The 55,499-nt window shown below is 66.1% G+C and carries 54 protein-coding genes and 2 pseudogenes (1 of these 56 running past the window's edge); 32 read left to right on the top strand and 24 right to left on the bottom strand.

The annotated features are described in order from the left end of the window. Nucleotides 1-635 carry the 3' portion of an acyl-CoA dehydrogenase gene (locus ACQR10_RS28425; protein ID WP_434912146.1) on the top strand. Its footprint begins 1,144 nt before the window's first position, so 635 of the gene's 1,779 nt are visible here — the last part of the coding sequence; its start codon lies beyond the left edge, outside the window; it ends in the stop codon at nt 633-635. A gap of 1,104 nt (nt 636-1,739) precedes the next feature. Beyond that, entirely contained in the window at nt 1,740-2,306 is a 567-nt protein-coding gene (locus tag ACQR10_RS28420; protein ID WP_434839795.1) for a hypothetical protein, read from the top strand. Between the two features lie 185 nt (nt 2,307-2,491). Here the strand turns inward: ACQR10_RS28420 and ACQR10_RS28415 are convergent, their stop codons facing one another. Continuing rightward, nucleotides 2,492-2,800 carry a hypothetical protein gene (locus ACQR10_RS28415; protein ID WP_434839796.1) on the bottom strand — a complete coding sequence of 103 codons (309 nt, stop codon included), beginning with the start codon at nt 2,798-2,800 and terminating at the stop codon, nt 2,492-2,494. Nucleotides 2,801-3,362: 562 nt separating this feature from the next. Between ACQR10_RS28415 and ACQR10_RS28410 the strand changes: the two genes are divergently transcribed. After that, nucleotides 3,363-3,656 carry an HdeA/HdeB family chaperone gene (locus ACQR10_RS28410; protein ID WP_434839797.1) on the top strand — a complete coding sequence of 98 codons (294 nt, stop codon included), beginning with the start codon at nt 3,363-3,365 and terminating at the stop codon, nt 3,654-3,656. A gap of 34 nt (nt 3,657-3,690) precedes the next feature. On the opposite strand, the gene ACQR10_RS28405 is transcribed toward ACQR10_RS28410, so the two are convergent. After that, nucleotides 3,691-4,599, bottom strand: coding sequence for a nuclear transport factor 2 family protein (locus ACQR10_RS28405; protein WP_434912145.1), 909 nt, complete (start codon nt 4,597-4,599; stop codon nt 3,691-3,693). On the opposite strand from ACQR10_RS28405, the gene ACQR10_RS28400 reads away from it, so the two are divergent. Next, the gene (locus ACQR10_RS28400; RefSeq protein WP_434839799.1) at nt 4,571-4,744 is read left to right on the top strand and encodes a hypothetical protein; all 174 of its coding nucleotides are present in this window, start codon (nt 4,571-4,573) and stop codon (nt 4,742-4,744) included. The genes ACQR10_RS28405 and ACQR10_RS28400 overlap by 29 nt on opposite strands. Nucleotides 4,745-5,009: 265 nt before the next feature. Then, nucleotides 5,010-5,267, top strand: a complete 258-nt coding sequence (locus ACQR10_RS28395) for a hypothetical protein (protein ID WP_434839800.1) — start codon at nt 5,010-5,012, stop codon at nt 5,265-5,267. A 163-nt stretch (nt 5,268-5,430) separates the two neighbouring features. Here ACQR10_RS28395 and ACQR10_RS28390 read toward each other — a convergent pair whose 3' ends face one another. Then, a complete protein-coding gene (locus tag ACQR10_RS28390; RefSeq protein ID WP_316218412.1) occupies nt 5,431-6,696 on the bottom strand; it encodes a DUF892 family protein in 1,266 nt (421 codons plus the stop codon). A gap of 395 nt (nt 6,697-7,091) precedes the next feature. Here ACQR10_RS28390 and ACQR10_RS28385 point away from each other — a divergent pair, with 395 nt between their 5' ends. From ACQR10_RS28385 to ACQR10_RS28375, 3 genes are all read left to right on the top strand, one after another. Then, nucleotides 7,092-7,592: a hypothetical protein gene (locus tag ACQR10_RS28385; protein WP_316238322.1), complete on the top strand. Its 501-nt coding sequence runs from the start codon at nt 7,092-7,094 to the stop codon at nt 7,590-7,592. A gap of 1 nt (nt 7,593) precedes the next feature. Further along, nucleotides 7,594-7,962 (top strand): hypothetical protein, encoded by a 369-nt coding sequence (locus tag ACQR10_RS28380; protein WP_434912144.1) that lies wholly within the window; start codon nt 7,594-7,596, stop codon nt 7,960-7,962. Nucleotides 7,963-8,204: 242 nt separating this feature from the next. Continuing rightward, nucleotides 8,205-8,489, top strand: a complete 285-nt coding sequence (locus ACQR10_RS28375) for a hypothetical protein (protein WP_434912143.1) — start codon at nt 8,205-8,207, stop codon at nt 8,487-8,489. Nucleotides 8,490-8,518: 29 nt separating this feature from the next. On the opposite strand, the gene ACQR10_RS28370 is transcribed toward ACQR10_RS28375, so the two are convergent. Beyond that, on the bottom strand, nt 8,519-9,334 hold the full coding sequence (locus tag ACQR10_RS28370; RefSeq protein WP_434912142.1) for a hypothetical protein: 816 nt from the start codon (nt 9,332-9,334) through the stop codon (nt 8,519-8,521). 251 nt (nt 9,335-9,585) lie between these two features. Between ACQR10_RS28370 and ACQR10_RS28365 the strand changes: the two genes are divergently transcribed. Together ACQR10_RS28365 and solA are read left to right on the top strand one after the other, a co-directional pair. Then, nucleotides 9,586-10,350, top strand: a complete 765-nt coding sequence (locus ACQR10_RS28365; RefSeq protein WP_315802328.1) for a crotonase/enoyl-CoA hydratase family protein — start codon at nt 9,586-9,588, stop codon at nt 10,348-10,350. A 21-nt stretch (nt 10,351-10,371) separates the two neighbouring features. Next, nucleotides 10,372-11,565: an N-methyl-L-tryptophan oxidase gene (gene solA, locus ACQR10_RS28360; protein WP_434912141.1), complete on the top strand. Its 1,194-nt coding sequence runs from the start codon at nt 10,372-10,374 to the stop codon at nt 11,563-11,565. Here the strand turns inward: solA and bla are convergent, their stop codons facing one another. Beyond that, nucleotides 11,566-12,453, bottom strand: coding sequence for a subclass B3 metallo-beta-lactamase (gene bla / locus ACQR10_RS28355; RefSeq protein WP_316218409.1), 888 nt, complete (start codon nt 12,451-12,453; stop codon nt 11,566-11,568). 106 nt (nt 12,454-12,559) lie between these two features. Between bla and ACQR10_RS28350 the strand changes: the two genes are divergently transcribed. The 7 genes from ACQR10_RS28350 to ACQR10_RS28320 all read left to right on the top strand — a co-directional run bounded on the left by ACQR10_RS28350 (nt 12,560) and on the right by ACQR10_RS28320 (nt 21,467). Continuing rightward, nucleotides 12,560-14,236, top strand: coding sequence for a bifunctional metallophosphatase/5'-nucleotidase (locus ACQR10_RS28350; protein ID WP_316218408.1), 1,677 nt, complete (start codon nt 12,560-12,562; stop codon nt 14,234-14,236). 111 nt (nt 14,237-14,347) lie between these two features. Then, nucleotides 14,348-15,277 carry a histone deacetylase family protein gene (locus ACQR10_RS28345; RefSeq protein ID WP_315802324.1) on the top strand — a complete coding sequence of 310 codons (930 nt, stop codon included), beginning with the start codon at nt 14,348-14,350 and terminating at the stop codon, nt 15,275-15,277. 100 nt (nt 15,278-15,377) lie between these two features. Continuing rightward, nucleotides 15,378-15,629, top strand: coding sequence for an exodeoxyribonuclease VII small subunit (locus ACQR10_RS28340; RefSeq protein WP_315802323.1), 252 nt, complete (start codon nt 15,378-15,380; stop codon nt 15,627-15,629). Nucleotides 15,630-16,589: 960 nt separating this feature from the next. Next, complete coding sequence (gene dxs, locus ACQR10_RS28335) at nt 16,590-18,515, top strand: 1-deoxy-D-xylulose-5-phosphate synthase (protein WP_315802322.1); 1,926 nt, start codon at nt 16,590-16,592, stop codon at nt 18,513-18,515. Nucleotides 18,516-18,545: 30 nt separating this feature from the next. Continuing rightward, on the top strand, nt 18,546-19,103 hold the full coding sequence (locus tag ACQR10_RS28330; RefSeq protein ID WP_315802321.1) for a nucleoside 2-deoxyribosyltransferase: 558 nt from the start codon (nt 18,546-18,548) through the stop codon (nt 19,101-19,103). Between the two features lie 398 nt (nt 19,104-19,501). Further along, complete coding sequence (locus ACQR10_RS28325; RefSeq protein ID WP_316218407.1) at nt 19,502-20,239, top strand: TlyA family RNA methyltransferase; 738 nt, start codon at nt 19,502-19,504, stop codon at nt 20,237-20,239. Then, the gene (locus ACQR10_RS28320) at nt 20,232-21,467 is read left to right on the top strand and encodes a class I SAM-dependent RNA methyltransferase (RefSeq protein ID WP_434912140.1); all 1,236 of its coding nucleotides are present in this window, start codon (nt 20,232-20,234) and stop codon (nt 21,465-21,467) included. Before ACQR10_RS28325 ends, ACQR10_RS28320 begins: the two co-directional genes overlap by 8 nt. A 302-nt stretch (nt 21,468-21,769) precedes the next feature. On the opposite strand, the gene ACQR10_RS28315 is transcribed toward ACQR10_RS28320, so the two are convergent. Together ACQR10_RS28315 and ACQR10_RS28310 are read right to left on the bottom strand one after the other, a co-directional pair. Beyond that, nucleotides 21,770-22,324, bottom strand: coding sequence for a septal ring lytic transglycosylase RlpA family protein (locus tag ACQR10_RS28315; protein WP_315802318.1), 555 nt, complete (start codon nt 22,322-22,324; stop codon nt 21,770-21,772). Nucleotides 22,325-22,624: 300 nt separating this feature from the next. After that, a complete protein-coding gene (locus ACQR10_RS28310) occupies nt 22,625-23,479 on the bottom strand; it encodes a DUF1194 domain-containing protein (RefSeq protein WP_315802317.1) in 855 nt (284 codons plus the stop codon). Nucleotides 23,480-23,703: 224 nt separating this feature from the next. Here ACQR10_RS28310 and clpS point away from each other — a divergent pair, with 224 nt between their 5' ends. Continuing rightward, nucleotides 23,704-24,009: an ATP-dependent Clp protease adapter ClpS gene (clpS, locus tag ACQR10_RS28305; RefSeq protein ID WP_035654766.1), complete on the top strand. Its 306-nt coding sequence runs from the start codon at nt 23,704-23,706 to the stop codon at nt 24,007-24,009. 9 nt (nt 24,010-24,018) lie between these two features. On the opposite strand, the gene ACQR10_RS28300 is transcribed toward clpS, so the two are convergent. Then, nucleotides 24,019-25,209 (bottom strand): adenylate/guanylate cyclase domain-containing protein, encoded by a 1,191-nt coding sequence (locus ACQR10_RS28300; protein ID WP_315802316.1) that lies wholly within the window; start codon nt 25,207-25,209, stop codon nt 24,019-24,021. Between the two features lie 9 nt (nt 25,210-25,218). Continuing rightward, a pseudogene (locus ACQR10_RS28295) lies at nt 25,219-25,390 on the bottom strand (chorismate synthase); the annotation flags it as partial. 95 nt (nt 25,391-25,485) lie between these two features. On the opposite strand from ACQR10_RS28295, the gene ACQR10_RS28290 reads away from it, so the two are divergent. Continuing rightward, nucleotides 25,486-26,247, top strand: a complete 762-nt coding sequence (locus ACQR10_RS28290; protein WP_434912139.1) for a hypothetical protein — start codon at nt 25,486-25,488, stop codon at nt 26,245-26,247. Between the two features lies 1 nt (nt 26,248). Here the strand turns inward: ACQR10_RS28290 and aroC are convergent, their stop codons facing one another. The 3 genes from aroC to fabI form a co-directional block, all read right to left on the bottom strand. Further along, complete coding sequence (gene aroC / locus ACQR10_RS28285) at nt 26,249-27,334, bottom strand: chorismate synthase (RefSeq protein ID WP_316178359.1); 1,086 nt, start codon at nt 27,332-27,334, stop codon at nt 26,249-26,251. A gap of 116 nt (nt 27,335-27,450) precedes the next feature. Further along, nucleotides 27,451-28,050, bottom strand: a complete 600-nt coding sequence (locus ACQR10_RS28280; protein WP_316238315.1) for a histidine phosphatase family protein — start codon at nt 28,048-28,050, stop codon at nt 27,451-27,453. Nucleotides 28,051-28,062: 12 nt separating this feature from the next. Next, nucleotides 28,063-28,896, bottom strand: coding sequence for an enoyl-ACP reductase FabI (gene fabI, locus ACQR10_RS28275; protein ID WP_316238314.1), 834 nt, complete (start codon nt 28,894-28,896; stop codon nt 28,063-28,065). A 303-nt stretch (nt 28,897-29,199) separates the two neighbouring features. Between fabI and ACQR10_RS28270 the strand changes: the two genes are divergently transcribed. Both ACQR10_RS28270 and ACQR10_RS28265 read left to right on the top strand, forming a co-directional pair. Further along, the gene (locus ACQR10_RS28270; RefSeq protein ID WP_315802311.1) at nt 29,200-29,688 is read left to right on the top strand and encodes a sigma-70 family RNA polymerase sigma factor; all 489 of its coding nucleotides are present in this window, start codon (nt 29,200-29,202) and stop codon (nt 29,686-29,688) included. 91 nt (nt 29,689-29,779) lie between these two features. Next, on the top strand, nt 29,780-30,553 hold the full coding sequence (locus ACQR10_RS28265; protein WP_434839803.1) for an anti-sigma factor family protein: 774 nt from the start codon (nt 29,780-29,782) through the stop codon (nt 30,551-30,553). Between the two features lie 371 nt (nt 30,554-30,924). On the opposite strand, the gene ACQR10_RS28260 is transcribed toward ACQR10_RS28265, so the two are convergent. Beyond that, nucleotides 30,925-31,887 carry a DnaJ C-terminal domain-containing protein gene (locus ACQR10_RS28260; RefSeq protein WP_315802309.1) on the bottom strand — a complete coding sequence of 321 codons (963 nt, stop codon included), beginning with the start codon at nt 31,885-31,887 and terminating at the stop codon, nt 30,925-30,927. 112 nt (nt 31,888-31,999) lie between these two features. Continuing rightward, nucleotides 32,000-32,404 carry an RT0821/Lpp0805 family surface protein gene (locus tag ACQR10_RS28255; protein ID WP_315802308.1) on the bottom strand — a complete coding sequence of 135 codons (405 nt, stop codon included), beginning with the start codon at nt 32,402-32,404 and terminating at the stop codon, nt 32,000-32,002. 125 nt (nt 32,405-32,529) lie between these two features. Between ACQR10_RS28255 and pdxH the strand changes: the two genes are divergently transcribed. Then, on the top strand, nt 32,530-33,180 hold the full coding sequence (gene pdxH, locus ACQR10_RS28250) for a pyridoxamine 5'-phosphate oxidase (RefSeq protein ID WP_315802307.1): 651 nt from the start codon (nt 32,530-32,532) through the stop codon (nt 33,178-33,180). A 141-nt stretch (nt 33,181-33,321) separates the two neighbouring features. Further along, nucleotides 33,322-34,074 (top strand): SDR family NAD(P)-dependent oxidoreductase, encoded by a 753-nt coding sequence (locus ACQR10_RS28245; protein ID WP_315802306.1) that lies wholly within the window; start codon nt 33,322-33,324, stop codon nt 34,072-34,074. Nucleotides 34,075-34,319: 245 nt separating this feature from the next. On the opposite strand, the gene ACQR10_RS28240 is transcribed toward ACQR10_RS28245, so the two are convergent. Together ACQR10_RS28240 and ACQR10_RS28235 are read right to left on the bottom strand one after the other, a co-directional pair. After that, nucleotides 34,320-34,640: a hypothetical protein gene (locus ACQR10_RS28240; protein WP_434912138.1), complete on the bottom strand. Its 321-nt coding sequence runs from the start codon at nt 34,638-34,640 to the stop codon at nt 34,320-34,322. A gap of 313 nt (nt 34,641-34,953) precedes the next feature. Then, nucleotides 34,954-35,931 carry a magnesium transporter CorA family protein gene (locus tag ACQR10_RS28235; RefSeq protein ID WP_315802305.1) on the bottom strand — a complete coding sequence of 326 codons (978 nt, stop codon included), beginning with the start codon at nt 35,929-35,931 and terminating at the stop codon, nt 34,954-34,956. 344 nt (nt 35,932-36,275) lie between these two features. On the opposite strand from ACQR10_RS28235, the gene ACQR10_RS28230 reads away from it, so the two are divergent. Further along, the gene (locus ACQR10_RS28230; RefSeq protein ID WP_315802304.1) at nt 36,276-36,956 is read left to right on the top strand and encodes a L,D-transpeptidase; all 681 of its coding nucleotides are present in this window, start codon (nt 36,276-36,278) and stop codon (nt 36,954-36,956) included. Between the two features lie 307 nt (nt 36,957-37,263). Here ACQR10_RS28230 and ACQR10_RS28225 read toward each other — a convergent pair. Next, nucleotides 37,264-38,346 (bottom strand): annotated as a pseudogene (locus tag ACQR10_RS28225) (extensin family protein); the annotation flags it as partial. Between the two features lie 120 nt (nt 38,347-38,466). Here ACQR10_RS28225 and ACQR10_RS28220 point away from each other — a divergent pair. The 4 genes from ACQR10_RS28220 (at nt 38,467) to ACQR10_RS28205 (ending at nt 43,802) form a co-directional block, all read left to right on the top strand. After that, complete coding sequence (locus ACQR10_RS28220) at nt 38,467-40,095, top strand: fatty-acid--CoA ligase (RefSeq protein WP_315752068.1); 1,629 nt, start codon at nt 38,467-38,469, stop codon at nt 40,093-40,095. Between the two features lie 165 nt (nt 40,096-40,260). After that, entirely contained in the window at nt 40,261-41,466 is a 1,206-nt protein-coding gene (locus tag ACQR10_RS28215; protein WP_434912137.1) for an ABC transporter substrate-binding protein, read from the top strand. Between the two features lie 124 nt (nt 41,467-41,590). Beyond that, entirely contained in the window at nt 41,591-42,808 is a 1,218-nt protein-coding gene (locus ACQR10_RS28210) for an MFS transporter (protein WP_434839805.1), read from the top strand. Nucleotides 42,809-42,941: 133 nt separating this feature from the next. Next, on the top strand, nt 42,942-43,802 hold the full coding sequence (locus ACQR10_RS28205) for a DUF1499 domain-containing protein (protein ID WP_315802299.1): 861 nt from the start codon (nt 42,942-42,944) through the stop codon (nt 43,800-43,802). A 99-nt stretch (nt 43,803-43,901) separates the two neighbouring features. On the opposite strand, the gene ACQR10_RS28200 is transcribed toward ACQR10_RS28205, so the two are convergent. The 3 genes from ACQR10_RS28200 to ribB all read right to left on the bottom strand — a co-directional run bounded on the left by ACQR10_RS28200 (nt 43,902) and on the right by ribB (nt 47,378). Continuing rightward, on the bottom strand, nt 43,902-44,816 hold the full coding sequence (locus tag ACQR10_RS28200) for an MBL fold metallo-hydrolase (RefSeq protein ID WP_316218400.1): 915 nt from the start codon (nt 44,814-44,816) through the stop codon (nt 43,902-43,904). Between the two features lie 207 nt (nt 44,817-45,023). Then, nucleotides 45,024-46,238, bottom strand: a complete 1,215-nt coding sequence (locus tag ACQR10_RS28195; RefSeq protein WP_316218399.1) for an acyl-CoA dehydrogenase — start codon at nt 46,236-46,238, stop codon at nt 45,024-45,026. A gap of 63 nt (nt 46,239-46,301) precedes the next feature. Further along, complete coding sequence (gene ribB / locus ACQR10_RS28190) at nt 46,302-47,378, bottom strand: 3,4-dihydroxy-2-butanone-4-phosphate synthase (RefSeq protein WP_316218398.1); 1,077 nt, start codon at nt 47,376-47,378, stop codon at nt 46,302-46,304. Nucleotides 47,379-47,553: 175 nt separating this feature from the next. Here ribB and ACQR10_RS28185 point away from each other — a divergent pair, with 175 nt between their 5' ends. After that, nucleotides 47,554-48,792, top strand: coding sequence for a PLP-dependent aminotransferase family protein (locus ACQR10_RS28185; RefSeq protein ID WP_316218397.1), 1,239 nt, complete (start codon nt 47,554-47,556; stop codon nt 48,790-48,792). Nucleotides 48,793-48,804: 12 nt separating this feature from the next. Here ACQR10_RS28185 and ACQR10_RS28180 read toward each other — a convergent pair whose 3' ends face one another. Continuing rightward, the gene (locus tag ACQR10_RS28180) at nt 48,805-50,085 is read right to left on the bottom strand and encodes an amidohydrolase/deacetylase family metallohydrolase (RefSeq protein WP_316218396.1); all 1,281 of its coding nucleotides are present in this window, start codon (nt 50,083-50,085) and stop codon (nt 48,805-48,807) included. 175 nt (nt 50,086-50,260) lie between these two features. Here ACQR10_RS28180 and ACQR10_RS28175 point away from each other — a divergent pair, with 175 nt between their 5' ends. Then, nucleotides 50,261-50,707: a hypothetical protein gene (locus ACQR10_RS28175; protein ID WP_316218395.1), complete on the top strand. Its 447-nt coding sequence runs from the start codon at nt 50,261-50,263 to the stop codon at nt 50,705-50,707. 144 nt (nt 50,708-50,851) lie between these two features. After that, the gene (locus tag ACQR10_RS28170; protein ID WP_315802292.1) at nt 50,852-51,079 is read left to right on the top strand and encodes a hypothetical protein; all 228 of its coding nucleotides are present in this window, start codon (nt 50,852-50,854) and stop codon (nt 51,077-51,079) included. Nucleotides 51,080-51,169: 90 nt separating this feature from the next. Here ACQR10_RS28170 and ACQR10_RS28165 read toward each other — a convergent pair whose 3' ends face one another. The 3 genes from ACQR10_RS28165 to ACQR10_RS28155 form a co-directional block, all read right to left on the bottom strand. Further along, entirely contained in the window at nt 51,170-51,991 is an 822-nt protein-coding gene (locus tag ACQR10_RS28165; RefSeq protein ID WP_316218394.1) for an aldo/keto reductase, read from the bottom strand. 194 nt (nt 51,992-52,185) lie between these two features. After that, a complete protein-coding gene (locus tag ACQR10_RS28160) occupies nt 52,186-52,605 on the bottom strand; it encodes a hypothetical protein (RefSeq protein WP_316218458.1) in 420 nt (139 codons plus the stop codon). Between the two features lie 318 nt (nt 52,606-52,923). Next, nucleotides 52,924-53,805 (bottom strand): aldose 1-epimerase family protein, encoded by an 882-nt coding sequence (locus ACQR10_RS28155; protein ID WP_315802290.1) that lies wholly within the window; start codon nt 53,803-53,805, stop codon nt 52,924-52,926. Nucleotides 53,806-54,135: 330 nt separating this feature from the next. Between ACQR10_RS28155 and ACQR10_RS28150 the strand changes: the two genes are divergently transcribed. Then, nucleotides 54,136-55,332 (top strand): amidohydrolase family protein, encoded by a 1,197-nt coding sequence (locus ACQR10_RS28150; RefSeq protein WP_315802289.1) that lies wholly within the window; start codon nt 54,136-54,138, stop codon nt 55,330-55,332. The last annotated feature ends 167 nt before the right edge of the window (nt 55,333-55,499 follow it).

The raw sequence follows: 55,499 nt of genomic DNA, 5'->3' as shown, positions 1-55,499 counted from the left end.
CCGAGGCCGCCGCGCGCGGCGCGCTGCTGACGCCGATCGCGAAGGCCTTCTCCACCGACATCGGCAACGAGGTCGCCTATCTCGGCGTGCAGATCCATGGCGGCATGGGCTTCATCGAGGAGACCGGCGCCGCACAGCACTATCGCGACGCCCGCATCACCGCGATCTACGAGGGCACCAACGGCATCCAGGCGATCGACCTGGTGACGCGCAAGCTCGGCGCCAATGGCGGCGCCTCCGTCTTCAAGCTGCTCGACGAGCTCACCGAGATCGTCCGCCGCGTCGAGGCCTCGAACGATCCGGCCTTCGGCACCACCGGCGCCAAGCTGCGCGACGCGCTGGGCGCGCTCGACCGCTCCAGCCGCTGGCTGCTGGACAAGCTCGGCACCGCGCCGAACGACGCGCTCGCCGGCGCCACGCCTTACCTGCGCCTGTTCGGCTCCGCGCTCGGCGGCTGCATGCTCGCCAACGAGGCGCTGGCCGCGCGCAGCGAGAACGAGACCGACGGCGCCCGCCACGTCGCGCTGGCCCGCTTCTTCGCCGAGACGTTCGCGGTGCAGGCGCCGTCGCTGGAAAAGACCGTCACCGACGGCGCCGACGCCGTGCTCGCCGCGGAGGCCGTGCTGGTGGCGTGAGGACTCGAGCCACACAATGTGCTGGTGGCGCGACATGCGCCACACAAAAGGTGTCGTCCCGGCCTTGAGCCGGGACCCAGACTCACCGGCGGTCATGGCTTGGCCCAATCGCTCCTCCATCGTGCCCCGCACTCCTCCCTGGGGTTATGGGTCCCGGCTCAAGGCCGGGACGACAGTTGAGGTTGTGGCCGCGCCCTGCCCCGCACTACGTCATTGCAAACTTTGTGGCGATGAAGGTCGTTTCTTGCGCAGGCCGTCTACTCGGAATTCCGTCATCGCGAGCGCAGCGAAGCGATCCAGGGTCGAGCAAGGACTCTGGATTGCTTCGCTGCGCTCGCAATGACGCCAGGCGCACAGTCCCGATCCACACTGCCATACAAAATGCCGCATCAGATGAGCTCGTGATGAGATGAGCATCCGCGTTCTCGCGACGCGCTGCGCGCCCGAGTGATGCCCTTGAGTCCCGCCCTCACCAAGTGGAGGGCGCGAGGAAGGCCGGACCTCGGCTGAGGCCCGTGGCCCGCCTGCAGAAAAAAAGCAGGCGGCAGTCACCACAGGTACAGCCGGACAGACCCGGCCTTCCCCGCGCGATGGTTTTAACGGGCTATAGCGCGCTCTTCCTGGTGCACCGGGCTTTCTGGCCACCATGTCGCGACAATGCGCTCTCGCGCATCGCGCTGGATACTAGCATCGGAGTATCAGAACCACACGCCTTCACCGTCCGCGAGCAGCCGTTCGTCCGTGCCAACGGCACTGCGCCCACCCGCGTCCACCGCATCCCGCTGCCAACGTCCGTGACGACCGCGAACCGTCCCCTACCGTGCAACGGGATGCGCGGACCATAATGCTGATTTGGGTGAGACGAAAAGAAATTTATGTTTTTCAGAATCCATTGACAGAAGTTTTCGGATTACCATGATTTGCCCGTCGGGCGCGGCCAACCAGCCGCAGCCCACCAGCAGCCCTCGATCGCACCTCGGGCCATCAATTCAATCACAGACTGAAGACGCGGCGGAGAGTTGCATCCCTTACCCCCGCCAGTCTGGTGCGGGACACGGGGCCAATGCGAAGGATGCGGATTCAGGACGCGAGAGGGAGGCGGTCATGGAGATACACGGACTGTTGAAGCGGCGGGCGACCGCCGGCGGATCGATCGCCAGCCTGCTCGCATCGACGGGCCGGCCGGCCGCGCAGGCAAAGTCCGAATTCGTTGCCGCCGCCGGGACTGACCTGCTGGTGCTGGAGCCGAACAGTCCACAATTCGTCGGGCTCACACAGGGCTTCAATCGGCGCTGGCTGGCGCCGAACTGCGCGGTGATCTTCGTCCCGCTGACCGAGCAAGGCGCACAGGTCGCGCTCGCCAAGGCGGTCGGCTTCGGTCCCGGCCATGTCCAGGTGAGCGGTGGAGGCCACTGCTACGAGGACTTCGTTTTCACCGAGCAGACGCTGGCCCTCATCGACGTCAGCCTGCTCGACGAGATCGGTTTTGACGCGCAACAGGGTGTCTACTACGCCCAGAGCGGCGGCACCAACTGGGACCTCTACCGCCGGCTCCATTGGCACTTCGGCCTCACTCTGCCGGCTGGATCCTGCGACTCCGTCGGCCTCGGCGGGCACATGTGCGGCGGCGGCAATTTCGGCCTGATCGCGCGCCCTGATCGCGCGCTATGAGTTCGCCACGCTGACCCAGACCAAGGCGGAGTGGGATCCGCTCGACTAGTTTTAGAACTGCCAATCGATCGTTGCCACGTGATGGCGAGCGCGCGGACGACTCGCCGCAGGACCGCAACCTGCGGCTCTATGCTTCTGGGACAGATTATGTCACCCGATTGGGCTTGGCATCCGTTGGCTTGTTGTCAGATTGAAATTTCAACCGCGACACTATCTCGGACCCATTCGGTCATTCCCGACTTCAATCTCTTTGCCTGCCAATCGTGAAACGCCTTACTCGCGTACAACTTGTCGACGGCATCGCCGTACGCTTTGAAGGTCTGGAAGCCTACCGCGAGAACCAAATTCCCAACCTCGCCCACTGAGGGAGACCATAGCTTTACGTTGCCGCCGAAGGTCCGCCAGAGGGCAGCAATTTCTGCTGTCATGTTGATAAGCTCCGCGAGGTCGCTGCCGGGTTGCGGCTTGACTATGTATTGAGCAACTACTGCCATCGTCGTCCCCCCTCATCGCGCGGCTGCATAACTGATATTATATTCGGCATCTGCCCTCTCCTTGTTGTTCATCCTCTCATCGGCAACTACAGCGTGCTTCAATATCGATACGCGCAGCTTGAGGCAGATCAATCCGGTGTCTATCCGGTTGCGATGGATGCAACTCGTCTGTGCCAACGATATGATCGGGCCTGACACTACGCATTACGGCGACGGTGCAATTACTTAGCTATGAGATCTGGTCGAGGTACCGCCATGCGGGGCGCATCCCCCAACCTCCCCCAGCGCTCTCGGCACCTCGTCAGCGGCGAAGGCGACCCAGCACGCTGGCGACAGCCGGCTCGCATCGATGGTCCTGACGCGTGCAGGATTTGCGTCGCATGCAGCCGGCTGTCGCGCGACTCACCTTCGCCGCCCTTGACTTCCGTCGTCGATCCCTCCAGTTCTACCTGGCCTGGTTCCGGCGCGACCACGGTCACGCAGTTCGCCCCCATTTGGCGAAGGCTTTGGGAAGGCTCTAAATAGTTCGCTGTTTTTCATCAAAGTCATTCGGAGAATGAATATGAGATCCGTCGTTGCCGCGCTGTTCGGCGCTGCCCTGATGCTGTCGTCTGCGCCGGCGTCGGCGGTCGTCCTCGATTTGTCGACCATGAGCTGCAAGCAGTTCGCTGAAAGCGGCGACAACGGCATCCAGATGGTGCTGATCTGGCTCGACGGCTGGTACAAGGGCGACCAGGACGAGGCCATCTTCGACACCGAGGTGTTCGTCGAAAACGCCAAGAAGTTCGGCAAATATTGCGCCGAGCATCCGACGGTGAGCATTGTGACCGCCGCGGAGAAGATCCTCGGCAAGTAGCCGCACTACGCGTCGTCGCGCTCCCGCGCATGCGTCAGGACACCATGGCCTTGATCAGCGCGGTGTCGGCGAACTCAAGGAATTCGACGATCTTCCCGTCGCGGATCCGGAACAGGTCGAGGATGTCGGTTTCGCGTGTCATCTTCGTCGGCTGGCTGCGGACGACGGCGCGGGAATGCACCACCACGCGGTCCTGATCCACCAGCTCGGCGAGGACTTGGCGCTGCACGAATTCGAAAGTATCGATGAGCCTGGCTACGCCCTGCCGGATGTCACAATGACCGCGCATGCAGCCGACCATCGCCGTGGTGGTGTTGTCGCCTGCCAGCGTGAACACGGCATCTGGATGAAATTCGGCCATCAGATCATCCAGTGCGCCGGCATCGCGGGCCTTGTAGGCGCGCCTGACCCGTTCGAGAAGTTCATCACGATTTGCCATCGCTCCCTCCCATCGTTCGGACGAGACCCTAGCGACTGACATCTCTACTTTCAATTGAGTTCTTCGATCGACTCGCTCTCGACAACCGTGCTCCCGTACCTCAGAGCTGAAGCGCGGCCACAGCATCGATGGCGCCTGCGCGGGAGGCGACAACGCTGCCGACGTCATCATGTGTCGAGGGCAGCGTCGCGACACATTCGGACGCAACTCGTCGCGCCAGCTCCGCGCTGCCGCTGCGTTGAAGAAGCGAGCCGCGCGGCTTGCGCGGCACGGTCCCTCTTCACGCGAGACTCCCATGTCGATCAGCTCCGTCACGACGCCCATCACCTCGGTCCCGACCACAACCGCCACCTCCTCCACCTCGACGACTTCAACATCATCGGCCACGAGCTCATCCAGCAGTACGTCGGAGAGCTCCTCCGGCAGCGGCGGCTCGTCGTCAGGCAAGACCGTGGTCAGCGAGGTCTCGATCACCTTGGACGGGATCACGACGACGACGATCACCTATTCCGACGGCTCGACCGAGGTGACCAAGACCTCTGCGGCCTCGAACGAGAGCGGCAACAACGCGCAGACTTACAATGCGCAGGGCGCGACCAATGGCGCGGCCGGCAGCACGGCTGCGTCGAGCCAAAGCGTGACGGCCTGAGACTGGCCCGCATTGCCTGCCCGTCCTGCGCACCGGGCCGAGCGACGACGCGACGCCCAGAAAACGCGGCGGCTTTCGAACGCATCGGTTCCGAACGAGGAACTTTGCCAGCGTCGCAGAGGCGCGCGGCGACCGCTCGTCGCGTCGCACTGACGCCATGAAGCAACACTCCGCGCGCGATGTCGTGCGCGGCCCATTGTTAATTTGCCCTCGCCCGCCGAGTCACGCCTGTTAGCAGGCAGCTGCGACAATGGGGAGGATGTCGATGTTGCGGGGTGTGATCGGCGCGGGGATTCTGATCCTGGCGATGGGGTCCGAGGTGCAGGCGGCCAACGAGGCCGGTCCTGAGACCCGGATGTCCTGTTCGGAAGTCCGCTACTACGTCGAGAAATATACCGCCGAGGTCGCCGAGATGTATGCGCGCAGCCGCGGCGCCACCGAGGCCCAGATCAGCCGCGCACGGCGATGCCTGACGCCCATCCACTTCCGCCGGGCGGAGCGGTGGCGGAGCTACACGGAGTAGATCGAGATACGGATCGCGCGACAACGCGCAGCGCGATGGCCGGGATAAGCCCGGCCATGACGCCTTGGCAGACGTGTAGGGCGGGTTAGCCGAAGGCGTAACCCGCCATCGATGTTGGGAAAGTGGCGGATCACGCTTCGCTGATCCGCCCTACACACGATGCTCACGCCTGCTCGATCGCCGCCGGCATCTTGGCGACCGACATCAGCGAGCGGGCGACCTGGTTGAGGAGCTGATCGGCGTTCTCCTCCTCGGCCAGCGACTTCGACAGCAGGGCGACGACGGCGCTGTGGCGGAGCTGCTGGGCGAGATTGCGGGCGGTGGTGTAGCCGGACATCTCGTAATGCTCGACGCGCTGGGCGGCGCCGATCAGCGCCAGATCGGCGGCGGCATCCTCCTTGTCCTCGCCTTGCGCGATGATCTCCTGGCCTTCCTCGACCAGGCCCATCATGCCCTTGCAGGGTTTTGCCCGCGGCGTCTTGCCGAGCAGCTCGAAGCATTCGTTGATGCGCTCGATCTGCGCCTCGGTCTCGGCCAGGTGCTGCTCGAACAGTTCGCGGAGCTGATCGAAGCGCGCGGCCTCCGCCATCTTCGGCAGCGCCTTGGTGAGCTGCTTCTCGGCGTGGAGGATGTCGCGCAGCTCCTCGATCAGGAGATCGCCGAGGCCGGCCTCGTCGGCCGGCGGCGAGCTCTCGGTGACGATCGCATTGGCCGCGCCGTTGTCGGCCTGGATCGCCGGCGATTCCGTGAACACCCAGTCGCCGCCCTCGTTCCAGGGGCCGCGGGTGTCGATCTCGCCGTGGTCGCCGGTGCCGGTGGAATCGTTGAAGAACTGATCGACCAGGCCCGGCGTCGGCGCGATGCGGCCGATGCTGAAGGCCGGCTTGTTCATGCTCTCCAACGCCAGCGCGAACGCCTTCATGTGGGTGATCTCGCGCGTCATCAGGAACTGCAGCGCGTCCTTCGTGCCGGCATCGTCGGTGAAATTGATCAGCCGCTCATAGACGATCTTGGCGCGGGCTTCGGCGGCGATGTTGCTGCGCAGGTCGACGTCGAGCTCGCCGGTGATCTTGAGATAGTCCGCGGTCCAGGCGCTGCCCTGCGAGTTGAACAGGTTGACGCCGCCACCGCCGGCGATCGCGATCAGCGGATCGGCCTCGGCCGCCTCGCGGTCGAACTTGGCGGGCTTGAGATGCATGCGGGCGAGCGTGCCGACGACCTCGAGATGGCTCAGCTCCTCGGTGCCGATGTCCATCAACAGGTCCTTGCGATCGGGGTCCTCGCAATTGAGGCCCTGGATCGAGTACTGCATGGCGGCGGCGAGCTCGCCATTGGCGCCGCCGAACTGCTCCAGCAGCATGTTGCCGAAGCGCGGATCGGGCTCGTCGACACGGACGGTGAACATCAGCTTCTTGACGTGGTGATACATGGAAGGCCTCGGACGTTTGCGGGGACGGCAAGCAAGGTCCGAACGGCCGGGCACCATGGTTGTTCCTTACCTCCGACTGATGGCGTTGCGCGTTCCTGCCGGCCGCGCGGCCCGGCAGGCCGGCCACGGCACGAAGGGTCAGGGGCGACGCCGCGTCAAACCAGCTCCCCCCGCCGGCCAGGTCCATATGCACGCCGAAACGCACTTCACACCTGGGTTGCCGGCGTCATCGGCGCTTCGCGCGTTCGTGCCAGGGATCCGCAAGAGGAACCGGCCGGGGGTCAGCGCATGCGCTGCCGGGCGCCGGCTACTGCGCGACATCCTGTTGGCAGCTGAACGATGGCCTCTTGCTAAGGTTTTCCCTGCTCGCCTAAGCTGTTCCGCTGGAGAGTGACATGTTGATGCGAACACCGGCCAGGGAGAAGCCAGGTCTCGGCGAGCGAGTCCGCCGGGTCATCGAGCGACTCCGCGACCACGCATCGTCGTTTGCGCTATCATCGCCCGCGAATGGGGCGACAGTGCGGAAGCCCTCCTACGTCGTCGAAGAGGAGCCTGACGACAGCAACATGGATGTCGCGCTGGCGGCGCTGATCGACCAGATCGAACGTCCCGCGCGGACGCCGCCGCCGCGATTTCCAGGTCTGGCGCGCATCACCTCATCGCGTCAGGCGCCGCACATCCCGGTCTACGAGCGGCCGCCTTATTTCGACGTCGCGCCGCGCCCCGTCGAGGTCGAGCCGCGGCGGATGCCCTATGATGAGCCAGCCGAGCGGATCGTGCCGGAGGACGAGCTGTCGGAGCTGCGCAAGGATCTGATGAGCGCGATCTCGGCGCGACTCGGATCGCCGGAGGATCATCTGGCGACGATCAGGAACCTGCTGAGGTCGGTGAAGTAGGATGTGGGGCCGCAGCAACATCGGCAAGACGGTCGAGGAGCTGACCGATCATCTGCGGCTGGTCGATCACGTGCGCGCGCTGCAGGACGGCCAGAAGGAGATCGCCGAGGCGATCCGGGCGGTGAACCAGCGCCTGACCTCGATCGAGGCCGAGTTCAGGGTGCTCAAGGCCGAGACCCAGCGCGACGCACTGCGCGAAGTGCAGCACGCCGTGCAGGGCGTTCAGGGCTCGGTCCATGACGAACTGACGCGGATGGCGACGCGGCTGGTGGTGCTGGAGCAGGCCCTGCGGCGCGAGGTCGTGCGGCAGCAGGCTCCGGCCGCTGCCTCGCGCGCAGCGCCCGTCCCCCGGTCCGACGGCGCCAAATAGGCGGCAGAGGCGGATCGATCGCGTGCGGCCGGTCGCGCCACGACGGGGCAGCCCGACGCCCGCGGGCCCCGCGGCGCGCCCAAACGCCGCGAGGCGCGTAGAGACATTGTTAACCCGGCGGCGCGAGCCTCGCGGCGGACCTCACGCACGAGGCCAAAGGCGACGACAGTCCCGTCGCAGGGTGCGGACGTCAGCACCGGATCCGCAGCCCGCATCGGCCTCACATCCGAGCGAGGCGAGCCATGCCCATCAATGCCATCGGCTCCGTCACCACGACGTCAGCAGCCCCGGCGGCGACCGCCCTGGCGCGAACGGGATCGCGCTCCGCGGTCAGCACGGCCGGCGTCCCGACGGCGAGCAGGATCGTGATCAGCCAGGTCTCGATCACGGTCGCCGGCGAGATCATCACCACGACCACCTATTCGGACGGCACAACCGGGGTGACGGTCTCCACAGCGCCGCCGAGCACGGGGCTGCAGACCTACACCGCCCGGGGAACGCTCAGCGGCGGCCGCATCGCCGCGTGAGACGGTGCGCTTGGCGTCGCCGTCGGCCCTCAGCGCAGCCTGGCCGCGCGGCTCGCGATGTCGATGACAACGCTGCCGGTCTTGGCGTAACCCTGCGGCACCGAGCCCTCGCCCGCCGCGGGCTCGCGCATGTCTTCCGCATCCTTCGGCTTCGGAAAGCCTTTGCCACAGGCTGTCTCGATCGTCTCGCGGTCGGCGTAGCTCACGTCCGCAACGACCGTTCCGGGGCTCGGCCCGGCCGCGAGCTTCGACAGATCGAAATATTTGAGCTGCTCCGAACAGGTAACGATGTTGGTCAGGTAGGCTCCCGTCGTGTCCTCGGCCTGCAGCAGAAAATCATAGGACATCTCGATGGACCCGCCGCTGGCATTGGCGAAGCCGACGCGCGCCACGCCCGTCTCGACCACCCCCTGCCCCATATGCCCGGTCAGGCAGACGAGCACGTCCTGCGCTTCGTTCCTGGTGGTGGAGATGACGCATTCATCCACCTGCATGCCCGGCTGGAAGCCGCGAAATTTGTAGGCGCCGCCGACCTGCTCGAACACGACCGCGCCGCCGAAATCGGTCGCGTGCGGCTCGCAGCCGCTGCCATAGCTCACGAGCAGCAGCGGATTGCTGGAGGCCAGGAAACGTCCCTGCTGCCGCTCCGGCTTCAGGGTGACGTCACAGCGGCGCCCCTCGGAGTCGGGATAGTATCTGGCGCGCTTGCAGGTGGTGCCCGCGATCGCGCCGGGCGCGCAGAACAGCGACAGCAGCGCGCGGTCGGTGGCGGCAGCCTCAGCGATCCCCGGGAAGACCTGACAGAGCAGCGGCAGCGACAGCAGTACTGAAAAGAGCTTGGTCATCGAATTGCCTTGCAAAACATCGCAGTTCTGCGCGGGACGATAGCGGACGCCGATACTGTTGCAAACCAGTCGTAAACCACGGCGAGACTCATGGCGTACGCTCGCCTGCGGTCACGCCCGCATTCCCTTCGCGACCAATGACCGCTTCAGCCCTTGGCGCGACCAGCGGATGATGTAGGCTGCGGTGAGATGCAGGACTGGACAAATGGCCGGCGGCAACGCAGCGGCCGGCGCACACGCATGAGGGGCCCATGACCGACCATCTGATCGTCACCGACGAGGGCGAGACCCGGACGATCAAGCTCCGGCGGCCGGAGAAGAAGAACGCCATCACCCAGGCCATGTATCTCGGCATGAGCGATGCGATCGACACCGCGCAGAACAACCCGCTGGTGCGATGCATCATCATCACCGGCGGCTCCGGCGTGTTCACGGCCGGCAATGATCTGGAGGATTTCCTGCATGCCGGCAATGCCGGCAGCGACGCCGCGCGCACGTCGGCGGCGACCAAGTTCCTGTATTCGCTGGCGCATAACGTCAAGCCGATCATCGCCGCGGTCGACGGCGTCGCGATCGGCATCGGCACGACGATGCTGTTCCATTGCGACTACGTGCTGGCGTCGACCACGGCGACGTTCTCGACGCCCTTCATCCATCTCGGCCTGGTGCCGGAGGGCGCCTCGAGCCTGCTGATGCCGCAGACCATGGGCTATCAGCGCGCGTTCGCGATGCTGGTCATGGGGCGCACCATGACCGCGGAGGATGCGCAGATCGCGGGCTTCGTCAATACGGTGGTGGCGCCGGGCCATACCGAGGTCGAGGCGCACAAGGTGGCACGCGACATCTGCCGGCTGCCGGCCGAGGCGGTCGCGATCGGGCGCAGGCTGATCCGCACCGCGCCGGACGAGCTGACCCGCCGCATCGACCAGGAGGCCTATCTGTTCGCCGAGCGCATGACCTCCGAGGAGGCGGTCGGCGCGTTCAAGGCGTTCCTGTCGCGCAAGAAGAAGAAATGAGCGGAGCCGCGGCGGGCGCGCATGGCGCAGTTTGATGTCATCGTGATCGGCTGCGGCGCCGTCGGCAGCGCCGCATTGCTGCATCTCGCCAAGGCGGGCAAGCACGTGCTCGGCATCGACCGCTTCCAGCCGCCGCACAAATTCGGCTCGACCCATGGGGAGACCCGCATCACCCGCGCGGCGATCGGCGAAGGCGTCGACTACACGCCGCTGGCGCAGCGCTCGCACGTGCTGTGGCGGGAGCTGGAGCGCGAGACCGGCGCACGGCTGTTCGAACAATGCGGCTGCCTGTTCATCCCGAGCCAGGATGGCGGCGAGGTCCACGGCGTCAGCAGCGCGCAGTTCTTCGCCAACATCGAAACCGCGGCGCGGCTGCACGGCGTCGACGGCGAGACGCTGTCGTCAGAGCAATTGCGCGCCGCCTTTCCGGCGTTTGCCACCGCGGCGAACGACCGCGCCTTCCTCGATCGCGAGGGCGGCTATCTCATGGTCGAGGACTGCGTGCGCGCCGAGCTTGCGGTGGCCGCGCGCCATGGCGCGGAGCTCGTGACCGGCCGGCGCGTGGCGGCGTTTCGCCGTGCCGCGGGCGCCCTCGTCGTGACCCTGGACGACGGCGCGACGGCCTCGGCGGACACATTGATCGTCACCACCGGGCCGTGGATCACCGAGCTGATCGCGCCGCTGCGCCGCCGCGTCAATGTCACCCGCCAGGTGCTGTACTGGTTCGAGGTGCTGTCCCATCCGGAGCGCTTCGGTCCGGATGCGCCGGTCTTCATCTGGGACGTCACCGGCCGCGACCGCGCGGCCTCCGACATCTACGGCTTTCCGTGGCTGGGCTCGCCTGACAATGGCGTCAAGATCGCCAACGAAGTGCTGACCGGCGAGACCGATCCGGACGACGTCGCGCGCGAGGTCACGCCGGACGAAATCGCCGCGACCTATGAGACCTATGTCCGCCCCTTCGTGCCGGATCTCGGCCCGCGCTGCCTGCGCAGCGAGGTCTGCCTCTATACCAACGCGCCGGGCGGCCGCTTTATCATCGACCGCGATCCCGGCGATGCGGACGTGATCTACGCCTCGGCCTGCTCCGGCCATGGCTTCAAGCATTCGCCGGCGGTCGGCGAGGCGCTCGCCGCGATGGCCCGGGGCGAGACACCGAGGGTCGATCTCTCCGGCTTCACGCTGGACCGGCTGGCCGCCGCCGATCCGGCCTGACTACTTGCCGGACTGCAGCGCCGCCGTCTGCTTGGCTAGCCCCTCGTTGAACTGCGTCTCCAGCTTGTCGAGATAGGCGTTGAACTCGCCCGGCTTGACGAACGGGTTGGCCGCGCCTTCCGCGATCTTCGCCCGCTTGCCGGCCATGTCGTACATCTCCGGATGGGGCGCCAGCAGGATGTCGGGATGCGCCGTCTTGGCCCAGGCGAAGGTCTTCTTGTAGTCGTCGACGATGCCCGGATAGGTGGGACGGCCGACCAGCCGGTTCAGCGCCACGGTGGCGCTGCAGAAGAAGATCAGGCTGCGGGTGGCGTCGCCGTCCTTCACGTCGGTCGTCCAGCTGGTGCAGCCCGGCGAATGGCCCGGCGTCTCGTGCGCCGTCAACGTCACGCCGCCGAGCGTGACGGTGTCGCCCTCGCGCACGGCGCGGTCGACCTTGACCGGCGGGAAGCCGAGATAGCGCTCCTCCTCGCGGCCCGGATAGAAGCCGCCTTCGAGCAGCGGCACGTCCTTGGCGCCCGCCACCATCTGCGCCCCGGTCTCCTGCTTGATCTGCGCGAGCCCGCCGGTATGGTCGATATGGGCGTGGGTGTTGAGGATGTACTTGATGTCGGCGACCTTGAAGCCGAGCTTGCCGATGCTGGCCTCGATCTGCGCGGTCGATTCCGGCATCACGGTATCGATCAGGATATGGCCCTGCGGTGTCGTGATCAGGTAGGAGGCCAGCCCGTTGGTGCCGACGTAGTAGACGTTGTCGATCACCTTGAACGGCTCGGTCGGCTTATTCCACGCCGCGACCATCTGCTTCATCAGGTCCGGCAGCGATTGCGCTGCAGCGGAGCCGGCGGCAAGCGACAAAGTCGCCGCGAGCAGCATCATTCTTTTCATTCCGGCCTCCCGATGTATTGTTGTTATGCAATCTTTTTATGTCATTGCGACCGCGGCGGGGCAATCGCGCTTCGTCCGTCGGACCTGCACCACACGTGACCCTGCCATGAGCCGTCTGTCCCGCTTTGCGCTTGCCTGCCTGCTGACCGGCGCCGCCGTTGCAAGCATCGCCGGCCCGCCCGCCTCGGCCGAGGACGAGCCGGTGGCGTTGCGCATCCTCGCCATCAACGACTTCCACGGCAATCTGAAGCCGCCCTCCTCCGGCATCCGCGTCGCCGATCCCGCCGACCCGACCAAGACCACCGTGGTTCCAGCCGGCGGCGCCGAGCACATGGCGAGCCTCGTCAAGCTGCTCGCCGACGGCCAGCCCAACACGATCTTCGTCGCCGCCGGCGACCTGATCGGCGCGAGCCCGTTCCTGTCGGCGATGTTCCACGACGAGCCGACCATCGAATCGATGTCGCAGATGGGGCTCGCGCTGTCGGCGGTCGGCAACCACGAGTTCGACGAGGGCAAGGCCGAGCTGCTGCGGATGCAGAACGGCGGCTGTCATCCGACCGACGGCTGCCGCGGGCCGCAGCCGTTCACCGGCGCCAAATTCCATTATCTCGCGGCGTCGACGTTCCTCGCCGGCACCGACAAGACGGTGTTTCCGCCCTACGAGATCCGCACCTTCGAGGACATCCCGGTCGCCTTCATCGGGCTGACGTTGAAGGGGACCGCGGGCATCATCTCGCCGGCGAGCGCGGCCGGCCTCGACTTCCGCAACGAGGCCGAGAGCGTCAACGCGCTGATCCCGGAATTGAAGGCCAAGGGCGTGCAGGCGATCGTCGTGCTGATCCACGAGGGCGGCTGGCCGTCCGGCGGCATGAACGAATGTCCCGGGCTGTCGGGGCCGATCGTCGACATCGTCAAGGACCTCGACAGCGCGGTCGACATCGTGATCTCCGGCCACACCCACCAGGCCTATGTCTGCACCATCGACAAGCGGCTCGTCACCTCGGGCGACAAGTTCGGCACGCTGGTGACCGCGATCGACGTCAAGCTCGACCGCACCACGCGCGACGTGATCAGCGCGACCGCCACCAACATCGTCGTCGACACCACACTGCCGAAGGATCCGGCACAGACCGCGCTGATCGACGCCTATGAGAAGCTCGCCGCGCCCTACGCCAACCGGCCCGCCGGCGTGCTCAGCGCAACGCTGTCGCGGATGCCCGATGCGTCCGGCGAGAGCGTGCTGGGCGACGTCGTCGCCGATGCCCAGCTCGCGGCGACGCGGGCGGCCGACAAGGGCGCCGCGGTGATCGCGATGACCAATCCCGGCGGCATCCGCACCGATCTCGTCCGCCGCGACGACGGCGCCGTGACCTATGCCGACGTGTTCGCGAGCCAGCCGTTTCGCAACCAGCTGATGACGGTCACCCTGACCGGCGCCGAGATCAAGGCCGCGCTGGAGCAGCAATGGCTCGACCCGGCGCGGCCGCGCATCCTGCAGGTCTCGAACGGCTTCTCCTATGCCTTCGATGCCAAACAATCTGCCGGCGCCCGGATCGATGCCGCCAGCATGATGCTCGACGGCAAGGCCATCGATCCCGCCGCGTCCTACCGGGTCACCATCAACAACTACCTCGCGCTCGGCGGCGACGGCTTCACCGCGTTCAAGAGCGGCCGCGATCCGATCACCGGCCCCTATGACGACGAGGCGCTGTTCGCCTATCTCAAGGCCAACGGCCCGCTGGCGCCGCCGCCGCGCGGCCGCATCGTCAACAAGGCCTCGTGACGCCCCGCACGCTGGGCGGAAAGCCGGTCATATCGCCCGCGGGGCTCTTTCCGAGGCTGCGTTCAGCGCATAGATTGGGCACTCCCGCAACGCGCGAGTGGCAGAGCCCTAATGTCGACGCTGTATCTCTCTCATGAAGCCTGCCTCGATCACGCCACGCCGTCCGGCCACCCCGAGCGCGCCGACCGGCTGCGCGCCGTCGAGGAGGCGCTGACCGAGGAGCGCTTCGCCCTGCTCGATCGCGACGAGGCCCCGGAGGCGGACATCGAGCTCGCCCTGCTCTGCCACAACGAGCACTACGTCACCGAGCTGCGCCATATGGCCCCGACCTCGGGGATCATCTATCTCGACGGCGATACCTCGATGTCGCCGGGCACCTGGGAAGCGGTGATGCGCGGCGTCGGCGGCGCGGTCGCGGCGACCGAGTCGGTGATGTCCGGCCGCCACCGCAACGCCTTCGTCGCGGTGCGCCCGCCCGGGCACCATGCCGAGATCGCCAAGCCGATGGGCTTCTGCTTCTTCGACAATGTCGCGATCGCCGCGCGCTACGCCCAGCGCACCTTCGGCATCGCGCGCGCCGCCATCGTCGATTTCGACGTCCACCATGGCAACGGCACCCAGGACATCTTCTGGGCCGACAAGAGCGTGATGTACTGCTCGACCCACCAGATGCCGCTGTTCCCGGGCACCGGCGCCCGCGGCGAGCGCGGCGAGCACGACACCATCGTCAACGCGCCGCTGGCCTCCGAGGACGGCAGCCTCGAGTTCCGCTCCGCCTTCGAGAACCTGATCCTGCCGCAGCTCACTAAGTTCAGCCCGGAGCTCGTGATCATCTCGGCCGGCTTCGACGCCCACTATCGCGATCCGCTGGCGTCGCTCAACCTGCGGGCCGAGGATTTCGGCTGGGTCACCCGCAAGCTGATGGATCTGGCTGACAAGACCGCCGGCGGCCGGGTCGTCTCGGTCCTGGAGGGCGGCTATGACCTTCAGGGGCTTAAGGAATCCGTCGCGGCCCACGTCGCGGCGCTGACCGGGGCGTAATCCCCAGGTTCCGGCCGATCCACCCCGGCAGGGCCTGACAGGGCCGCGAGCGGGGTGTAAAAGCACGGCCCCGGAGTTGAGTGAGCTGCAGGGAACCCGCATGGCGGACAACACCGTAACCGACGTCAAGAAGCTGTCGTTCGAGCGCGCGATCGAGGAGCTGGAAACGATCGTGAAGCGGCTCGAGGACGGCAAGGTGCCGCTCGAGGAGTCGGTGACGATCTATGAGCGCGGCGAGGCGCTGAAGCGGCGCTGCGAGGAACTGCTGCGCCAGGCCGAGGCCCGGGTCGAGAAGATCACGACCGACGCCAGCGGCCATGCGGCGGGAACCGTACCGCTCGACGTGCAATAGCGGCTAGCGGCGGGCCTCTCCGGGCAACAGTCCGGATTTATTTCGCTGCCGTCCGGCGCGACTTTCACGCGAGGTCGGAGCGCCTCTCAATCGTGCAATTCGGCCGCACATCGGAGCAGCTGCATTGTCGACGGGCTTGGCCGCCAAGTGCCCCCTGGCGAAGTCTCTGCCCCGCGTTCACCGATCGAGAGCCGCCGCTACGTGCTTCGTTTACCATGCGACACGATTGGATCCTGGCAGTTCGACCATGGCGTCCCCGATCCCATGATCGCGCCGGTCCACGGCTGCAAGCGTCCGGGCCCGATCATGACAACGTGCTGCGCTCATAGGCCTTCCGCGTCCGCTTCGTGACGGCCCACGAAAGGCCGCACGCCGGCGACTTCTTCATGATCGTCCGCGGACCGATCCCCTTACGCGAACGCATGGCTCACCGCGCCGCGGCGCGCGCAATCGCCGCATCGGCGGATTCTGTGCCGCGGGAAAAAGCCTGGACCGAGCTCGCGTCCCCGGTCTATTGCGGAGCGCTGGCTGCCGTCGATTTGAGCAGCGCACTGGAACCTCCGGCACGCCGCCGCGGTTGAGACGTGGCGCAAAGGTACCGTTTGCGGGCTTGCCAACGCCCGCCGGGTTGGCTTTAAGACGCACTTTGGTGTAAAGCTTCTCGCAACTGCGGGTTTTTGGAAGTGTCCATCCTCTCCAGAGAGAGGAATCTAAGCGCTTGCAAGAGCTAGCAAAACTCACTTGGCTGAACGACTTGGCGATCTTGGGCGACTAACGAGGACGGCAAGGCCACCAAGAGTGACTTACATCACATAGATCGATCCCAAACCCGGCTAGTCTTCGGACTGCGGCTTCGATCCGCGCGGATGTGACCTTCAAGACCTCAGGTTTCGCCGCCCGTTACGATGAACCTCTCAGATGTCGGCCCTTGAACCCGACCTGCAAAATTGGAATGTCACCGTGACCACATTTAGTAAGACGCCGCTTCTCGACACCATCAAGACCCCGGAAGATCTGCGCCGGCTGAAGGTCGAGCAGGTCCGGCAGGTCGCCGACGAATTGCGCCAGGAGACCATCGACGCGGTCTCGGTGACCGGCGGCCATTTCGGCGCGGGTCTCGGCGTGGTCGAGCTGACCACGGCCATCCATTACGTATTCGACACCCCGCGCGACCGCCTGATCTGGGACGTCGGCCACCAGGCCTATCCGCACAAGATCCTGACCGGACGCCGCGACCGCATCCGCACCTTGCGCACCGGCGGCGGCCTGTCCGGGTTCACCAAGCGCGCCGAGAGCGACTACGATCCGTTTGGCGCTGCGCACTCGTCGACCTCGATTTCCGCCGGCCTCGGCATGGCCGTGGCGCGCGACCTGTCGGGCGGCAAGAACAACGTGATCGCCGTGATCGGCGACGGTGCGATGTCCGCCGGCATGGCCTATGAGGCGATGAACAATGCCGGCGCGATGAACTCCCGCCTTATCGTGATCCTCAACGACAACGACATGTCGATCGCGCCGCCGGTCGGCGCGATGTCGGCCTATCTGTCCCGCCTCTACTCGGGCAAGACCTACCGTACCCTGCGCGATGCCGCCAAGCAGCTCGGCCAGCATCTGCCCAAGGTGATTGCCAACCGCGCCAGCCGCGTCGAGGAATATTCGCGCGGCTTCATGATGGACGGCGGCACGCTGTTCGAGGAGCTCGGCTTCTACTACGTCGGCCCGATCGACGGCCACAACCTCGACCATCTGCTCCCCGTGCTGAAGAACGTCCGCGACATGGAGACCGGCCCGATCCTGGTCCACGTCGTGACCCAGAAGGGCAAGGGCTACTCGCCCGCGGAAGCGGCGGCCGACAAATATCACGCGGTGGCCAAGTTCGACATCGCCACCGGCACCCAGGCCAAGGCCAAGCCGAACGCGCCGGCCTATCAGAACGTGTTCGGCCAGAGCCTGGTCAAGGAAGCCGAGAAGGACGACAAGATCGTCGGCATCACGGCCGCGATGCCCTCGGGCACCGGCATCGACATCTTCGCCAAGGCGTTCCCGAAGCGCACCTTCGACGTCGGCATCGCCGAGCAGCATGCGGTGACCTTCGCCGCCGGCCTCGCGGCGGAAGGCTACAAGCCGTTCTGCGCGATCTACTCGACCTTCCTGCAGCGCGGCTACGACCAGATCGTCCACGACGTCTGCATCCAGAGCCTGCCGGTGCGCTTCGCGATCGACCGCGCCGGCCTGGTCGGCGCCGACGGCGCCACCCATGCCGGCTCGTTCGACAACGCCTATCTCGGCTGCCTGCCGAACATGGTGATCATGGCGGCCTCCGACGAGGCCGAGCTGGTACACATGGTGGCGACCCAGGTCGCGATCAACGACCGGCCGAGCTCGGTGCGCTATCCGCGCGGCGAAGGCCGCGGCGTGGAAATGCCCGAGGTTGGCGTTCCCTTGCCGATCGGCAAGGGCCGCATGATCCGCCAGGGCAAGCAGGTCGCCCTGCTCTCGTTCGGCACCCGGTTGGCCGAGTGCGAGAAGGCGGCCGACGAGCTCGCCGCCCATGGCCTGTCCGCCTCGATCGCCGATGCGCGCTTCATGAAGCCGCTCGACGAGGAGCTGGTGATGAAGCTCGCCCGCGAGCACGACATCCTGATCACGATCGAGGAAGGCTCGATCGGCGGCTTCGGCTCGCACGTGATGCAGTATCTGTCCGACCAGGGCATGCTGGACGGCGGCCTGAAGATGCGTTCGATGGTGCTGCCCGACGAGTTCCAGGACCACGACACGCCGGCGGCGATGTACGCCCGCGCCGGGCTGGACGCCAAGGGCATCGTCCGCAAGGTGTTCGAGGCGCTCGGCAAGGACTACGCGACCGAGTCGGTCAAGCTCGCCTGAGGGCGGGCTTGCGTCCCGCAGTGGTGAGCCATGAAGATCTATCTGGCAGGTCCCGACGTGTTCCTGCCGGATGCCATTGAAATCGGCCGGCGGAAGGCCGCGATCTGCGACCGCCACGGCCTGATCGGCCTCTACCCCCTCGACAACAGCATCGACCTCGCCTCCTCCGACGCCTCGCGCCAGATCTTCCATGGCAACGAGGCGATGATGGACGACGCCGATGCCATCATCGCCAATCTCACGCCGTTCCGCGGCCCCGGCGCCGATGCCGGCACGGTCTATGAGTTCGGCTACATGGCCGGATCCGGCAAGCTGTGTCTCGGCTACTGCAACGACCCGGCCATCTACGCCGATCGAGCCCGGCGCTTCACGGCGGTGACGGAGCAGGACGGCCGCCTGGTCGATGGCGAAGGCCTGACGGTCGAGGATTTCGGCCTGCCCGACAATCTCATGATGATCCACGCGCTCGAGCTGCGCGGCCATCCACTGGTGCTGCCGCGCGAGCGGCCGGCGAATGTCTGGAACGATCTCTCGGCGTTCGAGCTGTGCGTGAAGCTAGCGGCGGAGCGGCTGGCCACGGTCTCGTAGGGTGGGCAAAGCGGCGCCGCCAGGTGCAGCGTGCCCACCGTCCATCCACGCTCTGCAATCGAGATGGTGGGCACGGCGCGTCAATTGCGATACGAGCTTGCGGAAACACCGGTGCACGCGCCTTTGCCCACCCTACGAGGGTCGCGTGGTGGCACGATCGATGACACGAACTCCCATGTCGTCCCTGCGAAAGCCGGGACCCATAACCACAGGACGGTGTGTTGGGCAGACACGTAGTTGCCATCTTCCTACAAACTACGTCCTGTGGTTATGGGTCCCGGGTCGGCGCACCGACGCGCGATGCGCGCTGGTGCTTGCCCGGGACGACACCGGAATGGTTGCGCGACCTCCACAACTGATGACCACTCCACAACTCATGACCATTCATCACACCGCCCATGACCCCTGCCCGCAAACGCGCTGACATCCTCCTCGTCGAACGCGGCCTGTTCGAGAGCCGCGCGCGGGCGCAGGCGGCGATCGAGGCGGGGCTCGTGTTCGCCAACGACAAGCAGGTCGGCAAAGCCTCGGAGAGCATTCCCGCCGACGCCGTCCTGCAGGCCGAGCCGGCGCATCCCTGGGTGTCGCGTGGCGGCGTCAAGCTGGCGGCGGCGCTGGAGCACTACGGCATCGAGGTCGAGGACCATGTCTGCCTCGATGTCGGCGCCTCCACCGGCGGCTTCACCGAGGTGCTGCTGGCGAATGGCGCGGCGCTCGTGTTCGCGATCGACGTCGGCCGCGACCAGTTGCACCCGTCATTGCGCAATCACCCGAAGATCATCTCGATGGAGCAGACCGACATCCGCAGCTACGACGGCAAGCGGCTGGCGCAGCGCCCCGACATCGTCGTGATCGACTGCAGCTTCATCTCGCTCAAGGCGGTGCTGCCGGTCGCGCTATCGCTCGCCGCCTCGCCGATGAGCCTGCTGGCGCTGATCAAGCCGCAATTCGAGGCGCAGGGAAAGCACGGCAAGGGCGGCATCATCAAGGATGCAACCGTGCATCAAGCCGTCTGCGACGACATCGCCGCCTTCGCCGCCTCGCTCGGCTGCAGCGACATCGCGATCTTTCCGTCATCGATCAAGGGCGGCGACGGCAACGCCGAATTCTTCCTGGGAGCGCGCCGCCATGGTTGAACGTCTCGTCATCGACCAGGTCGGCCATCGCGGCGATGGCGTGTCGCTGTCATCGGGCGAGGCGCTGTACGTGCCCTACACGCTGGCCGGCGAGACCGTGGAGACGGCCGTCGTGCCCGGCCATCCCGATCGCCGCAAGCTGCTCGCGGTGGAGACGGCGAGTCCCGAGCGGATCGCGCCGTTCTGCGCGCATTTCGGCGTGTGCGGCGGCTGCGCCATCCAGCACTGGATGCCCGGGCCGTATCAGCAATGGAAGCGCAACATCATCGTCGAGACGCTACGGGCCGCCAAGGTCGACTGCGACGTGGCCGATCTGATCGATGCCCACGGCGCCGGCCGGCGCCGCGCCACCTTCCACGCCCGGATGGGCACGCACGACGTTCTCAGGGTCGGATTCTCGGCCGCGAACAGCCACGATATCGTGCCGATCGACCGCTGCCCGATCCTCGATCCTGCTCTGGACGGTGCGCTGGAAGCCGCATGGGCCCTGGCTGAGGCGCTGAAGCCGACCGGCAAGCCGCTCGACATCCAGGCGACCGCGACCAGCAACGGCCTCGACATCGACATCCGCGGCTCCGGCCCGCTGCCGCCGCCGCGCATCGCGGCCCTGTCCCACCTCGCTGAACAGCACCGGCTGGCGCGGCTGACGCGCCATGGCGAGCTGGTGCTGATGCGCAATGCGCCAGTTGTCACGATGGGCACGGCGCAGGTGACGCTGCCGCCCGGCTCGTTCCTGCAGGCCACCGTGCAAGGCGAGGAGACGCTGGCGCAGCTCGTGATGGAGCGCACGGCCAAGGCCAGGCACGTCGCCGACCTGTTCTGCGGCGTCGGCCCGTTCGCGCTGCGGCTCGCCACGTGGGCGCGCGTCACCGCCATGGACAATGATGCCGGCGCGATCGCGGCGCTGCAGAAGGCGGCCGGGACGCCCGGCCTCAAGCCGATCAAGGCCGAGGCGCGCGACCTGTTCCGCCGCCCGCTGATGCCGCCGGAATTGCGCGACATCGATGCCGTCGTGTTCGACCCGCCGCGCCAGGGCGCGCAGGCCCAGGCCAGGCAGCTCGCGGCCAGCAAGGCGCCGGTGATCGTCGCGGTGTCCTGCAACGTCACCACCTTCGCCCGCGACGTCCGCATGCTGATCGACGGCGGCTACAAGCTCGAGACGGTCGTCCCCGTCGACCAGTTCCGCCACACGCCGCATGTGGAGTTGGTGGCGCGGCTGGTGCGGTGAGGCGGTGATGCGGGATGCCTATTAGTTGAGCGCAGAGCTTGCTCGGCACGAACGGTGCGCACCCTCTCCCCGTTCTTACGGGGAGAGGGTTGGGGTGAGAGGCAGCCGCACGGGAAGTGTCAGCAGGGGCAAACGCACCGGGTGTGTGCGTGGATAGACCTGTCCCCCTCACCCGGATTGCATCTTCGATGCAATCCGACCTCTCCCCGCAAGCGGGGCGAGGTGCACTGCCGCCGCTGCGAGATCCCGGCCACTCAAGAAACACGAGAGGTCAAGCAGCGGCGCTGCCGTGTCTATGACTGCTACCGCACCACGCTGACCTTCACCGGGGCGACGCCGGTGTGGATCATGCCGAGCGCCTGGGCGGCGGAGTAGGACACATCCACCACCCGGCCCTGCACGAACGGTCCACGGTCGTTGACACGCACCACCACCGAGCGGCCGGTCTTGACGTTGGTGACCTGCAAACGGGTGCCGAACGGCAGGCTGCGATGGGCGGCCGTCAGCTCGGAGGGATCGAAGCGTTCGCCGCTCGCGGTCTTGCGGCCTTCCGAGTAGTAGCTGGCGAGGCCCGACGAGGTGGCGTGGGCTGGAGGCGGGCTGAGCTCGGCCTGCTGGACGCGCACCACCGACTCCGGCGCCGTCTCCGCACGCTGCACCTGCGGCCGGAATTCGGCGGCAGCTTGCTTCGTCGGCGCCGCCCAGCGCGCCTGCCGGACCGCCGACGATTGCGCGCAGGCGGCGAGCGAAGCCGCCGCCGCACACAGCAGCGCTGGCCTCAGAAGTTGGGATGCGAGCCCTGCACCCGGGCCATGGACGACTGACGAGGGACCTGCTGTCCGGTCGATGATACGCATGTTCTGTGCGCCTCCGCCTCAACCCGCTCATGGTCGCGGCCCAATCGCGGCGGCACAGTGGCAAAGAGAATTTTGGCGCCATGCAACCCCTGGTTTTCAGATCATGTGTGGCTGTGAGGTCACAGGTTCGCCGGATCGGCAACAGGACGGGGTTTTTCCACACGAGATCGGGATACCAATCCTTGCACCCGACACGCGTCCGATGGGTGCGCAGTGCACGCCTCCGACCAGGACAGGCGGTGTGAAGCGCTGCGCGCCGGTCGATGGCGGATCAGGGGCGCCGGTGTGGCGCAGCCCGGGTCACCGGCCCCAGCGATCCTGCCAGATCTTCTCGCCGATCGTGCAGGACACGCGCGGCTCCTTGTCGGCGTCATCGGCGACCGGCACGATGCGCGGCGGCGGTGCCCGTCCGGCGACCTCCATCAGCAGCTTGGTGCGGATGGCCTCCTTGAACTCCTCGCGGCTCTTGATCGTGACCACGAACGAGCCGTGGCCGCCGGTGACGCAATCCTTGTAGTAGAGATCGAGGTTCTCGATATCCATGGTCGAGTAGGACGGCTCCTTGACCATGATCGGCAGGCCGTTGATCGTGATGCCCTTGTTGACGGCCTCGTCGCGCGCGATCGTCACCGGCGAGGGACCGTTGTTGTTGGGCCCGTCGCCGGAGATGTCGATGACGCGGCGCAGCCCGCGATAGGGGTTCTCATCGAACAACGGCATGGCGAAGTAGATCGCGCCCGAGATCGAGGTGCGCGACGCCCGGCGGATCGGCGTCTTCATGATCTCGGCGGCGACGGCGTCGGCACTTTCCGGTCCGTCGATCAGGCGCCATGGAATGATGATCTTCTGGTCGCTCGAGGCCGCCCATTCGAAATAGGTCACGGCGATGCGGCCGTGCACGCCGTTCTTCAGCGCCTGCAGGAACTCGCGCGAGCTGAGCGCCTGGGCGTAGCCTTCGCGCTGGATCGCCAGCTCGTCCAGATCCATCGAGTAGGACACGTCGACGGCGAGGATGAGCTCAACGTCGACGGAGGCTTCCTTCTCGCTCAGTTGCTGCGCCGGCTGGGTCCTCGGCGCGGCCACGACGCTGGCGACGTCGCCGCCAGCCAAGGCGCCCGCCAGACACGCCACCCCGATCGAGATCCACCAGCGCATGAGCTGCCCTCCAATCGCGTCTGATGATGGTGACATGCAATCCGCAGAGCGCAAAGCGGGAACGCACACATCCATTCACATTCCGGTTAGTCCCCTGGATTGCCCGGATGTCAGGCAGCCGCGTGCGCCCATCGCGCAAGGCATGCAGCCCGTGGTTTCCCGGAGCGTTCGAAGCCTGTATCGTGGCGTGACTGCCGCATCAGGAACACAGGCGCGCCCTTCAAATGAACGATGCCGTCACCAAGCCCAAGACGAAGGTACGCACCAAGACCGAGCGTCCGCGGCTCTACAAGGTGATCCTCGTCAACGACGATTTCACGCCGCGCGATTTCGTGGTGATGATCCTGAAGGCGGAATTCCGCATGACCGAGGACCAGGCCTACAAGGTCATGATCACGGCCCATAAGCTCGGCGTCTGCGTGGTGGCGGTGTTCACAAAGGACGTCGCCGAGACCAAGGCGACGCGCGCGACCGATGCCGGCCGCGCCAAGGGATATCCGCTGCTGTTCACCACCGAGCCGGAGACCTGAGCCGGCGAACTAATTCCCTTCCTCGCGCAGCCCGAACACGCGTTGCGCGGTCGCGAGGCCAGCGATCGGAAATTCGCCGAGATCGGTCCAGAGATCGGTCAGCGGCTCGGGACAGGCGCCGGCAAAGGCCTCGGACGCGACCACCGTGCGCTTCAGCTGCGCGGCCATCTTCTCCAGCCTTGCGGCGAGATTGACGGCGGGGCCGATGCAGGTGAAGTCGAGCCGGTTGCCGCCGCCGATATTGCCATAGAGCAACCGTCCGACATGCAGCGCCACGCCGAAACGAAACCGCTCCCCGATGTCGCCGACCGCATATTCCAGCGCGTCGACGCGGGCGCGCGACGCCCGCGCCGCGGTGAGCACGCGGCCGCAGACCTCGCTCGGATCGCCGCCCTGCGCGCGAATGGGGAACACCGCGAGCAGGCCGTCGCCCATGAACTTGAGCACCTCGCCGCCCTGCTCGCGGATCGGATCCACCTGGCAGTCGAAGTACTGGTTGAGGATGTCGACGACGTTCTCGGCCGGCAGCCGGTCCGACAGCGGCGTGAAGCCGCGCAGATCCGACAACCAGATCGCCGCATCGAGCGTATCGGTGTGGCCGCGGCGGATCTGGCCGCCGAGGATGCGCTCGCCGGCGCTGTTGCCGACATAGGTGTCGAGCAGCATCGAGGCGGTCCGGCGCAGCGTGACGATCTCGGTGTAGCGTGCGAGCGCAGGCATCAGCGACCGGATCGCGTTCAGCTGCGCGTCGGTGAAGCCTCTTGGAGATTTGGTGGTCCAGCTCGAGGCATGGACCGCGCGATCGATGAAGGTCATCGGCAAGGCGAGATAGTCGGTCACGCCCTCGGCACGCAGATCCATCAGGATCGGAAAACGCTCCGCCTGCGGATGGCGAGGATCGGCCCCGAACTCCCTGCCATGCTCGAACACGAGCGCGAGCGGACTGTCCGTGTAGGCCGGGGTGCTCTCGAAACCGAAATCGACCGTGCCCATCTCGACCTCGGCGCCCTGGCGCCAGATGAAGCTGCGGCCGGCGATATCGGGATGAAGGGTGCGGACGAACACGCCGACGCGCCACAACGGGATGCCGAGCCCGACCAGGCGCTCGCAGCATTCGGACATCATCTGGCTCGGCGTCGCCGCGGAGCGCGCACCATCGACCAGCCAGTCCTTGATGTCCCGCAGCTTGGAAGTGTCCATGGGCTGAGATTAAGCGACGGACGTGACAACAGTAAACAGGTACTCCGTGCGCGACCAACCGACCTGGCCGCGATGGCGCAGCAGATGATCGGCGAGCACGCAGGCCATCATCGCCTCGCCCACCGGGCCCGTGCGGATTGCCGACGCAGGGGTCGTGATGGCCCTTGGTGAGGCTCTTCGTGACAGCTCATGGAGACAGCGAGACGCACGCGGCGTGGCGGCAATTTTAGCCATTTGCGAGGAAGGCCGTTCAGCTCCGCGCGGTATCCTGACACGATGAGAGAGACCCTCCGCAGCGTATCATCCACCATTGTTCCTCAGACCTCGTTCGGACCGTTGCGGCTACTGCCGGCGCTGCCATGGCTCATCCTCGCCGCGGCAATGCGGGTGATCGCGTTTGCCGGCGGACCGGCCAGCCTGCCCGCTCTGGTCGTGGCCGCGGTCGCCGTGCTGCACGCCTTCATCGTCACGGCGCAGCGCTGTATCGAGGCAAGCGGCGGCCAGACGAACCTCGGCGAGCTGAGCGTCACCGACCAGCTTCGATTGTCCCTGGCCGTGCTATGGCGGATCGCCTTGCTGATGATCGCGGCTGCGCTAGCCCTGGTGTTCACGCCCTATGCGGGACAGAGCCCCCATCTGATGGCCGGACTGGATGGCATGGCCTTCGACCAGTTCACGCATCTCGGCCGGTTCTGGAGCGCATTCATCGCAGCGCTGGTGCTGCTGATGATCCTGCAGGCCGAGCGCAACAATGGCCGGACCGCGTTCTTCCCCGCACTCGGTGAGTTCGCCCGGCGCGGGCTATGGCTCGGGACAGCCGTGCTGGTGCTGGGCCTGGTCAACATCGGACTGGGCCACGGCCAGAATGCCGTCCGTGGCCTGATCTGGACGTTCGGGCAGACCGAGGCCAGTCAGTTCACCAAGAACCTGGTGTTCTTCGTGTTCATCTTCTCGTTCGCGATGCTGCGGCTGTGGGTCACGCTCTCGATCGTGACCTTCGGGCTGAAGGCGTCGTATGTGTACGGCGAGAACGACTAAGCTACCCCACCTGGCCGCGATGGCGCAGCAGGTGATCGGCGAGCACGCAAGCCATCATCGCCTCGCCGACGGGAACCGCGCGGATGCCGACGCAGGGGTCGTGACGGCCCTTGGTCAGGATCTCGGTCTCCTGGCCTGAGCGGTCGACGGTCTGGCGCGGGGTGAGGATCGACGAGGTCGGCTTGACCGCGAAGCGCAGCACGATCGGCTGTCCCGTGGCGATGCCGCCGAGAATGCCGCCGGCATTGTTGGAGAGGAAGCGCGTGCCGTCATTGGCCGAGCGCATCTCGTCGGCATTCTCCTCGCCGGTCAGCTCGGCCGCACCGAAGCCGGCGCCGATCTCGACCCCCTTCACGGCGTTGATGCTCATCATCGCCGCGGCGAGATCGGCATCGAGCTTGCCGTAGAGCGGCGCGCCAAGTCCCGCCGGCACGCCCTCGGCGACGATCTCGAGCACGGCGCCGATCGACGAGCCGGACTTCCTGATGCCGTCGAGATAGTCCTCGAAGAACGCCGCCTTGTCCTTGTCGGGGCAGAAGAAGGGATTGCGCGCGACCTCGTCCCAGTCCCAGTTGCCGCGGTCGATCTTGTGCGGCCCCATCTGCACCAGCGCGCCGCGCACCTTCACGTCGGGCAGGACCTTGCGCGCGATCGCGCCGGCCGCAACGCGCGTCGCGGTCTCGCGCGCGGAGGACCGGCCGCCGCCGCGATAGTCGCGCAGGCCGTATTTGGCCTCGTAGGTGAAGTCGGCATGGCCGGGACGAAACTTGTCCTTGATCTCGGAATAGTCCTTGGAGCGCTGATCGGTGTTCTCGATCAGGAGCGCGATCGGCGTGCCGGTGGTGACCTGCGCTCCCGTGTCTGGATCGGCCATCACGCCGGACAGGATCTTCACCTGGTCCGGCTCCTGGCGCTGGGTGGTGAAGCGCGACTGGCCGGGACGGCGGCGGTCGAGATCACGCTGGATCTCCTCCGCTTGCAGCGGGATCCGCGGCGGACAGCCGTCGACCACGCAGCCGATGGCCACGCCATGGCTCTCGCCGAAGGTGGTGACGCGGAACATGTGGCCGAAGGTGTTGAAGGACATGAGCTGATCACCCAATCGGAAAAACCGTCATTCCGGGACGGTCCGAAGGACCAGACCCGGACTCTCGAGATTCCGGTTTCGCCTCTCACGACGCGCCCCGGAATGACGGGGACAAACTAACTGTACTTCTCGAAGCCGTTCTCGCCGAACACATAGACCGCGCCCTGCTGGATCGGCAGGTCGACGGCGCCGTGCGGCGTCTCGAAGCCCAGCGCGACCATCAGCGCCCGCGCCGTGCCGCCATGGGCGACCGCCACGATATCGCCAGACAGCCCATCGTACCAGTCGCGCACGCGGCGCTCGACGTCGGCATAGGTCTCGCCGCCCTCGGGCGCCAGCGACCATTTGTCGGTCAGCCGCCGGGCATAGAAGGCGGGATCGGCCGCCTGCATTTCCGGCAGCGTCGCCCCTTCCCATTTGCCGTAGCCGATCTCGCGCAGCCGGGCATCGAGCGCATAGCCCTCGGCTGGCAGCCTCAGGGTCTCACGCACCAGCTCCATGGTCGCGCGGGCGCGGCTGAGCGGGCTCGCGACGTAGGGCAGGCGCGCCGCATCATGGCCGTTGCGCGCAGCAAGCTCGGCCAGGAGGTTGCCGGCCTGCACCGCCTGCACCCGCCCGAGCGCGTTCAGCGGAATGTCCTGCGTGCCCTGCAGCCGGCCGAGCGCATTCCATTCCGTCTCGCCGTGGCGGATGTAGTAGATCGTGGGCCGTGGCATTGCGTGTTGACGTTAGTCCTTGGCGCCGACGGAGTTGCTGAGCGAGATGTCGGGCGCCTCGGGCCGCTTCATGCCGACGACATGATAGCCGGAATCGACGTGATGCACCTCGCCGGTGACACCACGCGACAGGTCGGACAAGAGATACAGCGCGCTGTCGCCGACCTCTTCGATGGTCACGGTCCGCCGCAGCGGCGCGTTGTATTCGTTCCACTTCAGGATATAGCGGAAGTCGCCGATGCCCGACGCGGCCAGCGTCTTGATCGGGCCGGCCGAGATCGCGTTGACGCGGATGCTCTTCTCGCCGAGATCGGCGGCGAGATAGCGCACGCTGGCTTCCAGCGCGGCCTTGGCGACGCCCATCACATTGTAGTGCGGCATCCACTTCTCGGCGCCGTAATAGGTCAGGGTGATGATCGAGCCGCCGTCGGTCATCAGCTTCTCGGCGCGCTGCGCGATCGCGGTCAGCGAGTAGCAGCTGATCAGCATGCTCTTGGAGAAATTGTCCTGCGTGGTCTCGATGTAGCGGCCGTCGAGCTGGTCCTTGTCGGAGAAGGCGATGGCGTGGACGACGAAGTCGATCTTGCCCCACTTCTCCTTGAGCACGTCGAACACGGCATCGATGGTCGATGGATCGGTGACGTCGCAATGGCCGAGCACGAGGCCGCCGAGCTCAGCCGCCAGCGGCTCGACGCGCTTCTTCAGCGCGTCGCCCTGGTAGGTCAACGCGATCTCCGCGCCGGCCGCGCGCGCGGCCTTGGCAATGCCCCAGGCGATCGAGCGGTTGTTGGCCACGCCGAGGACCACCCCGCGCTTGCCCTGCATCAAACCTGAAATCTGCGCCATGCGGCTTCCCATCGAACTGATTATGAGAGCATGATCCGGAAAAGTGGAAACCGGTTTTCCGAAAGATCATGCTCAAACAAGGAGATGAGCATCATGCGTTTCCGTGGAAGCGCATCATGCTCTGAGGACTGGACGTACACCACCGGTCTGGCCCGGTACAGCCCCATTCCGCCCGCTCTGTGGCAAACGCCCAGCCAGCTTGCCCGGCTGGAATAGGCCTGAGATCGCGGGGTTATGATCTTTGCAAGGCGCCGGCTGCGGCCTGCGCCCTTGTCATCGCAGCGAACAGCCGCAGGGCAGTCCATGAATGCGTTCCGCCAGAGCGTCGAGACCATGATTCCGGCACTGCGCCGTTATGCCCGGGCGTTGGCGCGCGACATGGACGCGGCCGACGAGCTGGTCCAGGACACGCTGGTGCGGGCGCTGCGCTCGGAACGGCTGTTCCTGGGCGGCGACATCAGGAGCTGGCTGTACACGATCCTGACCAATCTGAACAAGAACCGCCGGCGCTCCCTGGCACGGCGACCTCACTTCATGCCGCTCCAGGACGACAATGCCGACGCCAGCGGCACTGAGGCCGAGGGCCGGGACATCGAGCGCGCGCTGGCGACCCTGGTGGAGGAGCAGCGCGCGGCGCTTCTCCTCGTCGTGCTCGAAGGCATGAGCTACCGCGAGGTCGCCGACATCCAGGGTGTCCCGATCGGCACCGTGATGTCCCGCCTCGCCCGCGCCCGCGCCCATGTCCGTGCCGTGCTCGAGGGCGAGCGGCCGGCGCTGCGGAGGGTGAAATGACCACTGCACAAAAGCCGCCCTGCCATGTTCGGCTGCCCAAGCCTGCAGCGACCGCGCATCGCCGCAGCCGCTCGATTGCAACGAGATCCCGATGATGACCGAGCCGACCATTCCCGTCACCGAAGACGAGCTGCACGCCTACGTCGACAACGAGCTGCCGGCCGAGCGCCGCAGCGACGTCGAGCGCTGGCTGGCCGCGCATCCGGCGGACGCCGAGCGCGTGCAATTCTGGCGCAGCATGGCTGAGGCGCTCCATGCCCGCTACGATTCCATCGTCAACGAGCCGGTGCCGCCGCGGCTCGACCTCGACGGTCTGGAGCGCCGGCCGCGGCGCTGGGTCGTCGCGGCCATGGCGGCAAGCGTGGCGGCCTTCGCGGCCGGCGGCGCGGTCGGCTGGGTCGCGCGTGGCGCTGCGTCCTCGCCGTCGCCGCTGCAGGCCCTCGCCGGCGAGGCGCTCGATGCGCACCGACTCTACGTCGTGGAGGTGCGCCATCCGGTTGAGGTCCCCGGCGACGAGAAGGCCCATCTGCAGCAATGGCTGACGCGGCGCTGCGGCCGCACCGTGCAGGCGCCGGAGCTGGAAACCACCGGACTGAAGCTCGTCGGCGGCCGGCTGCTGCCGGGGCCGACCGGTCCGGCGTCCTTCCTGATGTACGAGAGCACCTCCGGCGAGCGCTTCACGGTGTATGCGACCAAGGTCGGGATCGAGGCGGCCGAGATGCGCTATACGGCGCAGGGCAACACCGCTGCACTGTCCTGGGCGGAGCGCGGCGTCAGCTACGTCGTCAGTGGCAGCAGCGACCGGACGCGTCTCACCCAGGTCGCGCGCCTTGTTTATGACCAGTCCGAACGGGCGGGCGGCTAGCGGCGGACCATTGCCCGATTTCGCGAGGTGCCGGCCTCGGCGCGATTACGGCCGTGATCAGAAGCGTTTGCAGGATGGCCGCAAACGCTGCGCGAAAGCGTACCGATCCCCGCCTCGCCCGGGCGGGAGACACGCCAAGGTCGGCGCCGCAATTCGGTCACCGGAAATCTGGAATCAGGTCACCGGCACGTCTCAATATAGCGCCAAATGTTCACGAAAAAATGAGGAGTGTTCGATCCGCCGATCGACACGGAAGCGGCCTCGATCGGGGTTTTGTACCGCGCTGGTCCCCCTTTCGAGGCCGCACTTTTTCTCTCAGCTTTCCAGCTCGCCCCCTCAACTTTAAGCCGAGTGGCCTACAACGCGCAACCTCAGGAGAGGTTGCTGCGCGGATTGTAGGGATGGCGGTCGCGCCATTTGGTCATCAGGGCTTCGAGCTCGGCATCGTTGCCGTCGGGCAGCACGATCCGGGTGGTGACGAACAGATCGCCGACCGAGCCATCGCTCTTGGGCAGGCCCTTGCCCTTGAGCCGGAAGGTGCGGCCGCTGGAGGTGTTCTTCGGGATCGACAGCTCGACCGCGCTGCCGAGCGTCGGCGCCCTCACCTTGGCGCCCAGGACCGCCTCGTAAAGCGTGATCGGCAGATCGAGCCTGAGGTCGCTGCCCTCGACCTTGAAGAACGGATGCGGCGCGATCTGGATCGTGATCAGGAGATCACCTGGCCGGTGTCCGGGCGCGCTCTCGCCCTGCCCCTTCAGCCTGATCTGCTGGCCGGCGGTGACGCCAGCGGGGACCTTGACGTTGAGCTCCTTGCCCGACGGCAGCCGAACGCGCTTCTCGCCGCCCTTCACGGACTCCTCGAGCGAGACCGACATCGCAACCTTCAGATCGAGGTCGAGGCCGACACCGCCGGTGTCGAACTCGAACGAGCCGCCGCCGCCACGTGCACCGCGCGGGCCAGCGCCGCCGAACATGCTGTTCAGGATGTCCTCGAAGCCGCCACCGCCAAAGCCGCCACCCGGCCCGCCGCCGCTGCGGAAGGTATAATTCTCGAAGCCGCCCCCCGGCCCGCCGCGGCCGGCGCCGCCGCCAGGGAAGCCCTGGAAGCGCGGCTTGCCTTCGGCATCGATCTCGCCGCGATCGAACTGCTTGCGCTTCTCCTCGTCGCCCAGGATCTCGTTGGCCGAATTGATCTCGGCAAACCGCGCCGATGCCTTCGGATCATCCTTGTTGCTGTCGGGGTGGTGCTTCTTGGCGAGCTTGCGATAGGCGCTCTTGATGGCCGCAGCGCTGGCGCTTCGCGGCACCCCCAAGACCTCATAGGGGTCGCGCATCCGTCACGTCTCCTTACAGAAAGTCAGATACTAACCTATGGGCTCCCCGCCCGCTTTGCATTTCATCTGGGGAGTCCGTTGTATTTTTGCAACGGGTTCCTGATGGTCCCGGCTAGCTTTGCTGCCAGGGTTTGAGCGTCTGGATGTCCCAGCGCCCACGCTCGATACGGCACGCCGAGCCCTGCAGCCAGCGCTCCGTCTTGCCGTTGACGTAGCTCGCGAGGAAATCGCGGCACGTGCGGCCGTTGTCGGCCGTGTAGGACTTGGCGATCGGCGTCACCGAGCCGCGAGCGCCGGTCTGCGGATTCTGCCAGGGCTGGCTGGAATCCTTGCTCCCCCTGGTCAGCACGTCCGACGCGGCGTTGCGGGCAAAAGCGAGATCGGCTTCGGTCGGCTCGCGCTCGGGCGGCGGGCTGACCGCGCCGGTGATCTCCGCATCGTCCATCTTGGCAAAGGCCGTTTCAGGGCGAGACAGGCTGCAGCCGCCGCCGGACAGGCCGATTAGAATGAGTGTCAAAGCGGTGCCGGCATGACCGATCGCGGATAGGCCAAGTCGGACCGATGCCCTATATAGGACCGGACCCGGATGGACTTGCGCGCGCTTGGCCGCGGGTGAACGCAAAACTCGGACTCCCCAAAGACATGACCGACCCCACGAGCATCAAACACCAGACAACCTTAACATCCGGTACATCGGCCGATTTTACCCAGGCCGGCGAGCCGTTTGCGCTGTTTGCCGACTGGTTTGCGGAGGCCAGCAAGAGCGAGCCCAACGATCCGAATGCGATGGCGCTGGCGACGGTCGACGATAGCGGGTTGCCCGACGTGCGCATGGTGCTGATGAAGGGCTATGACCAGGACGGCTTCGTCTTCTACAGCCACAAGGCCAGCCAGAAGGGCCGTGAGCTCGCCGCCAATCCGAAGGCCGCGCTGCTGTTTCACTGGAAGTCGCTGCGCCGCCAGGTCCGCATCCGCGGCCTCGTGACGCCGGTGAGCGACGAGGAGGCCGACGCCTATTTCGCGACCCGGCCGAAGCAGGCGCAGCTCGGCGCCTGGGCCAGCAAGCAGTCGCAGCCGCTGGAGAGCCGGTTCGCGTTCGAGCAGGCGATCGCCAAGGTCGCCACGCAATACATCATCGGCGAGGTGCCGCGGCCGCCGGGATGGAGCGGCTGGCGCATCGCGCCCATCAGCATGGAGTTCTGGCACGACCGGCCGTTCCGCCTGCACGACCGCATCGAATTCCGCCGCGACGCCGCCGACCAGCCGTGGACCAAGGTGCGGATGTATCCGTGAGACATCGCCGAGCGCGCCAGCGCCCGGCTGCCGGCGTCTGATGCCTTGTCGGACGAATCGCCCGCGCGTGCGTGAATCGAGCGTCGCACCTGCAACCATTGTGGTAAGTTGATCCGTCCGGGATCGTGAGAGACCCAGTTCATGCCGACTCCTTCGAACCAGCCGCGGCGCACGATGCTGCTGACCGGCGCCAGCCGCGGCATCGGTCATGCCACCGTCATCCGATTCTCCTCCGCCGGCTGGCGCGTCATCACCTGCTCGCGGCATCCCTTCCCCGAGGAATGTCCGTGGGGCGCAGGTCCCGAAGACCACATCCAGGTCGACCTTGCCGATCCCGAGGACACGCTGCGGGCGATCGAGGAGGTCAAACAGCGCATGGACAGTGGCGAGCTGCATGCGCTGGTGAACAACGCCGCGATCTCGCCGAAGGGCGCCGGCGGCGCCCGGCTCGGCACCGTCGACACCGACCTCGACACCTGGAATCACGTCTTCCGCGTCAACTTCTTCGCGCCGATCATGATGGCGCGCGGCCTGATCAAGGAGCTGAAGGCGGCCAAGGGCTCCGTCGTCAACGTCACCTCGATCGCCGGCTCGCGCGTGCATCCCTTCGCCGGCGCGGCCTACGCGACCTCCAAGGCGGCGCTGGCCGCGCTGACCCGCGAGATGGCGTCGGATTTCGGCCGCGTCGGCGTCCGCGTCAACTCGATCGCGCCGGGCGAGATCGACACCTCGATCCTGTCGCCGGGCACCGAGAAGATCGTGCAGGAGCAGATCCCGATGCAGCGCCTCGGCACCCCCGACGAGGTCGCCAAGATCATCTATGTGCTGTGCACGGAGACCAGCTCCTACGTGAACGGCGCCGAGATCCACATCAACGGCGGCCAGCACGTCTGAGACCGTCGCCGCGGAGGGGCCTGCCCGTCTCCGGTTTGGTTCACGGCGGATTGCCGCGCGCGGCAAGTTCCAGATGGCCGTGCGAAGCGGCGATTAACACCGTTTCCGAAGATCGATTCGGCCGCCACAAACAAAACAGCGCTCCCGGAGGGAGCGCTGTTCAAGGGATGACATCGGCTGCTGAATTTCCGATCGTGGACTTTCGGGCGGCATTGCCGGGATACCGCTCGGCCGAGAACAGTCGTTCAGCCTTCGCACCCCAGGCCACGAAGGATCTGCGCGGCGCGCCAGCGCAGGCGGTCGGACTCGACGTTGAGGGCGCTGGAGCAATCATCCTCGCGCTCGTCGTCATCGAGCTCGGCGCCGCAATAGCGGCAGGTGCGCGGCGACAGCGCATGGGCCACGACGATGTCGGCGCGGCTGCGTTGATAGTTGGCCAGCTCGATCACGTTGTTCGATGCCGTTATGCGTTTCTCAACCATTGCCGCCTCTTGGATAAGGCGCGATGAACGCGCCCTCGAGCTCTGCCTTGCATGCCACGCGCCGAGACGCTCGTAGTCGGTCATGCTCACGAGCAGATTTATCGCAGAGAAGTTTCGATCAAACGTTCAGGGTTCCCGTCAAATTTTACCTGAGGAATTGGGGCGGCTTTGCAGCGGCGTTGCGGCTGGCCTAACAAGTATTTCTGTTATGCGTTGCACGTTGCCGCTTGTGACACTTGCAGTGCATAGCGACTATCAGTCGGCGGCACGCGACCAACGAACATGTCGCCCACGCAGCTAACAACGGGGCACGAATGAGGCGCTGCGGATGGCGCTTTGCCGCAGCCTTCGCGCGGGCGAGCGGCCTGGGGCGGCCGGCGATTCCAGCTCGGCTGCGCTACAGCCACTTCTTCAATTTGAAGATGTAGTACGGCACGATCGCACAGATCAGCATCAGCACCAACGCCATCGGATAGCCGTGCACCCATTCGAGCTCCGGCATCATCTTGAAGTTCATGCCGTAGATCGATGCGATCAAGGTCGGCGGCATCAGGACCACCGCCATCACCGAGAACAGCTTGATGATGTTGTTCTGCTCGAGGTTGACGACGCCGAGCATCGCATCCAGCACGAAGGTGATCTTGCTCGCGAGGTAGGACGCGTGGTCGGTCAGCGAGGCGACGTCGCGCTGCATGGTCTTGAGCTGCTCGCGCATGTCCTTCGACCACTTCACGCCTTCGACCACCGCAGACAGGAAGGTGACGAGGCGGCCGATCGACACCAGGCTCTCACGCACCTTCGAGGTCAGGTCGCCCTTGCGCCCGATCGCGATCAGAATCTGCGAATATTGCTTGGCGTGTCCGTGACGCTCATTGTTCGGCTCGAAGATCTCGTGGCTGACCTGATCGATATCAGCCCCGACCTTCTCGAGAATGTCGGCGCAGCGGTCGATCACGGCGTCGAGCAGCTCCATCAGCACCATCTCGCCGGTGATCCCGGGCGCACAGTTGCGGGCGAGCTTGGCCTCCACCACCGCGAACGGGCGCGGCTGGTCGTAACGCACCGTCACCAGGCGGTGGCCCGCCAGGATGAAGGTGACTGCCGTGGTCCTCGGCATATCGGAGTCCGAGTGACACATCAGCGTGGCCGTCATGTAGCGGGCCCCGTTCTCGATGTAGAGACGGCTCGAGATCTCGATCTCCTGCATGTCCTCGCGGGTCGGCACCGCGATCCCGGCCAGCTTTTCCACGGCCCGGTCCTCGGCGCTGCTCGGGTTCACGAGGTCGACCCAGACCGCATTGTCGGGCAGAGCCGCGGGATCGGTGATCGCCAGCTTCTTCAGCGCGGCTTCGGACGGAACGAACACCGAGAACATGGACAAAACTCCGAATCGCGAAACGTGAATTTTCGGGGACTTAGCGGCGGGATGCTGCCGCCTTGTGACGCAGCTTGCCGGCCCGGTCCATGGGCTTTCTCGCGAAGGCCATGGTCTCAAGGGTAACGCCCCGGCGGAGAGACGATCGTGCCATTCGGAGCACAGCTGTGGATGACTGCCCGCATTTTTGCGGCAAAAAAGCAACAATCGCGGCGCTGCAGCGTGACCTGTGCGTGTATCGGCTGGAATTGAGAACGATTTTGACGATAATGGGACATGTGGAATCGCGCTGCAGTGGCGCGGCCGTACCATTGCAACGTCAGCTGTCAATTGGAATTGGTGACATGTCGCTGAAGGTGAAACTCGGACTCCTGGCCGCCGGCCTGATGCTGTCGGGCTGCATGCAGGCCACGACGTACGAGGCGACCAACACGCAGGCCTTCAAGCCGAAGGACAAGGAGCTTCTCGCGAAGATCCGCTACACCAACACGCCGGTGGCCGAGCCCTATCGGCGCGCGATCGTCGAGTATCACCGCAAGGAAGCCCCGGGCTCGATCGTCGTCGATTCCGACAGCCACTACCTCTATTACGTCCTCGATGGCGGCAAGGCGATTCGCTACGGCATCACCGTCGGCGAAGAGGCGATGGCGTGGTCGGGCATCGCGAAGGTCGGCGCCATGACCGAATGGCCGGCCTGGCATCCGACCAAGGGCGAGATCGAGCGCCTGGGCGTTCCGACCTTCGTCGCGCCGGGTCCCGACAATCCGATGGGCTCGCGCGCGATGTACCTCTATGCCAACGGCAAGGACACGCTGTTCCGCATCCACGGCACCAACCAGCCGGAATATATCGGCGCCTCGATCTCCTCGGGCTGCATTCGCCTGACGAACGAAGATGCGATCGACCTCTATAACCGGGTGAAGGTCGGCACCATCGTCGTGGTGCTGGATCCGAAGAAGGGTGATTCGCCCTACAAGCCGCAGATGGCGCTGCAGGGCGGCGGCACCTTCGCTGCGATGCAGTGAGCCCCGGCTGAAGCCGGTACGATATTCAAAAGCCGAGAAGCGCGTTTAGCAGCCTTTCCAAGGCGCCGGTCACCCGGCGCCTTTTTGTTTGGGGCTAGAACAATCCGCGGAACGGATCCCAGCCACGCCGGCCGTGATGGCGCTTCCGTGGAGCCGGCTTCGATGGCGAAGCCCGTTCCCCACTTGAGCTGTTCAGGGCGCGCTGGTCCCGCCCGGCTGTATTCCGTGCCTTGTCGGACGCTACGGTCGGCGCGCGCGTCTCTGCGGCGACGCGTCCGGACTTTTGCTGTTCAGGCGCAGACTTCGACGCGGTCTGCCGATTGCGGACCGTTCCGGCGGGCTTTGCGGCCGGAGGCTGCGCTTCCGTATCGGCCCGTCCGGAGCGGTCGTCAGCAGAAGGGCTCTGCGCGGTGGCCGGCGGCTCGGCCTTCTCGTCGGTACCGGCGCGACCGCTGCTGTTGTGTTCGGCGTCGGTGCTCGCGGTCTTCCGGACATTTTCGGTGCCAGCCTGCGCGGTCTCGCGTGACGGCGCGTCGTCGGGCCTGGCGGCGGGCATCAGGGGCGCGACCTTCGGCAGCGGGTCGAGCACGTCCCATTGGCAGATGCGGTAGTTGTTGCGGCGTTCGATCAGGTCGAGATGAATGTGATCCTCGTGGTACCAATCCGAATCGGGGCCGAGCACCGTGGAGAAATGGGTGCAGACCGCGTGCAGCACGGACTCGCGCAAATCGCGCGGCTGATTTCGGTCGGTGAGATCGATCATGCGGCCGTCGGCCAGCTTGAAGCCGTGGACGTCCAGCGCATTGGCACGGCCGTGCTCCGATAGCTGCGCGCCGCTGACATTGTTGCGGCCGCGGCACTGATAGGAATCGAAATTGTCGAGCGCAGTGACCGCGCTGCCGAGCCGTTCGGCCAGCGGCGCCACATCGTTGCGCACCCAGTTGACGACCGCGGTCGCCATCGGACAACGCATGGTCGCCGCGGGCGTCAGCGCCACCCTGCGCTTGTCAGGCAGCACCACCGCCTCCAGCCGCACCAGGTCCTCGCCGCCGCAGCCCCCGGGCCCCTTGATCGGCGGAATCGACGGCGCGATCGCGACCTCTTCGGTCAGGGCCAGCCTGCAGGCCGAAGGCGGCGGCGGGGCTTGGGCATCCACCTTTGCACCGGCGCTGGCCGCGTCGCGCGGAGCGGCATCCTCCCCCTTGGCCGCCTCCCGCGCCGGCGCATCGGCAGGCCGCGGCTGCGGAAGCGGCACCTTGGCAACACCGTCGGCCAGCTTCGCTGCGGGCTCGGCGGCCGTGGGCGGGCTGCGGTGCGCCGATTTCGCGGCCGCCGCCGGCGCCGCCATGAGCCAGCTCAATGCGATCGCCACGGCCACAGCGCTAACCATCACGCCCGGCGCGACGTCGTGGCCATCACAAGCCCATTTGCGTCGGGTGCGGCGCGCGCTAAAATTGACCAAAGAGACCAAAAGACCCTCGCTGCAAGCGAATACCGGAGGAACGACCTGATGCTTGGTTTGATGCAAGACTGGCCCCTGCTTTGTCACCGGATCATCGAGCATGCGGCGACAATCCACGGCTCCCAGGAGGTCGTGACCCGCTCGGTCGAGGGCCCCATCGTTCGCACCACCTATCGGCAAATCCACGACCGCGCTCTCAAGGTCTCGCAGAAGCTGACGCGCGACGGCATCAAGCTGGGCGACCGCGTCGCCACCATCGCCTGGAATACCGGCCGTCATCTCGAGGTCTGGTACGGCATCATGGGAATCGGCGCGATCTGTCACACGGTCAATCCGCGCCTGTTTCCCGAGCAGATCGGCTGGATCATCAACCATGCCCAGGACCGCATCGTCATCACCGATCTGACGTTCGTGCCAATCCTCGAGAAGCTCGCCGACAAGCTGCCGAGCGTCGAGCGCTACATCGTGCTGACCGACGCCGCGCACATGCCGCAGACGACGCTCAAGAACGCCGTCGCCTACGAATCGTGGATCGGCGAGGCCGACGGCGACTTCGCCTGGGGCACCTTCGACGAGAACACCGCGGCCGCGATGTGCTACACGTCCGGCACCACGGGCGATCCGAAAGGTGTGCTGTATTCGCATCGGTCCAACGTGCTGCATGCGTTGATGGCCAATAGCCGGGATTCACTCGGTACGTCCGCAGCAGACACAATGCTTCCGGTGGTTCCGCTGTTCCATGCCAACAGCTGGGGCATTGCCTTCTCCGCTCCGTCGATGGGCACCAAGCTGGTGATGCCCGGCCCCAAGCTCGACGGCGCGTCCGTCTACGAGCTGCTCGACACCGAGAAGGTGACCTACACCGCCGGCGTGCCGACGGTGTGGCTGATGCTGCTGCAGCACATGCAGGCGCATAACCTCAAACTGCCGCATCTGAAGATGGTGGTGTGCGGCGGCTCGGCGATGCCGCGCTCGATGATCCAGGCCTTCCTCGACATGGGTATCGGCGTGCGCCATGCCTGGGGCATGACCGAGATGAGCCCGATCGGCACGCTCGCTACCCTGAAGCCGCCGTTCCTCGCCGCCGACGGCGACGCCAAGCTCGACGTGCTGCAGACCCAGGGCTTCCCGCCGTTCGGCGTCGAGATGAAGATCACCGACGATGCCGGCACCGAGTTGCCGTGGGACGGCAAGACCTTCGGCCGGCTCAAGGTGTCCGGGCCCGCGGTGTCGAAGGCCTACTACAAGGTCGACAGCAACATCCTCGACGATGAAGGCTTCTTCGACACCGGCGACGTCGCAACCGTCGACGAGCATGGCTACATGCGCATCACCGACCGCTCCAAGGACGTCATCAAGTCCGGCGGCGAATGGATCTCCTCGATCGACCTGGAGAATCTCGCGGTCGGCCATCCCGCGGTCGCCGAGGCTGCCGTCATCGGCGTCTATCATCCGAAATGGGATGAGCGCCCGCTGCTGATCGTGCAATTGAAGCCCGGCCAGACGACGACGCGCGAGGACATCCTGAAATACATGGAGGGCAAGATCGCCAAATGGTGGATGCCCGATGACGTCGCCTTCGTCGACGGCATTCCGCACACGGCAACGGGCAAGATCCTGAAGACCGCGCTGCGCGACCAGTTCAAGAGCTACCGCTTCCCCAACGCCGCAGCTTAGCAACAACTCCCGTTCCGCGCGAGACTCACGGCCCCTGCGCCCCCGCGGGGGCCGTTTGCGTTCCGCGCAAAAAGTTCCATCGCCCTCGCCTCGACCAAAGGCGAATAGGAAGCCCATGGGCGGGTTCCTAAGGTCCGGCACCATAAAAAACGAGGGAACGCCACCATGCGAAAATCAATCCGCCTGCTGCCCTGGCTGCTGGGAGCATCACTGGTCGCCACGGCCGCTCATGCCGCCGGCAACAAGGTCGTGATCGGCGACATCGACGACATGTCCGGGCTCTATGCCGACGTGATCGGGCCGGGCGGCGTCGAGGCTGCAAAGATGGCGATCGAGGATTTCGGCGGCAGCGTGCTCGGCAACAAGATCGAGTTCATGGAGAGCGATCATCAGAACAAGCCGGACGTCGGCGCCCAGAAATTGCGCGAGTGGGCCGATCGCGACGGCGTCACCATGATCCTCGGCGGCTCCAACACGGGGGTCAGCCTCGCGATGGCCACCGCCGCCAAGGAGAAGAAAATACCGTTCATTGCGATCGGTGCCGCCGGCGCCTCGCTGACGGGCAAGGACTGCACGCCCTACACCGTCCACTACGCCTACGATACGACCTCGCTCGCCAACGGCACCGCCAAGACCATGGTCAGCCAGGGCGGCAAGAGCTGGTTCTTCCTGACCGCCGACTACGCCTTCGGCACCCAGTTGCAGGAGGCCGCGTCCAAGGTGGTCGAGGCCAATGGCGGCAAGGTGGTCGGAGCGGTCCGCGTGCCGCTCTCGACCTCGGATTTCTCCAGCTATCTGCTGCAGGCGCAAGGCTCGGGCGCGCAGGTTCTGGGCCTCGCCAATGCCGGCAACGACTTCACGAACTCGATCAAGGCCGCGGATGAATTCGGCATCGCCAAGACGATGAAGCCGGCGGCGCTGCTCGCCTTCGTCAGCGACATCCACAGTCTCGGCCTGAAGACCGCGCAGGGTCTCTATCTCACCACCGGCTGGTATTGGGACCTCAACGACAAGACCCGCGCCTTCGCCAAGCGCTACTTCGAAAAGACCAAGCGCGAGCCGACCATGAACCAGGCCGCCTACTACTCGGCGACGACGACCTACCTCAATGCCGTGAAGGCGGCCGGCACCACCGACTCCGACAAGGTCATGGACCAGCTGCGCAAGATGAAGATCGACGACATGTTCACGTCGAACGGCAAGATCCGCGCCGACGGCCTGATGGAGCACGAGATGTACATCATGCAGGTCAAGAAGCCGGAGGAGTCGAAGCACCCCTGGGACTACTACAAGCTGATCCAGACGATGTCGGGCGAGGAGGCGTTCGGCAAGCTCGCCGACTCGGCCTGCCCGCTGGTGCATGGGCACTGAGCATCCGGCGCAGCCTGACCAAGGAAGCCGCGGCCCCTCCCTTTCGGCGGGGCCGTGGCGTTTGTGCCGCTGCGGCTTTGACGTGGCGCAAGACGGCAGGCACGGCCGCATCTAGAAGAGGGGCATGGGTTCAAGAGCGCGCGTCCCGGCTTCCACGACATGGCGCGACGTACCGTCGACGGTGCTGACGCTCGGGCTGGTGTCGCTGCTGATGGACATCTCCTCGGAGCTGATCCACGCGCTGCTGCCGATCTTCCTCGCGACCGTGGTCGGCGCGTCCACGGTGACGATCGGCCTGATCGAAGGCGTGTCCGAGGCGACCGCCGCAATCACCAAGGTATTCTCCGGCGCACTGTCCGACCGCATCGGCAAGCGCAAGCTGCTGGTCGCAATCGGCTATGGGCTGGCGGCCCTGACCAAGCCAGTGTTTCCGCTCGCCGGCACATCCTGGCAGATCCTCGCCGCGCGCTTCGTCGACCGCATCGGCAAGGGCATCCGCGAGGCGCCGCGCGACGCACTGATCGCCGACGTCACGCCGGAAGGCATCCGCGGCGCGAGCTACGGCTTGCGCCAGGCGCTCGACACGATCGGCGCCTTTGCCGGTCCCCTCCTCGCGGTGGCGCTGATGGCGCTCTATGCCAACGACTTCCGGGCGGTGTTCTGGTGGTCGGCGCTGCCGGCCGCGCTCGCCGTGCTGCTGATCCTGTTCGGCGTGCGCGAGCCGGTGGAGACAGCGCCTGCGCCGCACCCCGGCTGGCCGGTCCATACGCGCGAACTGCGACGGCTGCCATCAGCCTATTGGATCGTGGTCGCCATCGGCGCGGTGTTCGCGTTGGCCCGCTTCAGCGAGGCGTTCCTGGTGCTCAAGGCGCAGGCCGACGGCCTCGCTCTCTCCCTCATCCCGTTGGTCTACGTGCTGATGAACCTGATCTATGCCGGCGTCGCCATGCCGGCCGGCATCCTCTCCGACCGCATCGGCCGCAACAACGTGCTGACCTGCGGCCTCGTGGTGCTGACAGCCGCCGACCTGACGCTGGCCTTCGTGCCCGGCCTGATCGGCACCGCGATCGGCGTCGCGCTGTGGGGCTTCTACCTCGGGCTGTCGCAGGGGCTGCTGTCGGCAATGGTCGCCGATACCGCCCCGCAGGACCTGCGCGGCACCGCGTTCGGCCTGTTCAACCTTGTGACCGGCGCTGCGCTGCTGGTCGCGAGCCTGCTGGCGGGATGGCTGTGGCAAGCCTATGGGTCGCAGGCGACGTTCGCGACCGGCGCGGCATTCTCCGTCGCAACCATCCTGTTGATGCTGACGGCCTTGCGCGCGCGCCCCACCCCAAGCGTCTGACACAGTCGACGGATCAACCGCCCTCTCCGGGCCAGACCCCTCTTGAATTTAGCCCCTCCGCGTGGTCTCACACGGATGACCCGGCCGCCCGGCGCAACGCAGGCAGCGGCCCAACCCGGCAGTTCCTGACACGATGGCACGCAGGTTTCACGCCCCCTATCTGTCGGAGCCCATCTCCAGCCTCGCGACCTGGACCCGCAATCTGGCGGTGTTCTCGGTCGTCGCCGTGCTGGTCTCGATCCTGATCCTGCGCTTCGATTTTCTGGAGATGAAGCCGGCGCTGGCGACGTTCTTCGGAGCGCTGGGGCTTGCCGTCCTGTCGATCCTGCTCGGGCTCGCGGCCTTCGTCGCGATCTGGCGCAACGGCAGCCGCGGCATGAGCCGGATCCTGCTCGCCTTCATGATCGATGCCGTGGTGCTGGCCTATCCGGCCTACCTCGCGCTCCAGTACCGCAAGCTGCCGAAGATCTACGACATCACCACCGACCCGATCGATCCGCCGCGCTTCGAGGCCTTGGCGCCGCTGCGCAACGGCGACGGCACCAACACGGCCGTGTATGCCGGGCTGTATTCAGCCGAGCAGCAGCAGAAATTCTATCCGGACATCGAGCCGGTGCAGATCGAGCTGCCGCCCGATCGTGCCTATGCGATCGCGCTGAAGCTGGTCAACCGGCGCAAATGGTTCGTGGTCGACGAGCGCGCGCCGCAGCCGCCGCGCCGCGTCGGCCGCATCGAGGCGGTCGCACGCACGCCGATCATGGGCTTTCGCGAGGACATCTCGATCCGGATCCAGCCCGACGGCGAGGATTCCCGCGTCGACGTCCGCTCCGCCTCGCGCTATTTCGAGTCAGATATCGGCAGCAACGCCGCGCGCGTGACCAAGCTGATCGAGGATCTCTCCAGCGCCGGCGAAGCCGAGGCGCAGAAGCCGGTGAAGAAGGTGACGCCGCCGCCCATGGCAGCGAAGGGGAATGCGAAGACGGTGAAGAAGTGAAATGGGCGAATGGCAAGTAGGGAGTAGCGAATAGCGAATAGCGACTGACGCGATTCGACCGCCCCTCTTCCCTATTCGCTACTCCCTATTCGCCATTCGCTACTTCATCCGATACGTCCCGCCGATCACCGGATCACCTTCCGTTGCGACCACGCCGCGGGCGACGAGGTCTTCCAGGTGGGCCAGCACGGAGTAGCCGGCCGCGGTGGTGAGCCGTGGATCGATGCCGATATAGATCGCGCGCACCATGGTCGGGATGTCGGCCTCGCCCTTGGCGAGGCGATGCAGGATCGAGGCTTCGCGCGCCTGGCGATGGCGCATCAGGAAGCGCGTGTAGCGCGGTCCCTCCGGAATTTCCGGTCCGTGGCCTGAGAAATACAGCTCCTCGGGCCGCGCGGCGAGCCGCGCCAGCGAGGCCATGTAGTCGACCATCGAGCCGTCGGGCGGCGCCACGATCGACGTCGCCCAGCCCATCACGTGATCGCCGACGAAGGTGGTGCTACGCGCGCCCCAGGCGAAGGCGAGATGGTTGGCGGTATGACCGGGTGTCGCCAGCGCCTCGAGCTGCCAGCCCTGCCCCTCGATCACGTCACCATCGGCAACGGTGACATCGGGCGCGAAGTCCCGATCGACGCCGGATTCCGGGCTGTGCTTCTCGCTCTCGTAGCGCGGCCGCGACGCGCGATGCGGGCCCTCGGCATAGACGGTGGCGCCGGTCGCGGCCTTGAGCCGGCCGGTGTTCGGCGAGTGATCGCGGTGGGTGTGCGTCACCAGGATGTGCGTGACGGTCTCGCCTCTGACGGCATCGAGCAGCGCCTGCGCATGGGCCTCGTTGTCCGGACCCGGATCGATGATCGCGACGTTACCGGTGCCCACGATGTAGCTGACGGTACCGGTGAAGGTGAACGGGCTCGGATTGTTGCAGAGGACGCGGCGAATGCCCGGACGCACCTCCTCGACGACTCCAGCTGCAAGCGGGAAGTTGCGGTTGAATGGGACGTCTTCCTCGGCCATCTGCTGCCCTTAACTCTGCGCGGGCGCTTGAATGGCCCGCTTCCTCCGGCGTCATGCCCCGCGCAGGCGGGGCATCCGGTACGCCCTGGCATATCGGCTGATCACTCTCGTCTCGGCATACTGGATCGTCCGCTTGCGCGGACGATGACAGTTGAGGACTCAGGGCCCGTCCCCAAGATCGACCAGGCGAATTAGAAGAACGCCTGATTAGAAGAACGCCTGGATGCCGGTGATGGCGCGGCCGAGGATCAGCGCGTGGACGTCGTGCGTGCCCTCGTAGGTATTGACCGTCTCGAGGTTGGCGACGTGGCGCATCACCTGATACTCGATCGAAATGCCGTTGCCGCCGTGCATGTCGCGCGCGACGCGGGCGATGTCGAGCGCCTTGCCGCAATTGTTGCGCTTGACGATCGAGATCATCTCCGGGGCCATCTTGCCCTCGTCCATCAGCCGGCCGACGCGCAAGCTTGCCTGCAGGCCAAGCGCGATCTCCGTCTCCATGTCCGCAAGCTTCTTCTGCACCAGTTGCGTGGCGGCAAGCGGACGACCGAACTGCTTGCGGTCCAGCGTATACTGGCGGGCGCGATGCATGCAGTCCTCGGCGGCGCCGAGCACGCCCCAGGAGATGCCGTAGCGGGCGCGATTGAGGCAGCCGAACGGCCCTTTCAGGCCGGACACGTTGGGCAGCAGCGCGCTCTCCGGCACCACCACGCCGTCCATCACGACCTCGCCGGTGATCGAGGCACGCAACGAGAGCTTGCCGCCGATCTTCGGCGCCGACAGGCCCTTCATGCCCTTCTCGAGGATGAAGCCACGGATCTGGTTGTCATGCGCGGCCGACTTCGCCCACACCACGAACACGTCGGCGATCGGCGCGTTCGAGATCCACATCTTGCTGCCGGTCAGGCGGTAGCCGTCGGCGACCTTCTCGGCGCGGGTCTTCATGCCGGCCGGATCGGAGCCGGCATCCGGCTCGGTGAGGCCGAAACAGCCGACCCATTCGCCGCTGGCGAGCTTCGGCAGGTACTTCTTGCGCTGGCTCTCGTCGCCATAGGCGTAGATCGGATACATCACCAGCGAGGACTGCACCGAGTTCATCGAGCGATAGCCGGAATCGACGCGCTCGATCTCGCGTGCCACGAGGCCATAGGCGACGTAGCTCGCATTGGCGCAGCCATATTCCTCCGGCAAGGTGATGCCGATCAGGCCGAGTTCGCCCATCTCGTTGAAGATCTCGCGATCGGTCTTCTCCTCGAGATAGGCCTTGGTCACGCGCGGCAGCAGCTTGTCCTGGGCATAGGCGCGCGCGGTGTCACGCACCATGCGCTCGTCCTCGGTCAGTTGCTCGTCCAGCAGGAAGGGATCGTCCCACTGGAAGCTCGACTGGGCCGGCTTGTCCTTTGCCTGAGGGCGCGCGCTCATGAATGGTCCTTTCGCGTCTTGCTGCGCACGGAACGCAGCCCTGTGAAGTTAAATCCTGGAAGTTCAGCCTTCAAGCCGTTCGTTGGCGACGATCTCGATGCCGAAACCCGACAAGCCTTTGTAGTCATGGACCGACGAGGTCAGGTTCCGGATCGACGTCACGCCGAGATCCCGCAGGATCTGCGCACCGACGCCGACTTCGCGCCACTGCCGATGGCGATCGGCTTCCGCGGTATGTGGCTCCGCGACCGGCTCGACCGGAACGCCGGCCGCACCGTCCCGCAGATAGATCAGCACGCCGCGGCCGGCCTTCTTGAAGTGCTGCAGCACGGCTTGAATACGCTGCGGACCGGCGATCAGATCCTTCACGATGTTGGGCTTGTGAAGCCGCGTCAGCACGTTCCTGCCGTCGCCGATGCCGTTGTAGACGAACGCGGCGTGGGTGATCGGATCGAACGGCGAGCGGTAGGCGAAGCCCTGCAGCGGCCCGATCGGGCTGTCGGTCGTGAACGTCGACACCCGCTCGATCAGCTTCTCGCGCGCCTGCCGGTAGGAGATGAGATCGGCGATGGTGACATGCTTGAGATTGTGGGCCGCGGCGAAACGAACGACCTGCTCGCCCTTCATGACCGTGCCGTCATCGTTCATCAACTCGGAGATGACGCCGACCGGCGGCAGCCCCGAGAGCTTGCAGAGATCGACCGCCGCCTCGGTGTGGCCCGAGCGCAGCAGCACGCCGCCGTCGCGCGCGATCAGCGGGAAGATATGGCCGGGCCGCGCAAAATCATTGGCGCCGGCATTGGGATTGGCGAGCGCGCGACAGCAGGAGGCACGCTCCTCGGCCGAGATTCCGGTGCCACCGTCCGGCTTGTAGTCGATCGAGACGGTGAACGCCGTGGTGTGATTGGAATCATTGTGCGCGACCATCGGGTCGAGCCGCAGCCGCCGCGCGTCGTCGGCCGTGATCGGCGCGCAGACGATGCCGGAGGTATGGCGAATGATGAACGCCATCTTGTCGGGCGTGCAGAGCGAGGCGGCGACAATGAGATCGCCCTCGCCCTCGCGGTCGTCGTCATCGGTCACGACGACCATCTCGCCCTTGGCGAAGGCATACAGAACTTCCTGGATCGAGTCGGCCATTGCAAGTCTCGCTGCTTTTCCGGGCTGCTTTAGCCGGGATCGCAGGCGCGCGCCAGAGCGGCGGAATCGCCGCGCGAAGGTCGCCTTCCCCGGGAAAAGGACCTGCCCTGCCAGGACAAGCGCCCTGGTATCTGTTTAAAGTCGCCTCAAATCGAGAACAAGGGAGCCGCGCCTCATGGCCGCATTCGATTTTGCACCCCTCCTCAGCCCCGGCCTGCCCGCGCCGGCCGCGCGCTGGACGGGACTCGCAAAATACAGCTTCGTCGGTGGCAACAACGACGCCGACGCCGTGCCCGTGGAGGGCTTGCGCGCGGCTGCCGACGCCGTGCTCGCCCGCGAGGGACGCGCGCTCGCCACCTACGGCCTCGCGCATGGGCCTCAAGGCTACCGGCCGCTGCGGGACTTTCTTGCCGCCAAGCTGACGCGGGACGCGGGCATGTCGGCGCGCGCCGACGACATCATGATCCTGTCCGGCTCGCTGCAGGGCCTCGACCTCGTCAACCAGGCGCTGCTCACGCGCGGCGACACCGTGCTGGTCGAGCAGGACAATTACCAGGGCACGCTGGCGCGGCTGGCGCGACTGGGCGTCAAGGTCATCGGCATCCCGCTCGACCAGGACGGCATGCGAACCGATGCGCTGGCGACGGTGCTGGCCGATCTCAAGGACCGCGGCATCCGGCCGAAATACATCTATACCATTCCGACGGTGCAGAACCCGACCGGCACCATCATGCCGGAAAGCCGGCGGGCCGAGCTGCTGTGGCTGTCGCGCGCCTATGGCGTGCCGCTGTTCGAGGACGACTGCTACGCCGACCTGATCTGGGAGGGCAAACGGCCCCGCGCGATCCACGGCATGTCCGATCATGGCGGTGTGATCCACCTCGGCTCATTCTCGAAATCGGTCGCGCCCGCGCTGCGGGTCGGCTTCCTGGTCGCGCCCTGGGAGATCATGTCGGTGCTGCTGGCCCTCAAGACCGATGCCGGCTCGGGCGCGCTGGAACAGATGGTGCTGGCGGAATATTGCAGGCCGCATTTCGCGACCCACGTGCCGCAGTTGGTGCGGGGCCTGCGCGCCAAGCTGGACACCCTGATCGAGGCGCTCAACGCGGAGTTCGGCACCTCCGCCGAGTTCGCGCCACCCAAGGGCGGGATCTTCCTCTGGGTCAAGCTGCCGGATCAGGTTGACGCGATGAAGCTGTCACAGGCAGCGCTCAAACGCGGCGTCTCGATCAATCCGGGACCGGAATGGTCCACCGACGCCGCGCATGCGCGGAGCCGCCTGCGGCTGTGCTTCGCCAGCCCCTCGCATCAGGAGATCCGCGAGGGCATCGCAGTGCTCGCCGATGTCTGCCGGGAGGAGTTCGGCGTGCCGCTCCGCTCGTCCAATGTAGAGCGGACGCGCGCGATCGAGTGATTTGCGCGCCGCTCACCGCACCGAAAAGGGCGAGTGATAGGGCCGCCCGAACGGCACGCCATTGATCACCGTCTGCACCGGCTTGAGCTGCAGCTTGCCGTCGCGCTTGTTGCCGCGGGTATCGACGAAGCTGACGGGCCCCTCGACCAGGTCCATGATTGCAACGTCGGCCGGCGCGCCGACCTGCAACGTGCCGATCTTCGGCGCACGGTTGATGATCTTGGCCGGCACAGAGGTGGCCATGCTCACCACCTGCTCCAACGAAAATCCCATCGCGATGAATTTCGCCATCACGTTGGGCAGGAACGGCATGCCCGGACTGTTGCCGGAGAACACATGGATGTCGGAGGAGATCGTGTCCGGGCCGCAGCCGCCGGGGATTGCGACTTCGGCCACGGTGAAATCGAAGCTGCCGCCGCCGTGGCCGACATCGAACAGCACGCCGCGCTGCTTGGCGGCGAGCGCCGCGGGCAGCAGCTTGCCGTCCTGGACGATGTTGGTGAAGGCGCCGCCCATATTCGGCGCGCCGGAATAGGCATGGGTCAGGATGTCGCCGGGGCGCAGCAGGTCCAGGATCTGTGACATCAGCTCGCCGGTCTCGACGCCACCGATATGCACCATCATCCGCGCCGGCCAGCCGCACAGCTCGCAGGCCTTGATGGCACGCTTCAGCGGCTCGATCCCGTGCTTGAAGATCACGTTCTCCGACATCCGCACCTTGACCCCGAGCAGGAAGTCCGGGTTCTCCGCCAGCGCCATGGCGCAGGCGTCGACCTGCGCGTTGTCGATGTTGTAGAGCTCGGCCACCGGGAACGCCGACAGGCCGTTGTTGGCGATGTGGACGAAGGCGTAGATGCGTGCCCGCGACTGGGCGGTGATGAAGCGGCGCAGCGCCGCCAGATTGTTCACACCGGCGTCGCCGGCCGAGACGACCGTCGTGGTGCCCTGGAATTGCACCAGTTCGTCCGGGGGAATCCCGATCGCCGAACCATAGGGGTAGACGTGACTGTGGAGATCGATCAGGCCCGGCGTCACCAGCCGGCCGTTGGCGTCGATCGACCGCAGCGCCCGCTCGGCCGGTATCTCGGGCTCGACCGCTTCGACGACGCCCCAGCGGATCCCGATGTCGCGCCTGCCTCGGAGCGACTGGCTGGGATCGATCACGTCGCCGCCCTTGATCACCAGATCGAGCTTGTCGGCCGGCCCCATCGCGGCGCCGGCGGGACCCGATAGCGCGGCCATGGCGGCCGCTCCGGACGACAGCAGGAATTTGCGGCGCGACAGCGCAGACATGGTCAGCCTCCCCACGCTTGTTTGTAGTTGCGGGGAGCATGCGCCTTGTCCCCCTCGCCATCAAGGCCGGCCCGGAAAGAATGAGACTTTGTGCCAACGATCTCGGCGCAGGTCTGTCGTTGCGCCGTTGACGCAGTGCATTAAGATGTCACGGCAGTCATCCCCGCGAGACCGCATGATTTCGATCTCCCGCCCTCTCATCGCAATCGTCCTCTGCGCATCATCAGCGTCTGCCGCCCGGGCCGACGACACCGTCGAGGTCGCCCGGACCTGGGGCCTGATCGGAACCTGGGCCGCCGACTGCAGCGCACCGCCGGTCAAGGGCCGCGGCGCCATCATCTCCTACGAAGTCACTGACGATCGTCACCTGATCTATCGTCGTGACCACGATCCGTCCGACGTCAACCAGGTGGCGAGCGCACGCGTCGAGGCGGACCAGACGCTGGTGCTCTCGATCGTGCTGCCCAAAGCGCGCCAGACGCGAGAGAACGGGATCACCCGGACCGCCGACGGCGACATCCGCTCCGTGTTCAATCGCGGCGAGGACGACAGCTACACCATTCGTGACGGCCGCTTCGTTGCCAACGGCAAGCCGACGCCAGCGCTCAGGAAATGCGACTGACGCGGTGGGCTCGAGGGGGCGCCGCGATTCGCCCGCGAGCTTGAAGACCAAACCTGAACGTGCATTCAGCAACTTCGTGGAAGTTCCTGCGGAACGTTCTTTCACACTTCAAGTTGATCCCGCACTTTCATTCTGGAGGACAACATGAAGAAAATCGCTCTCGCGCTCGCTTCCCTGGCGGTCGTCGCGCTCGCGGCACCGTCGATCGCCAATGCCGAGACCGTGGTCATCAAGCGTGGCGGCCATCACTACCACCACGGCTGGGATCGGTCCCGCGCCGAATACCGCATGCATCGTGAGTACCGGCCTCATCGTTATGTCCGGCCGTTCCACCGCCATCACGATCGCACCGTGATCATCCGGCGCGACTGATCTGCAACTTCGACACAGCAATGGCCCCGCAAGGGGCCATTTCTGTGGCGTTCGTTCTGACGCCCGTTCTTGCAGGGCTTCGCGTGGTCGTCAGCGGTCCCAGTCCGGCGCAAAGGCCGGATTGACGAAGCGCTTGTCCTTCGGGAGGGACGCGATGGTGGCGCGATCCTCATCGTCGAGTTGAAGCTTCATCGCATCCCAGTTCGCACGCTGACTTTCCGGGCGCGCTGCCTTGGGGATCGCCGCCACCCCATCCTGGTCCAACAGCCATTTCAGCGCGACCTGGGCGGCGCTGGCGCCATGCTTCCTGCCGATGGCCCCAAGCGTCTCGTCGGCGGCGGCCCGTCCCTGCGCCAGCGGGCAATAGGCCACCAGGGGAATCGAGCGGCCCGCCATGTAGGCCATCAGCTTCGACTGGTCGAGCATCACATGATATTCGACCTGATTGCAGGCGACAGGTGCCTCGACGTCCTCCACCGCCTGCTTCAGAAGCGCGACGGTGAAGTTTGCGACGCCGATCGCGCGCGTGCGCCCCTCCTCCTTCAGCTTCAGCAGCGTCTCCAGGGCGGCGGGCAGGTTCATCCCCTTGGCCGGCCAGTGGATGAGATAGAGATCGACGAACTCCAGCCGGAGCTTCTTGAGGCTCGTGTCGAACGCACGGCGGATCGCTTCCGGCGCGAGGTTCTCCGGCCAGACCTTGGTGGTGACATGCAATTCGGCGCGCGGCAGATCGATCGCCGCAAGTGCAGCGCCGATCGCATCCTCATTGGCGTACATCTCGGCGGTGTCGATATGGCGGTACCCGAGCGCAAGCGCGCTCTCGACGGCCTCGCGGCAGACGGTGCCCTGCATGCGAAAGGTGCCGAGCCCGAGCTTGGGCAGACGGATACCCTGGGTGTCGATGGCGTTCATGAAATCTCCTGGAATCGCGCGAGCCGCTCGCCAGCGAGCGCCGGCAGCAGCCTCGAAACATCAAGACCTTGGCGGGAAGCGCTCAGCTTGCCTTTGCTCCGCTTGCGAGTTCAAGCGAGCCGGCATCCGCCTCAATCAAGATGTCGGGAGCGAGGTTCCTGAACGCGATGGGGGCGCGGGGTAGACCCCGCCGATCAGCGCCAGTTGCAGATGCCGCCGCTGCCAGGCCGGCACGGCCAGGTCTGAATGCGCGTATCCATCGCCTGCGCGTCGAGCGGATTGCCGCGCCGATGGACGAGCTTGGTGCGGGCGGCGCCGCGGGGCCGCTCGGCCGTCCTCGTGCCATGAGTCCGCCGGGTGGCGACGGCGCGCGGGATGCCGGAACTGACGTCGGGGTCAACAGCAGAACGGACCGCGACCGCAGGTCGGTCTGTTTTGGCTTCGATGGGCACAGGTTCGAAATGCGCCTCGGGGCCGAGCGGCTCCGGCGACAACACGGCCTTCGACAAATCGAGCTTGAGGAAGTCACCCGGCTGATAGGCCCCTGCCACAGCATCGGTCGCTGCGAGCAACACGGCGCATGTAATCGCGCCGACAACAGCTCTCAACACCATCCCATCCTCCCGTTCCCCCGCGTAACGCCCACTTACGCGCGCCCCTGCCATGAGATCTCCGCGCGCCCGCTGACGGCAAAGGCGCACGGCTGCAAGAACCGGCTGCGAGCGCCTGAGTTCGCGCCACGCATCATGTTCGATGATCGACCGTTATCAGTTCGGAGAAAGCGCCCGCCAACCGCCGGTCGTTCGACGCATCATAGCCAAAGTTCCGCGCTCGTCTCTCATGTAGGTCACGGCGCCGTCATTTCCAGGCCCAAAACTGTTGATCACGGTTACCGCTGTGCACGCAAACGGGCGCTCGCGAGATAAGTCATACTAATTCGAGGAATCGATTCTGATGCGGCAGCGTAGCCTCTCGGCGACGCCCGGCGCGATATGCATGACGCCGGGCTTGGCCGCGAACTCGCCGTCGAAATTGAGCGGACTAGCGAAACCGCGCCACGGCTCGATGCACAGGAACGGCACGCCGCCGGGCTTCGACCAGATTCCAAGCTGACGAAAATTATCCCAGGCTAACTCAAGCGCCGGTCCCCTGGTTCCGACGAGGCGAACCGAACGGCTGGCCGGCTGATCGAGGATCACGGCATCATCGTCGAACAGGCGTTCGCTCAACGGGAGAACGCGCCCCTCGATCGGTGAGGGCTCCGGCCGCTCGCGCAGCAAACCGCCGGTCAGACGGCGGATCGGCGCCAGCTCAGGCTCTGCAAAAATCAGCCGATAGCTCTCCTTCGGCTGGCCGGGGAGCAGCGGCCAGTTGAAGGCGGGATGGCCGCCGAACGAGGCGGGCAGCATCTCCGCACCGGGGTTGGCGATCTCGACCGCCACGTCCAGCGCGTCAACGGCGATCCGGTAGCTCACCGTGAGACGGAAGGCGAACGGATAGCGCACCCGCGTCGTCTCGTCGTCGGTCAGTTGCAACACGCACGACTCGGCCCCGCGCTCCAGCCAGGTGAAACGCAGGTCGCGGGCGAAGCCGTGCTGGGTCATCGGATAGGTCTGGCCGCGGTGGTGGAGCTGGTCATTCTTGAGTCGGCCGACGATTGGAAACAGCCATGGCGCATGGCGCGGCCAGGCGCCTCCGGCCTGCCAGAGCAACTCCAGGCCCCCGGCCGTCTTCAGCGAGCACAGCTCGGCGCCATCAGCCTTGACCGAGGCGGTGATGCCGCCCGCGCCGATCGTGTGAAGGTCGTCGCTCATCTGCCGTCACCCTCGTCGCAAAGAGATCACACGAGGTGATGCCGGATCGCGGCAGCAACGTCCAGGGTGCGGTTCATCACCAGCGCGGAGACCACCGCCACAAGCACAGGGGACGGGGATGTCGAACACGCGGCCGAAGCCGAGGATATCGCCGCGTTCATAGGGCCCGCGCGGTGTCCGAAGGGTAGGCAACCCGCGCCAAATCTTCGTGCAGGCCGCCGCTTGCCGGACCTGATCATTCGTGTACGAATGACCGAAACCGGCTTGATGCTGCGCCGCGTGCAGGCGCAAACTGCCGCAAATGCTTTGCCAGGAGAGAAGGATATCCCGATGGCCCATGACGCGCCGCAAGCAACCGGTCCCAGCAAGCTGGTCATCCGCAACATCGGCCTCATGCTGTCCGGTGCCCTGGAACGGCCCATCCTGGATGCCGACACGATCGTCGCCGAGAACGGCAAGATCACGGGAATCGGCCGCTTCAAGGACGTCGACACCGAAGGCGCGACGACCATCGTCGATGCCCATGGCACGACGGTGGCGCCAGGCCTGATCGACAGCCATGTTCATCCGGTCGCCGGCGACTGGACGCCGCGGCAGAACCAGAGCAACTGGATCGATTCCTATCTGCATGGTGGCGTCACCACGATGATCTCCGCCGGCGAGGTGCACATGCCCGGCCGGCCGCGCGACGTCGTCGGCCTGAAGGCGATGGCGATCTTCGCGCAGCGCGCATTCTGGACGCTCCGTCCCGGCGGCGTGAAGGTGCATGCCGGCGCGCCGGTGATCGAATGCGAGATGGTCGAGGACGACTTCAAGGAGCTCGCCGCCGCCGGCGTCAAGCTGCTCGGCGAGGTCGGCCTCGGCGGCGTCAAGGACGGCCCGACCGCGCGCAAGATGGTCGGCTGGGCGCGCAAATACGGCATCCAGAGCACCATTCACACCGGCGGTCCGTCGATCCCCGGCTCCGGCCTGATCGACAAGGACGTCGTGCTGGAGGCCGGCACCGACGTCATCGGACACATCAATGGCGGCCACACCGCGCTGCCCGACGATCAGATCCGCTGCATCTGCGAGGGCTGCAAGGCGGGGCTCGAGCTGGTGCACAACGGCAACGAGCGCTCGGCGCTGTTCACCTTGCGCACCGCGCGCGAGATGAACGATCTCCACCGCGTCATCCTCGGCACCGACGCGCCGGCCGGCTCCGGCGTGCAGCCGCTCGGGATCCTGCGCATGGTCTCGCTCTTGTCCTCGCTCGGCGATGTCCCGGCCGAGATCGCGTTCTGCTTCGCCACCGGCAACACCGCGCGGATGCGCGAGCTCGATTGCGGCCTGATCGAGGTCGGCCGCTCCGCCGACTTCGTCATCATGGACAAGGCGCAGCACTCGCCGGCCAAGACCCTGCTCGACAGCGTCCAGCTCGGCGATCTCCCGGGCATCGGCATGACCATCATCGACGGCATCGTCCGCACCCAGCGCAGCCGCAACACGCCGCCGGCGACGAAAATTCCGGAGATCGTGGCGAAGTAGTTGCCACAAGCTTCGTCATTGCGAGCGCAGTGTTCGTGAATGCGCCCTCTCCCCTTGCGGGAGAGGGCATGCAGGACGGAGCAGAAATCTCGGTCGGGTGAGGGGTATCTCTCATTGGCGCTAACTTACCATTTTGCTGCCGGAAATGGATGATTCCTCGGTCGAGT

The organism is Bradyrhizobium sp. HKCCYLRH2060, assembly GCF_051168135.1.
Taxonomy (GTDB): Bacteria; Pseudomonadota; Alphaproteobacteria; order Rhizobiales; family Xanthobacteraceae; genus Bradyrhizobium.
The sequence above is the reverse complement of the archived record's forward strand: the minus strand, read 5'-3'. Positions and strand labels throughout refer to the sequence as shown.

Excerpts from the sequence above, each read along its gene's own strand:
- bla (WP_316218409.1), bottom strand. The coding sequence starts at position 12,453 with ATGAAAAGAATGATGCTGCTCGCGGCGACTTTGTCGCTTGCCGCCGGC.
- ACQR10_RS28200 (WP_316218400.1), bottom strand. The coding sequence starts at position 44,816 with ATGGCCGAGGAAGACGTCCCATTCAACCGCAACTTCCCGCTTGCAGCT.
- clpS (WP_035654766.1), top strand. The coding sequence starts at position 23,704 with ATGAACGATGCCGTCACCAAGCCCAAGACGAAGGTACGCACCAAGACC.
- ACQR10_RS28350 (WP_316218408.1), top strand. The coding sequence starts at position 12,560 with ATGAGCCGTCTGTCCCGCTTTGCGCTTGCCTGCCTGCTGACCGGCGCC.
- ACQR10_RS28185 (WP_316218397.1), top strand. The coding sequence starts at position 47,554 with ATGGCCGCATTCGATTTTGCACCCCTCCTCAGCCCCGGCCTGCCCGCG.
- ACQR10_RS28280 (WP_316238315.1), bottom strand. The coding sequence starts at position 28,050 with ATGCCACGGCCCACGATCTACTACATCCGCCACGGCGAGACGGAATGG.
- ACQR10_RS28290 (WP_434912139.1), top strand. The coding sequence starts at position 25,486 with ATGAGAGAGACCCTCCGCAGCGTATCATCCACCATTGTTCCTCAGACC.
- ACQR10_RS28270 (WP_315802311.1), top strand. The coding sequence starts at position 29,200 with ATGAATGCGTTCCGCCAGAGCGTCGAGACCATGATTCCGGCACTGCGC.
- ACQR10_RS28385 (WP_316238322.1), top strand. The coding sequence starts at position 7,092 with ATGTTGATGCGAACACCGGCCAGGGAGAAGCCAGGTCTCGGCGAGCGA.
- ACQR10_RS28315 (WP_315802318.1), bottom strand. The coding sequence starts at position 22,324 with ATGCGTATCATCGACCGGACAGCAGGTCCCTCGTCAGTCGTCCATGGC.
- ACQR10_RS28380 (WP_434912144.1), top strand. The coding sequence starts at position 7,594 with ATGTGGGGCCGCAGCAACATCGGCAAGACGGTCGAGGAGCTGACCGAT.
- ACQR10_RS28365 (WP_315802328.1), top strand. The coding sequence starts at position 9,586 with ATGACCGACCATCTGATCGTCACCGACGAGGGCGAGACCCGGACGATC.
- ACQR10_RS28245 (WP_315802306.1), top strand. The coding sequence starts at position 33,322 with ATGCCGACTCCTTCGAACCAGCCGCGGCGCACGATGCTGCTGACCGGC.
- ACQR10_RS28205 (WP_315802299.1), top strand. The coding sequence starts at position 42,942 with ATGGCACGCAGGTTTCACGCCCCCTATCTGTCGGAGCCCATCTCCAGC.
- ACQR10_RS28210 (WP_434839805.1), top strand. The coding sequence starts at position 41,591 with ATGGGTTCAAGAGCGCGCGTCCCGGCTTCCACGACATGGCGCGACGTA.
- ACQR10_RS28170 (WP_315802292.1), top strand. The coding sequence starts at position 50,852 with ATGAAGAAAATCGCTCTCGCGCTCGCTTCCCTGGCGGTCGTCGCGCTC.
- ACQR10_RS28260 (WP_315802309.1), bottom strand. The coding sequence starts at position 31,887 with ATGCGCGACCCCTATGAGGTCTTGGGGGTGCCGCGAAGCGCCAGCGCT.
- ACQR10_RS28265 (WP_434839803.1), top strand. The coding sequence starts at position 29,780 with ATGATGACCGAGCCGACCATTCCCGTCACCGAAGACGAGCTGCACGCC.
- ACQR10_RS28320 (WP_434912140.1), top strand. The coding sequence starts at position 20,232 with ATGGTTGAACGTCTCGTCATCGACCAGGTCGGCCATCGCGGCGATGGC.
- ACQR10_RS28300 (WP_315802316.1), bottom strand. The coding sequence starts at position 25,209 with ATGGACACTTCCAAGCTGCGGGACATCAAGGACTGGCTGGTCGATGGT.
- ACQR10_RS28180 (WP_316218396.1), bottom strand. The coding sequence starts at position 50,085 with ATGTCTGCGCTGTCGCGCCGCAAATTCCTGCTGTCGTCCGGAGCGGCC.
- fabI (WP_316238314.1), bottom strand. The coding sequence starts at position 28,896 with ATGGCGCAGATTTCAGGTTTGATGCAGGGCAAGCGCGGGGTGGTCCTC.
- ACQR10_RS28390 (WP_316218412.1), bottom strand. The coding sequence starts at position 6,696 with ATGTATCACCACGTCAAGAAGCTGATGTTCACCGTCCGTGTCGACGAG.
- ACQR10_RS28175 (WP_316218395.1), top strand. The coding sequence starts at position 50,261 with ATGATTTCGATCTCCCGCCCTCTCATCGCAATCGTCCTCTGCGCATCA.
- ACQR10_RS28375 (WP_434912143.1), top strand. The coding sequence starts at position 8,205 with ATGCCCATCAATGCCATCGGCTCCGTCACCACGACGTCAGCAGCCCCG.
- solA (WP_434912141.1), top strand. The coding sequence starts at position 10,372 with ATGGCGCAGTTTGATGTCATCGTGATCGGCTGCGGCGCCGTCGGCAGC.
- ACQR10_RS28165 (WP_316218394.1), bottom strand. The coding sequence starts at position 51,991 with ATGAACGCCATCGACACCCAGGGTATCCGTCTGCCCAAGCTCGGGCTC.
- ACQR10_RS28340 (WP_315802323.1), top strand. The coding sequence starts at position 15,378 with ATGGCGGACAACACCGTAACCGACGTCAAGAAGCTGTCGTTCGAGCGC.
- ACQR10_RS28370 (WP_434912142.1), bottom strand. The coding sequence starts at position 9,334 with ATGACCAAGCTCTTTTCAGTACTGCTGTCGCTGCCGCTGCTCTGTCAG.
- ACQR10_RS28410 (WP_434839797.1), top strand. The coding sequence starts at position 3,363 with ATGAGATCCGTCGTTGCCGCGCTGTTCGGCGCTGCCCTGATGCTGTCG.
- pdxH (WP_315802307.1), top strand. The coding sequence starts at position 32,530 with ATGACCGACCCCACGAGCATCAAACACCAGACAACCTTAACATCCGGT.
- ACQR10_RS28155 (WP_315802290.1), bottom strand. The coding sequence starts at position 53,805 with ATGAGCGACGACCTTCACACGATCGGCGCGGGCGGCATCACCGCCTCG.
- ACQR10_RS28310 (WP_315802317.1), bottom strand. The coding sequence starts at position 23,479 with ATGCGCTGGTGGATCTCGATCGGGGTGGCGTGTCTGGCGGGCGCCTTG.
- ACQR10_RS28330 (WP_315802321.1), top strand. The coding sequence starts at position 18,546 with ATGAAGATCTATCTGGCAGGTCCCGACGTGTTCCTGCCGGATGCCATT.
- aroC (WP_316178359.1), bottom strand. The coding sequence starts at position 27,334 with ATGTCCTTCAACACCTTCGGCCACATGTTCCGCGTCACCACCTTCGGC.
- ACQR10_RS28420 (WP_434839795.1), top strand. The coding sequence starts at position 1,740 with ATGGAGATACACGGACTGTTGAAGCGGCGGGCGACCGCCGGCGGATCG.
- ACQR10_RS28415 (WP_434839796.1), bottom strand. The coding sequence starts at position 2,800 with ATGGCAGTAGTTGCTCAATACATAGTCAAGCCGCAACCCGGCAGCGAC.
- ACQR10_RS28345 (WP_315802324.1), top strand. The coding sequence starts at position 14,348 with ATGTCGACGCTGTATCTCTCTCATGAAGCCTGCCTCGATCACGCCACG.
- ACQR10_RS28230 (WP_315802304.1), top strand. The coding sequence starts at position 36,276 with ATGTCGCTGAAGGTGAAACTCGGACTCCTGGCCGCCGGCCTGATGCTG.
- ribB (WP_316218398.1), bottom strand. The coding sequence starts at position 47,378 with ATGGCCGACTCGATCCAGGAAGTTCTGTATGCCTTCGCCAAGGGCGAG.
- ACQR10_RS28235 (WP_315802305.1), bottom strand. The coding sequence starts at position 35,931 with ATGTTCTCGGTGTTCGTTCCGTCCGAAGCCGCGCTGAAGAAGCTGGCG.
- ACQR10_RS28150 (WP_315802289.1), top strand. The coding sequence starts at position 54,136 with ATGGCCCATGACGCGCCGCAAGCAACCGGTCCCAGCAAGCTGGTCATC.
- ACQR10_RS28160 (WP_316218458.1), bottom strand. The coding sequence starts at position 52,605 with ATGGTGTTGAGAGCTGTTGTCGGCGCGATTACATGCGCCGTGTTGCTC.
- ACQR10_RS28395 (WP_434839800.1), top strand. The coding sequence starts at position 5,010 with ATGTTGCGGGGTGTGATCGGCGCGGGGATTCTGATCCTGGCGATGGGG.
- ACQR10_RS28240 (WP_434912138.1), bottom strand. The coding sequence starts at position 34,640 with ATGACCGACTACGAGCGTCTCGGCGCGTGGCATGCAAGGCAGAGCTCG.
- ACQR10_RS28215 (WP_434912137.1), top strand. The coding sequence starts at position 40,261 with ATGCGAAAATCAATCCGCCTGCTGCCCTGGCTGCTGGGAGCATCACTG.
- ACQR10_RS28220 (WP_315752068.1), top strand. The coding sequence starts at position 38,467 with ATGCTTGGTTTGATGCAAGACTGGCCCCTGCTTTGTCACCGGATCATC.
- ACQR10_RS28195 (WP_316218399.1), bottom strand. The coding sequence starts at position 46,238 with ATGAGCGCGCGCCCTCAGGCAAAGGACAAGCCGGCCCAGTCGAGCTTC.
- ACQR10_RS28325 (WP_316218407.1), top strand. The coding sequence starts at position 19,502 with ATGACCCCTGCCCGCAAACGCGCTGACATCCTCCTCGTCGAACGCGGC.